The 57,229-nt window shown below is 69.0% G+C and carries 57 protein-coding genes and 2 rRNA genes (1 of these 59 cut by a window edge); 15 read left to right on the top strand and 44 right to left on the bottom strand.

What is annotated here, in order from left to right; all coding sequences use genetic code 11:
* Nucleotides 1-1,124: the 3' portion of an Nramp family divalent metal transporter gene (locus ABFX45_RS23565; RefSeq protein WP_346131945.1), read on the top strand. The gene continues 322 nt to the left of window position 1, outside the view; only the last 1,124 of its 1,446 coding nucleotides appear in the window; its start codon lies off the left edge, out of view; the stop codon is at nt 1,122-1,124.
* Nucleotides 1,125-1,145: 21 nt separating this feature from the next.
* Here ABFX45_RS23565 and ABFX45_RS23560 read toward each other — a convergent pair whose 3' ends face one another.
* Nucleotides 1,146-1,475 (bottom strand): TfoX/Sxy family protein, encoded by a 330-nt coding sequence (locus ABFX45_RS23560; protein WP_112227783.1) that lies wholly within the window; start codon nt 1,473-1,475, stop codon nt 1,146-1,148.
* Between the two features lie 94 nt (nt 1,476-1,569).
* On the opposite strand from ABFX45_RS23560, the gene ABFX45_RS23555 reads away from it, so the two are divergent.
* On the top strand, nt 1,570-1,833 hold the full coding sequence (locus ABFX45_RS23555; protein WP_233439636.1) for a YggT family protein: 264 nt from the start codon (nt 1,570-1,572) through the stop codon (nt 1,831-1,833).
* On the opposite strand, the gene ABFX45_RS23550 is transcribed toward ABFX45_RS23555, so the two are convergent.
* The gene (locus tag ABFX45_RS23550) at nt 1,814-3,349 is read right to left on the bottom strand and encodes an FAD-binding oxidoreductase (protein ID WP_346131944.1); all 1,536 of its coding nucleotides are present in this window, start codon (nt 3,347-3,349) and stop codon (nt 1,814-1,816) included. The two genes, ABFX45_RS23555 and ABFX45_RS23550, sit on opposite strands and share 20 nt — an antisense overlap.
* Before the next feature lie 94 nt (nt 3,350-3,443).
* Between ABFX45_RS23550 and ABFX45_RS23545 the strand changes: the two genes are divergently transcribed.
* On the top strand, nt 3,444-3,773 hold the full coding sequence (locus ABFX45_RS23545; protein WP_146231577.1) for a hypothetical protein: 330 nt from the start codon (nt 3,444-3,446) through the stop codon (nt 3,771-3,773).
* Nucleotides 3,770-4,558 (top strand): hypothetical protein, encoded by a 789-nt coding sequence (locus ABFX45_RS23540; RefSeq protein WP_346131943.1) that lies wholly within the window; start codon nt 3,770-3,772, stop codon nt 4,556-4,558. The genes ABFX45_RS23545 and ABFX45_RS23540 overlap by 4 nt, the downstream gene beginning before the upstream one ends.
* On the opposite strand, the gene ABFX45_RS23535 is transcribed toward ABFX45_RS23540, so the two are convergent.
* The 3 genes from ABFX45_RS23535 to ABFX45_RS23525 all read right to left on the bottom strand — a co-directional run bounded on the left by ABFX45_RS23535 (nt 4,537) and on the right by ABFX45_RS23525 (nt 8,322).
* A complete protein-coding gene (locus ABFX45_RS23535) occupies nt 4,537-4,758 on the bottom strand; it encodes a DUF397 domain-containing protein (RefSeq protein WP_109637168.1) in 222 nt (73 codons plus the stop codon). The two genes, ABFX45_RS23540 and ABFX45_RS23535, sit on opposite strands and share 22 nt — an antisense overlap.
* A 10-nt stretch (nt 4,759-4,768) precedes the next feature.
* Entirely contained in the window at nt 4,769-5,599 is an 831-nt protein-coding gene (locus tag ABFX45_RS23530; protein ID WP_109637167.1) for a helix-turn-helix domain-containing protein, read from the bottom strand.
* A gap of 134 nt (nt 5,600-5,733) precedes the next feature.
* Nucleotides 5,734-8,322: a CHAT domain-containing protein gene (locus ABFX45_RS23525; RefSeq protein WP_346131942.1), complete on the bottom strand. Its 2,589-nt coding sequence runs from the start codon at nt 8,320-8,322 to the stop codon at nt 5,734-5,736.
* 26 nt (nt 8,323-8,348) lie between these two features.
* On the opposite strand from ABFX45_RS23525, the gene ABFX45_RS23520 reads away from it, so the two are divergent.
* The 5 genes from ABFX45_RS23520 to ABFX45_RS23500 all read left to right on the top strand — a co-directional run bounded on the left by ABFX45_RS23520 (nt 8,349) and on the right by ABFX45_RS23500 (nt 13,431).
* Nucleotides 8,349-9,599 (top strand): S8 family peptidase, encoded by a 1,251-nt coding sequence (locus tag ABFX45_RS23520; protein WP_346131941.1) that lies wholly within the window; start codon nt 8,349-8,351, stop codon nt 9,597-9,599.
* 54 nt (nt 9,600-9,653) lie between these two features.
* A complete protein-coding gene (locus ABFX45_RS23515; protein WP_109637166.1) occupies nt 9,654-10,271 on the top strand; it encodes an RNA polymerase sigma factor in 618 nt (205 codons plus the stop codon).
* Nucleotides 10,249-10,692, top strand: coding sequence for a hypothetical protein (locus ABFX45_RS23510; protein ID WP_109637165.1), 444 nt, complete (start codon nt 10,249-10,251; stop codon nt 10,690-10,692). The genes ABFX45_RS23515 and ABFX45_RS23510 overlap by 23 nt, the downstream gene beginning before the upstream one ends.
* A gap of 100 nt (nt 10,693-10,792) precedes the next feature.
* Nucleotides 10,793-11,593 carry an SAM-dependent methyltransferase gene (locus ABFX45_RS23505; RefSeq protein WP_109637164.1) on the top strand — a complete coding sequence of 267 codons (801 nt, stop codon included), beginning with the start codon at nt 10,793-10,795 and terminating at the stop codon, nt 11,591-11,593.
* On the top strand, nt 11,593-13,431 hold the full coding sequence (locus tag ABFX45_RS23500) for a diguanylate cyclase domain-containing protein (protein WP_346131940.1): 1,839 nt from the start codon (nt 11,593-11,595) through the stop codon (nt 13,429-13,431). The genes ABFX45_RS23505 and ABFX45_RS23500 overlap by 1 nt, the downstream gene beginning before the upstream one ends.
* Nucleotides 13,432-13,456: 25 nt before the next feature.
* On the opposite strand, the gene ABFX45_RS23495 is transcribed toward ABFX45_RS23500, so the two are convergent.
* From ABFX45_RS23495 to ABFX45_RS23470, 6 genes are all read right to left on the bottom strand, one after another.
* A complete protein-coding gene (locus ABFX45_RS23495) occupies nt 13,457-13,975 on the bottom strand; it encodes a snapalysin family zinc-dependent metalloprotease (protein WP_109637162.1) in 519 nt (172 codons plus the stop codon).
* An 81-nt stretch (nt 13,976-14,056) separates the two neighbouring features.
* On the bottom strand, nt 14,057-15,217 hold the full coding sequence (locus ABFX45_RS23490; protein ID WP_109637161.1) for an alkaline phosphatase PhoX: 1,161 nt from the start codon (nt 15,215-15,217) through the stop codon (nt 14,057-14,059).
* A 108-nt stretch (nt 15,218-15,325) separates the two neighbouring features.
* The gene (locus ABFX45_RS23485; protein ID WP_109637160.1) at nt 15,326-15,922 is read right to left on the bottom strand and encodes a GTP-binding protein; all 597 of its coding nucleotides are present in this window, start codon (nt 15,920-15,922) and stop codon (nt 15,326-15,328) included.
* A 16-nt stretch (nt 15,923-15,938) separates the two neighbouring features.
* Nucleotides 15,939-16,361 carry a roadblock/LC7 domain-containing protein gene (locus tag ABFX45_RS23480; protein ID WP_030468876.1) on the bottom strand — a complete coding sequence of 141 codons (423 nt, stop codon included), beginning with the start codon at nt 16,359-16,361 and terminating at the stop codon, nt 15,939-15,941.
* Complete coding sequence (locus ABFX45_RS23475; RefSeq protein WP_233439575.1) at nt 16,358-19,132, bottom strand: nitrate- and nitrite sensing domain-containing protein; 2,775 nt, start codon at nt 19,130-19,132, stop codon at nt 16,358-16,360. The genes ABFX45_RS23480 and ABFX45_RS23475 overlap by 4 nt, the downstream gene beginning before the upstream one ends.
* 221 nt (nt 19,133-19,353) lie before the next feature.
* Entirely contained in the window at nt 19,354-20,364 is a 1,011-nt protein-coding gene (locus ABFX45_RS23470) for an ABC transporter substrate-binding protein (protein WP_109637158.1), read from the bottom strand.
* 176 nt (nt 20,365-20,540) lie between these two features.
* On the opposite strand from ABFX45_RS23470, the gene ABFX45_RS23465 reads away from it, so the two are divergent.
* Nucleotides 20,541-21,710, top strand: a complete 1,170-nt coding sequence (locus ABFX45_RS23465) for a 4-hydroxybenzoate 3-monooxygenase (protein ID WP_346131939.1) — start codon at nt 20,541-20,543, stop codon at nt 21,708-21,710.
* Between the two features lie 173 nt (nt 21,711-21,883).
* The gene (locus tag ABFX45_RS23460) at nt 21,884-22,777 is read left to right on the top strand and encodes an IniB N-terminal domain-containing protein (RefSeq protein WP_346131938.1); all 894 of its coding nucleotides are present in this window, start codon (nt 21,884-21,886) and stop codon (nt 22,775-22,777) included.
* Nucleotides 22,778-23,359: 582 nt separating this feature from the next.
* Here ABFX45_RS23460 and ABFX45_RS23455 read toward each other — a convergent pair.
* The 7 genes from ABFX45_RS23455 to ABFX45_RS23425 all read right to left on the bottom strand — a co-directional run bounded on the left by ABFX45_RS23455 (nt 23,360) and on the right by ABFX45_RS23425 (nt 32,423).
* Nucleotides 23,360-23,773, bottom strand: coding sequence for a DUF5956 family protein (locus tag ABFX45_RS23455; protein WP_346131937.1), 414 nt, complete (start codon nt 23,771-23,773; stop codon nt 23,360-23,362).
* Between the two features lie 13 nt (nt 23,774-23,786).
* Complete coding sequence (locus tag ABFX45_RS23450; RefSeq protein ID WP_109637154.1) at nt 23,787-24,587, bottom strand: ABC transporter ATP-binding protein; 801 nt, start codon at nt 24,585-24,587, stop codon at nt 23,787-23,789.
* Nucleotides 24,571-25,338 (bottom strand): ABC transporter permease, encoded by a 768-nt coding sequence (locus ABFX45_RS23445; protein WP_407656930.1) that lies wholly within the window; start codon nt 25,336-25,338, stop codon nt 24,571-24,573. The genes ABFX45_RS23450 and ABFX45_RS23445 overlap by 17 nt, the downstream gene beginning before the upstream one ends.
* Complete coding sequence (locus tag ABFX45_RS23440) at nt 25,335-26,078, bottom strand: ABC transporter permease (RefSeq protein WP_346131936.1); 744 nt, start codon at nt 26,076-26,078, stop codon at nt 25,335-25,337. Before ABFX45_RS23440 ends, ABFX45_RS23445 begins: the two co-directional genes overlap by 4 nt.
* A gap of 81 nt (nt 26,079-26,159) precedes the next feature.
* A complete protein-coding gene (locus ABFX45_RS23435; protein WP_109637151.1) occupies nt 26,160-28,889 on the bottom strand; it encodes an nSTAND1 domain-containing NTPase in 2,730 nt (909 codons plus the stop codon).
* Between the two features lie 114 nt (nt 28,890-29,003).
* On the bottom strand, nt 29,004-31,721 hold the full coding sequence (locus ABFX45_RS23430; protein ID WP_346131935.1) for an nSTAND1 domain-containing NTPase: 2,718 nt from the start codon (nt 31,719-31,721) through the stop codon (nt 29,004-29,006).
* A gap of 159 nt (nt 31,722-31,880) precedes the next feature.
* Entirely contained in the window at nt 31,881-32,423 is a 543-nt protein-coding gene (locus ABFX45_RS23425) for a WD40 repeat domain-containing protein (RefSeq protein WP_346131934.1), read from the bottom strand.
* 314 nt (nt 32,424-32,737) lie between these two features.
* On the opposite strand from ABFX45_RS23425, the gene ABFX45_RS23420 reads away from it, so the two are divergent.
* Complete coding sequence (locus ABFX45_RS23420; protein ID WP_146231575.1) at nt 32,738-32,971, top strand: hypothetical protein; 234 nt, start codon at nt 32,738-32,740, stop codon at nt 32,969-32,971.
* Nucleotides 32,972-33,011: 40 nt separating this feature from the next.
* On the opposite strand, the gene ABFX45_RS23415 is transcribed toward ABFX45_RS23420, so the two are convergent.
* A complete protein-coding gene (locus tag ABFX45_RS23415; RefSeq protein ID WP_109637147.1) occupies nt 33,012-33,746 on the bottom strand; it encodes a pseudouridine synthase in 735 nt (244 codons plus the stop codon).
* Nucleotides 33,739-34,638, bottom strand: a complete 900-nt coding sequence (gene scpB, locus ABFX45_RS23410; protein ID WP_346131933.1) for an SMC-Scp complex subunit ScpB — start codon at nt 34,636-34,638, stop codon at nt 33,739-33,741. Before scpB ends, ABFX45_RS23415 begins: the two co-directional genes overlap by 8 nt.
* Before the next feature lie 95 nt (nt 34,639-34,733).
* Between scpB and ABFX45_RS23405 the strand changes: the two genes are divergently transcribed.
* Nucleotides 34,734-35,912 (top strand): RNA-guided endonuclease InsQ/TnpB family protein, encoded by a 1,179-nt coding sequence (locus ABFX45_RS23405; RefSeq protein WP_346131932.1) that lies wholly within the window; start codon nt 34,734-34,736, stop codon nt 35,910-35,912.
* 62 nt (nt 35,913-35,974) lie between these two features.
* On the opposite strand, the gene ABFX45_RS23400 is transcribed toward ABFX45_RS23405, so the two are convergent.
* From ABFX45_RS23400 to ald, 6 genes are all read right to left on the bottom strand, one after another.
* Nucleotides 35,975-36,796: a segregation and condensation protein A gene (locus ABFX45_RS23400; RefSeq protein WP_109637145.1), complete on the bottom strand. Its 822-nt coding sequence runs from the start codon at nt 36,794-36,796 to the stop codon at nt 35,975-35,977.
* Nucleotides 36,793-37,116, bottom strand: a complete 324-nt coding sequence (locus ABFX45_RS23395; RefSeq protein WP_109637144.1) for a hypothetical protein — start codon at nt 37,114-37,116, stop codon at nt 36,793-36,795. The genes ABFX45_RS23400 and ABFX45_RS23395 overlap by 4 nt, the downstream gene beginning before the upstream one ends.
* Entirely contained in the window at nt 37,113-38,036 is a 924-nt protein-coding gene (locus ABFX45_RS23390) for a ParA family protein (RefSeq protein WP_109637143.1), read from the bottom strand. The genes ABFX45_RS23395 and ABFX45_RS23390 overlap by 4 nt, the downstream gene beginning before the upstream one ends.
* A gap of 101 nt (nt 38,037-38,137) precedes the next feature.
* On the bottom strand, nt 38,138-38,467 hold the full coding sequence (locus ABFX45_RS23385) for an ArsR/SmtB family transcription factor (protein ID WP_109637142.1): 330 nt from the start codon (nt 38,465-38,467) through the stop codon (nt 38,138-38,140).
* A gap of 24 nt (nt 38,468-38,491) precedes the next feature.
* Nucleotides 38,492-39,367 (bottom strand): site-specific tyrosine recombinase XerD, encoded by an 876-nt coding sequence (xerD, locus tag ABFX45_RS23380; protein ID WP_170154998.1) that lies wholly within the window; start codon nt 39,365-39,367, stop codon nt 38,492-38,494.
* 8 nt (nt 39,368-39,375) lie between these two features.
* A complete protein-coding gene (ald, locus tag ABFX45_RS23375) occupies nt 39,376-40,446 on the bottom strand; it encodes an alanine dehydrogenase (RefSeq protein ID WP_346131931.1) in 1,071 nt (356 codons plus the stop codon).
* A 53-nt stretch (nt 40,447-40,499) separates the two neighbouring features.
* On the opposite strand from ald, the gene ABFX45_RS23370 reads away from it, so the two are divergent.
* Complete coding sequence (locus ABFX45_RS23370; RefSeq protein ID WP_109637140.1) at nt 40,500-41,108, top strand: NINE protein; 609 nt, start codon at nt 40,500-40,502, stop codon at nt 41,106-41,108.
* On the opposite strand, the gene ABFX45_RS23365 is transcribed toward ABFX45_RS23370, so the two are convergent.
* Genes ABFX45_RS23365 through pyrG form a run of 4 tightly spaced genes read right to left on the bottom strand, consistent with a single transcriptional unit; the run spans nt 41,105 to nt 44,241 of the window.
* Nucleotides 41,105-41,527: an SRPBCC family protein gene (locus tag ABFX45_RS23365; protein WP_112227763.1), complete on the bottom strand. Its 423-nt coding sequence runs from the start codon at nt 41,525-41,527 to the stop codon at nt 41,105-41,107. The genes ABFX45_RS23370 and ABFX45_RS23365 overlap by 4 nt on opposite strands.
* Nucleotides 41,528-41,536: 9 nt before the next feature.
* The gene (locus ABFX45_RS23360; RefSeq protein WP_109637138.1) at nt 41,537-41,932 is read right to left on the bottom strand and encodes a DUF2752 domain-containing protein; all 396 of its coding nucleotides are present in this window, start codon (nt 41,930-41,932) and stop codon (nt 41,537-41,539) included.
* A gap of 9 nt (nt 41,933-41,941) precedes the next feature.
* Nucleotides 41,942-42,562 carry an NUDIX domain-containing protein gene (locus ABFX45_RS23355; RefSeq protein WP_346131930.1) on the bottom strand — a complete coding sequence of 207 codons (621 nt, stop codon included), beginning with the start codon at nt 42,560-42,562 and terminating at the stop codon, nt 41,942-41,944.
* Complete coding sequence (pyrG, locus tag ABFX45_RS23350) at nt 42,559-44,241, bottom strand: CTP synthase (RefSeq protein WP_407656928.1); 1,683 nt, start codon at nt 44,239-44,241, stop codon at nt 42,559-42,561. Before pyrG ends, ABFX45_RS23355 begins: the two co-directional genes overlap by 4 nt.
* A 177-nt stretch (nt 44,242-44,418) precedes the next feature.
* Between pyrG and ABFX45_RS23345 the strand changes: the two genes are divergently transcribed.
* The gene (locus tag ABFX45_RS23345; RefSeq protein WP_112227760.1) at nt 44,419-45,102 is read left to right on the top strand and encodes an SMI1/KNR4 family protein; all 684 of its coding nucleotides are present in this window, start codon (nt 44,419-44,421) and stop codon (nt 45,100-45,102) included.
* 4 nt (nt 45,103-45,106) lie between these two features.
* Here ABFX45_RS23345 and ABFX45_RS23340 read toward each other — a convergent pair whose 3' ends face one another.
* The 14 genes from ABFX45_RS23340 to ABFX45_RS23275 all read right to left on the bottom strand — a co-directional run.
* A complete protein-coding gene (locus ABFX45_RS23340; protein ID WP_109637134.1) occupies nt 45,107-46,045 on the bottom strand; it encodes a copper transporter in 939 nt (312 codons plus the stop codon).
* Nucleotides 46,042-47,226 (bottom strand): putative cytokinetic ring protein SteA, encoded by a 1,185-nt coding sequence (gene steA / locus ABFX45_RS23335; protein ID WP_109637133.1) that lies wholly within the window; start codon nt 47,224-47,226, stop codon nt 46,042-46,044. Before steA ends, ABFX45_RS23340 begins: the two co-directional genes overlap by 4 nt.
* 63 nt (nt 47,227-47,289) lie before the next feature.
* Entirely contained in the window at nt 47,290-47,727 is a 438-nt protein-coding gene (locus ABFX45_RS23330) for a hypothetical protein (protein ID WP_109637132.1), read from the bottom strand.
* Nucleotides 47,724-48,155: a hypothetical protein gene (locus ABFX45_RS23325; RefSeq protein WP_346131929.1), complete on the bottom strand. Its 432-nt coding sequence runs from the start codon at nt 48,153-48,155 to the stop codon at nt 47,724-47,726. Before ABFX45_RS23325 ends, ABFX45_RS23330 begins: the two co-directional genes overlap by 4 nt.
* Complete coding sequence (locus ABFX45_RS23320) at nt 48,152-48,736, bottom strand: hypothetical protein (protein ID WP_146231574.1); 585 nt, start codon at nt 48,734-48,736, stop codon at nt 48,152-48,154. Before ABFX45_RS23320 ends, ABFX45_RS23325 begins: the two co-directional genes overlap by 4 nt.
* Nucleotides 48,729-49,361: a hypothetical protein gene (locus tag ABFX45_RS23315; protein WP_346131928.1), complete on the bottom strand. Its 633-nt coding sequence runs from the start codon at nt 49,359-49,361 to the stop codon at nt 48,729-48,731. The genes ABFX45_RS23320 and ABFX45_RS23315 overlap by 8 nt, the downstream gene beginning before the upstream one ends.
* 226 nt (nt 49,362-49,587) lie before the next feature.
* Nucleotides 49,588-51,369, bottom strand: a complete 1,782-nt coding sequence (gene recN, locus ABFX45_RS23310; RefSeq protein WP_211337374.1) for a DNA repair protein RecN — start codon at nt 51,367-51,369, stop codon at nt 49,588-49,590.
* Between the two features lie 94 nt (nt 51,370-51,463).
* Entirely contained in the window at nt 51,464-52,354 is an 891-nt protein-coding gene (locus tag ABFX45_RS23305) for an NAD kinase (protein ID WP_109637128.1), read from the bottom strand.
* Nucleotides 52,351-53,148 (bottom strand): TlyA family RNA methyltransferase, encoded by a 798-nt coding sequence (locus tag ABFX45_RS23300; RefSeq protein WP_346131927.1) that lies wholly within the window; start codon nt 53,146-53,148, stop codon nt 52,351-52,353. Before ABFX45_RS23300 ends, ABFX45_RS23305 begins: the two co-directional genes overlap by 4 nt.
* 6 nt (nt 53,149-53,154) lie before the next feature.
* Nucleotides 53,155-53,322, bottom strand: a complete 168-nt coding sequence (locus ABFX45_RS23295; protein WP_170154966.1) for a hypothetical protein — start codon at nt 53,320-53,322, stop codon at nt 53,155-53,157.
* Nucleotides 53,323-53,326: 4 nt separating this feature from the next.
* Nucleotides 53,327-54,121, bottom strand: coding sequence for an HAD-IIA family hydrolase (locus ABFX45_RS23290; RefSeq protein ID WP_346131926.1), 795 nt, complete (start codon nt 54,119-54,121; stop codon nt 53,327-53,329).
* On the bottom strand, nt 54,118-56,847 hold the full coding sequence (locus ABFX45_RS23285; RefSeq protein ID WP_346131925.1) for a hypothetical protein: 2,730 nt from the start codon (nt 56,845-56,847) through the stop codon (nt 54,118-54,120). Before ABFX45_RS23285 ends, ABFX45_RS23290 begins: the two co-directional genes overlap by 4 nt.
* An 86-nt stretch (nt 56,848-56,933) precedes the next feature.
* Nucleotides 56,934-57,050 (bottom strand): 5S ribosomal RNA (gene rrf / locus ABFX45_RS23280).
* 89 nt (nt 57,051-57,139) lie between these two features.
* Nucleotides 57,140-57,229 (bottom strand): 23S ribosomal RNA (locus ABFX45_RS23275); the annotation flags it as partial.

The raw sequence follows: 57,229 nt of genomic DNA, 5'->3' as shown, positions 1-57,229 counted from the left end.
TCTACTTCGCGTTCATCTTCGGCGGCTGGGCGGCGGGCGCCGGTCAGGGGCTCTTCGCGCTGATCGCCGGCCGCGGCTACCGGCCGGACGAGATCGAGTACGTGCGGCTGCTCGCGATCGGCCTGCTCGTCGTGGTCTTCCTGATCACCGCGGCCGCCCGCAAGGTGTCCCGCACCCTCGAGCTGGCGAACTGGGTGCTGGTCGGCACGTTGCTGCTGGTCCTGATCGTGGTGACACTCGCGATCGTGCCCTTCTCCGTGTGGTCGGAAGGGGTGCGCGGCCTGGTCACGCCCGCCGCGCCGCCGTCGGGGATCACGGCGACCCAGCTGGGCGGCCTGGCCGGGTTCACCGCGCTGGCGTCCGGCCTGAACTGGTACGCGATGAGTCACTACCGCGACAAGGGTTACGGCATGGGCCACCACGTCGGGTTCATCTCGGGCATGCGCGGCGGCAAGCAGGAGGTGCGACCGGTCGGCGTGACCTTTGTGGACACCCCGGCGAACGCGTCGCTGTGGCGTCGTTGGTACCGGTTGCTGCTGATCGACCAGTGGGCGGTGTTCTTCGTCGGCGCGATGCTCGGCATGCTGCTGCCGACCGTGCTGATGGCGCACATCGTCGCGGTGTCCGGCCAGCAGCCGACCGCCGCGAACGTGCCGACGTTCTCCGCCGAGCAGCTGGGAATCCTGTACGGGCAGGGCATGTTCTACCTCATGCTGGTGGTGGGCGTGCTGGTGTTGTTCTCCACGCAGCTCGGCATCTTCGAGGCGTTGGTGCGGAACTTCACCGACGCGGCGCACGCGGTCTCACCCCGGCTGCGCCGGCGGATGGAGGACGACCCGCGGCGGTTCTACTACCCGTTCATGCTGCTGGTGCTCGTGATCATCGCGGGCGCGCTGCACCTCGCGCTGCCCGTCGAGCTGGTGCAGATCTCAGCGAACATGTCGAACCTGGGCGCGCTGATGTTCCCGTTCGCGTTGATGTACCTGAACTCCCGGCTGCCGCGACCGGCGCGGCCGCGGTGGTGGCACTACGTGATCCTGGGGTTGAACGTCGTGTTCTTCGGGTTCTTCTTCGTGAACTTCGTCTACGAGTTCTTCACGGGAGGCCCGCTGGTGCGGTTCTGACCACACGTCGGGGGACGAGGCTCACTTCGGCGGCAGCGCTTCCACGAAGTCACGGCAGCGCGCGATCCAGTCGTCCAGCGCCTCGTCCTCCGACACCGCCGCCCCGTCGACCACGACCCAGCCCTTCATCGGCCGGCCGGTGAAGTCGAAGACGCGCGCACCCGGCTGAGCGAGGGCGTCTTCCTGCGCCTCGGGGCCCACTCGGGCGATCAGGCCGTCCCCCATCACTCCTACCAGCATGTTTCCGTTCCAGAGGAACGCGATGCCACCGAACATCTTCTTCTCGCTGATGCCCGGCAGACCGCCCAGTGACTCGCCCAGGCGGTGGGCCAGGCCTTCGTCGTACGCCACGTCATGAAGTTTGTCTCAGCGAGTTGCCAGGCGCCTCTCAGTTTCGTGTGGCTTGATGGACGTACAGGACATTTAGGAGGCCATCTTGTTCGGCGTGGTCGGCTTCGTGCTCGGTTGGCTGTTGACGCTGTTCATCATCGTGATGATCGGCCGGATGATCGTGGACTGGGCGGTGACGCTCGAGGCTCGCGGTGACTGGGTCTGGAAGGTGCGGCGCGTGACGCACTCGGTGACCGAACCGGTGCTGGCGCCGGTTCGGAAGGTGCTGCCGCCGCTGCGGTTCGGCGGGTTCGGGCTGGACCTCGCGTTCACCGTCGTGTTCATCGCGGCGTTGATCCTCAGGTCGATCGTGTGGTGAGGACTCCCGGGTTCAGCAGGCCCTGAGGGTCCAGGGCGGCCTTGGCGCCGGACAACGCCGCACCGAAGACCGACGGGCGTTGGCGCGTGTACCAAGGCATGTGGTCGCGGCCAACGGCGTGGTGGTGGGTGATGGTGCCGCCGGCCGAGATCAACGCCTCCGACACCGCGGCCTTGATCTCGTCCCACTGCGACGTGAGGCTCCCCCACCGGCCGGGTGCGTAGATGCCGTAGTAGGGCGCCGGGCCGTCCGGGTAGACGTGGGTGAAGCGGCACGTGACGACACCGATGCCGCACACCTCCTGAAGAACCTGAGTCGCGGCCGAGACGACGGCCGCGTGCAGTTCGGCGAACCGGTCCCACGTGCAGGCCGTCTCGAACGTCTCGGTGATCATCGCGTGCTGTGCCATGGCGTCACGCTGGTAAGGCATGCCCAGGAACGACTTCCGCCACTGCTGCGCCGCCCCCTCGACGACCTCGCCGTCGCCGCAGAGCTCCAGCGCCCGCCTGAGGCTCTCGTCGACGGGATGGTCCGCGGACTCGAACGCCAGCACCAGCACCGAGGTGGCGGACCCGGCGTTGAGGAACGCCTCCGCCGGATCGAGCAGACGGCAGTTCGCCGGGTGGAGGCCGGACTGCGCGATCAGCCGGGTGGCGTCCACCGCGCGTTCCCACGACGCGAACCGCACCGACGCACCCGCGCGGAAGGTTGGCGGTGACTGCAGCCGCATCCACGCCTCGGTGATCACGCCCAGAGTGCCTTCGGAACCGAGGAACAGCCGGTCCGGCGACGGCCCCGCGCCCGAACCGGGCAGCCGGCGCGACTCGGAGATCCCGGCGGGCGTGACGACGCGCAGCGACTCCATCAGGTCGTCGATGTGCGTGTAGAGCGTCGCGTAGTGACCGCCGGCGCGGGTCGCGAGCCAGCCGCCGAGCGTCGAGAACTCGAACGACTGCGGGAAGTGCCGCAACGTCAGCCCGAACTTCTTGAGCTGCGCCTCCAGCGACGGCCCCAGCACCCCGGCCTGGATGCGGGCGGCCCGGCTCGTCGGGTCGACCTCCAGGACCTGGTCCAGTGCCGACAGGTCCAGCGTCACCACGCGATCGAGGTCCCGCGGCTCGACACCGCCCACGACGGAAGTGCCGCCACCGAACGGAATCACCGCGACGTCGCGCGAACCGCACCAGTCCAGCACGTCGACCACGTCCTGCTCGGTGCGCGGCCGGGCAACGGCGTCCGGCAGCGGGCCGACGTCACCGGCGAGGTTGCGGGTGACGTCGCGGTAAGCCTGGCCGCGCGCGTGGCTGAGCCGGTCGACCGGGTCCGTCGAGCAGAGGTCGCCGGGCGGCTGGACGCGCGGGGCGGGCAGGTCGAGCGAGGAGGGATCGGGTGGCGCGTGGAACGTCAGGTCCGCGTCCGGGAGCACGGCCCTGACCCGGTCGACCAGCGCACGGCGTTCCTCCGGGGTGACGGCGTCCTCGACGTTGCCCCAGCCCCACCACGACCTCGTTGTCATGCCGAGCAACGTAAGCGAAACGCCGACGTTCTGGAATGGGATGAGTAGGAATACGCGCGCGCTGTCCACGACCGCGGCGCTAGCGTCCGCAGGTATGAAGCCTGGGGGAATGGTGGCTTTGGCAGCAACCGCGCTCGCCGCGTGGACGGGGTGGTACTTCGCGACCCGGCCGGCAGGCGACTGGATGACGGACGCCGAGGCCGAACGTGCCGTGCGATGCCTGAACCACAACCCGATGCTGGCCGACGTCCGCTGGTGCGCCGCCGAATGGGACGTCGTCGAACGCAGCGGTGAGCGGCTGATCATCCGCATCCACCACGACGAGGTCAGCGCCGGGTTCGTCAGTCAGGAGCCCGCCATGACCGCTTGCTACGACGTCCGCCACGGCGCTCGCCGCGTCCACTGCCCGGCGGCGACGTCGTGAAGCGCTGGGGAGCCGCACTTCTGCTGACGGCGGTGGTCGCCGCTGCCGTCTACCTCGTCGTGTCCGGCCCCGACGGGAACGACGCCACCGACAAGAAGGCTCAGCAAGTCGCGGACCGCATCGGCTACCCGGTCGGCGCCGACGCCAACGCCTACGCCCGCTCCGCACTGGCGGGCGACCCGGACCCGAAGTACTTCGCGGTCGTCGAGATCACCGACAGCCCGACGAACGACGCCCAGAAGGTCCGCGCCAGCCTGGTGTTCCGCATCTACGACCCCGGCACCACCGAGTCGGACCAGCCCTGGCGGCTCTGGGAGGAGGACCCGGTGACCGCGTGCTACCGCGCCGACTTCAACTACTACGGCGTCACGGACGGCGGCCCGGAACGCGTCCGCTGCCCCGAGCACGCCAAGCCGATCACCCCACCGCCCGCGCAACGCACCGGCGTCCCGGACACCTACCCCGACGCCTTCAAGAAGATCCTCGCCGAACTGCCGCCCACGGCCACGAAAGACGCGGTGCTCGCGGCGTTGCGCGAGAAGCTCCCGCCGGTACCGGTGGACGAGCAGACCAAGCTGCCCCAGGTCCCTCCCCACCTCGACGCCGTCGTCAAGGACGGGGACATCGGCGTCGTCGCGAAGGGCGGCGGCGACTGCCTGACCGGTGTGCGGCTGGCGGACGGCACCGTCGAGGCCTGGTATCCCCGGCGAGTGCACGTTCAGCCGGGCGAGCTGGGGTGTTCGGGCGAGAGTGCGCTGTCGCTCTACAAGTCGCCGCCGAAGTGATCGGTCTTGGTGGCGCCGAGGAACGCCAGCCAGGCTGACGGGGACAGCGGGATGTGGGCGGAGGGAGCCTTGCTGTCCCGGACGCCCACCCCCGCGCCGACTTCCACGCAATTGTTGCTGTCAGGGCTGTAGCTGCTCTTCCGCCAGGCCACCTCGACGCAGTTGCTGCCGTCGGGGCTGTAGCTGCTCTTGCGCCACACGGTGGCCTCCTCAGGAGACGATGCTGGTGATCAACCCCCTCGATTCTTCCTCATCCAGCGCCATGCCATCCAGGGACTTGAGGATGTCCGTGTAAAGCTCGACAGATGCGCCGTCTTCCATGAAGAGGCAAGAGTTCATCGTGTCGACGTAGACGACGGGTGAGATCTTCTTGAAGGTCATGAGGCTGAACTCGCCGGTGGTTCCGGCGTGCGCACCAATCCGCGTCGGAACAACCTTGATGGAGATGTAAGGCCGCACCGACATCCTCAAGAGATGGTGGAGCTGATCGCGCCACACAGCTTCACCACCGACCGGCAACAAGAACGCCTGCTCGTGCACATAAAAGACGAACTTGCGGCCAGCCTCCAAAATCCGCTGCCGGGCGACTCGCGCCTCAACACGACGGTCGATGTCGTTCTGCTTGATCTTCGGCCAGACCTCGAAGAGCGGCCGGATGTACTCGGGGATCTGCAACAGACCCGGTACCAGCGTCAAGTGCCAGCTGTGGATCTCAGTTGCGACGTCCTCGTGCTCGATGAGCGTTCGCATCTGGATGGGCAGGACGCCTTTGTAGTGCTGCCACCAGCCCTTCTCCCGCGACACCTTCAACAGGGCCATGAGGTGGTTGAACTCCTCCTCAGACACCCTGCACAACCCCAGCAACCGGGCGAAGTCGATCTCGTCGACCCCGCCCTTGCCGTTCAACAGATCCGAGAGTTTCTGCGGATCCCAACCCAACAGTTCCGAAATGGCGCGATGCGACATACCCGTCGCGTCGACAACAGCGCGGACACCCGCCCCGAACTCGCGGCCGCGCACCGTGGAGGCTCTCGCTGGCATGCCCCAGAAACTAGGGCGAATTCAAGGCCCGCGAACACAGTCAAACGCGAAATCCAACCGAAAAGGCGGTCGTTGGACGGCCTCCATCAACGCTCGTGCGCGCCGTGTACACATCATCGGCCAATGGCCGGAAATCAGCCCGCACCGAAGCATACAAACCCAACGGCGGCGGCATAAGAAGCGTCGTCGGCAGCCGCCCGTTGCACCGCGGCCAACGCCTCGGCAGGCGCCATCCCGGCAGCCAGCTTCTGGTGCAGCTCCACCATCACCGGCGCGGTCCCGTCCGTCGGCACCGGCACGACCGGCGCGATCAACGTCCGGGTCCCCAAACTCAGCAACGCGGCCGTGAAGCCCATCAACTCGTCGCCCGGCCGCACCGCAGACTGCCCCGTGTCGCACGCCGACAGCACCACCCGCGTCGGAGGTGTCCGCAGCCGCTCGATGTCGTAGACCGTCAACGGCCCGTCGGCCAGCTCCAGCGCCGAGAACAGCGGGTTGTCGACGCGGAACGAGCCGTGCGCCGCGATGTGCGCCAGAGCCGCACCGTCCATTGCGGACGCGACCGCGCTCACGGTCGCCTCCGAGTCGACGAGAACGCGGCCCGGCACGTGCGAGCTGATCGCCTTGATCTCGGCGGGTGCGGCGGCCATCCGCGGACCGGCGGCCAGCACGGCCTCACCGGACGCATCGGGTACCGAGCACGCCCGCAGCCACACCGAAGCCGACGGCGCGACGGTCACCTGACGCTCCAGCACCGCCCACGGCAGGCCGTTCAACGCACCGGTCGGCACGACGACCAACGGCCGTCCGTCGACGCGCGAGGCCAGTGGCGCCAGCAACCGTTGAGCCAGCAGGGAAGCCGCGTGGGCGGCCGAAGACCGGGCCACTGCCAGGTTCGGCAGTTGTGGCGGCAGCGTCACGAGCCGGTGCAGGGCGAAGCGCAGCAACCGGATCTCGCGGACGACGCCCACCAGCGCACCGAGCGGGTGCAGCGTTGCCCGGCCGCCGGCCAGCACCACCGCCAGCAACTGCCCGTCGTACTCCACGAACTCGATCAACGCGGCAGTACCGAGAGCCGCGGCCAGCGACGCCACCGGCGGAGGCTTGAACACCGACACCTCACCGGACATCTGCCGGGTGAGGTCGCGGACGCGTTGCTCGGCGCGCACCAGCTTCACCCGCAGCGCACCGGCGGGCTTCCCCGCGAGCAGAGCAGACTCGACGTCCGCGGCGACTGCCCGCAACGTCGCCAGGGCGTCCTCGAGCCGGGGATCGTCCGGCGGCGACACGGCCTTCATCCGCAACGCGCCGGCCCGCCAGCTCTCGGTCCACGACAGCACCCGCGCTGCGTTCCCGGAAGCCACGGCGAGCCGCAGCCCCTCCAGCGCGAGCGCCTGTCCCTGCACGCCGGTCGACGCCCGCAGCTCGGCCGCGCCCAGCGAAACCCGGTACTCGTCCAGCAGCGAGATCCCGCGCCGCAAAGCGGACGACGTGCCGCGGACATCGCCGGAGAGCTTGCGCCGCAACGCCTCCGCATACCACCCGCGCACCCGCAGCCCGGCCGGCCCGCGCAGTCGCGCAGCCGCCGCGGCGGACAACTCCGCTTCAGCACGCGCACGGTGGCCGAGATCAGCGGCGACCAGACCGGCGTCGATCCGGGCTTCCAACGCCGGCAACCGCCAGTCCATCGAGTCCAGCTCGGCGGCGACCCTGGACAGCGCGAGCCGCAACGGCCGGTTCCGGTCACCGCGCAGGACAGCGGCGTGCAGCTCCAGGTAGCGCGCACCGGCCGCCCACAGCAGGCGCTGCTCGCGGCGGAACCGGCGGCGCGCCTCGGCGGCGAAGGAACGCGCCGCGTCCGGGTCGTCGTCCAGCAGGGCGATGCGGGCGCGGAAGTACAGCGCCTCGGACACGCCCAGCGGGTTCTTCAACGCCTTCAGCTCGGTGATCGCGCGGTCGGCGGCCACGCGGGCCTCGTCCAGCAGCGGCACCGAGACCAGCAGTTCCAGCCGGTTCACCAGCAGCACGGGACGCATCACGTCGAGCCGCCGGTGCACCTCCTCCGCCTTGTCGAACAGGGTCAGCGCGGCCGGGACGTCGCCGGAACGGGTCGCCATGATGCCCGCGTTCCAGTGCACGTCGGCGACGCCCAGCTCCTGACCGAGTTCCCCCAGCAACGCGGCCGCCAGGGCGAAGTCCGCGGACGCCTCGCGCATGTCTCCCACGTACGCACGCACGAGGCCCCGGTTGTTCAAGGCCCGCGCCTCGACGAGCTTGTCGCCGACGCGGCGGGCGCCGGCGATGGCGGCGGTGTAGTCGCGCTGGGCGTCGACGTACCTCGTCAAGTAGTGGAAAACGACACCACGTTGCATCAGTGCCGCCACCGCGTCGGCGCCGGTCAGCTCCGGCATCGCGAGGTCCAGCAGTTTCAGCGCCTGCTTCTGCTTGCCGGTGTAGGCGAGCACCCACGCCAGGCTCATCTGCGCCAGCGCGGCCAGCCGTGGCAGCGAGGCCTCGGAAGCGATCCTGATCGAGCGCCGGAGATGCCGGGCGGCTCCGCTGAAGTCGTGCATCTCCCGCAACGCGAGACCGATCGCCCGCTCGGCGATCGACCATTCCGCGCGATCTTCCGTCGTGCGGAGCACCGCGCGCGCCATCTCGACGGCCGCGCGCGGGTTGCGCTGCCTGGCCTCCAGCGCGTCCTCCGCACAAAAGTCGGTCACGGCGTTACTTTATCCGCTGTGGTAGCTTGATCAAGCTCGGTCGGGGTGCCCGTCAACGCTGCTTTAGTGAGGCCGTGGTGTCGAAGTCGCCAGAAAGCGCGGAGCTTTACCAAAGAGCTTTTCTGCAGCTCATTGCCGAGGACAAGAACATCAGCTTCCACGCCGAACGCGGGCGTGAATTTCTTTATCGACCCGGCCAGCTGCTCGTCGGCGCCGAGGATCAACAACGCGTGATCGAAAAGCTCCGCCAAAACAACATCGACGCCCGTCCGGCCGACGGGTTCGCAGGTTTGGCGCGGCTGATCCTGCCGAACAACGCGGAGGACATTCCGCGGATTGTTCGCCTGTTGCGCGACCAGCGGAACTGGCCGAACGAGCGGGTGCCGCTGGTGCAGCCGCACCACGTGATCGTCGGCCACGGCGGCCTCGTGATGGGCAACCCGGGCGACCGGCCGTACCCCACCGACCCGATCAGCGCGCCCAAGTCGGACGAGCGCCTGAAGGACGTACGGGTCGGCATCATCGACACCGGCATCTCCTCCGGCGCCGACAGCGAGCACTCCGACTGGTTCGCCGACCGCTACCTCAAGGAAGCCGACGACGTCGACCCCGCCTACAGCAGCGGCCACATGTTCGCGCTGCAGGGCGGGCACGGCACGTTCGTCGCGGGCGTCATCCAGAACGCCGCGCCCGGTGTCACGTTCGACCCGGAGGTCGCGCTCGACCAGAACGGCTTCGGCGACGAGGAACGGCTCTGCAACAAGATCGCCGAGCTGGGCAAGAAGAAGATCAACCTGCTCAACCTGTCGCTCGGCTGCTTCACCGAGGACGACGTGGCCTCCGAACCGCTGCGGCGCGCGATCGACGGGCTGCCGCCGGACGTCGTCATGGTCGCCTCGGCAGGCAACCAGGGCACGCAGCGGCCGAGCTGGCCCGCCGCGCTGTGCCGGGTCACCGCCGTCGCCGCCGCGGAGCAGAAGCGGGACGGCTCCGTCGGGCCCGCCTGGTACTCGAACTGGGGCCACTGGGTCGACGCGTGCGCGATCGGCAACCGGGCCTCGACCTACCTCAAGGGCGAGTGGCAGCTGCCGGGTGAGGCCGCCGCGACACCGTTCGCACTGTGGGCCTACTGGTACGGCACATCGTTCGCCGCTCCCCTGGTCACCGGCCGGATCGCCGCCACGATGGTCGCGGACGGCATCACCGCAGCTCAGGCGCGTGACAAACTGTTGAGCGGCCCGGACTTCCACCCCGGCTACGGAGTTTTTGTCAAATAGTTGTATCTGGGGAGCAACCTCGGCCTCCGCCAGTTGTGACCGCAAGGAGTCGACGTGACCGCAGGATCGCCGATCGCCGCGCTCGTGAGCGCGGCGGCCGAGGGCGACCAGTCGGCGTGGAACGAGATCGTGGACCGTTACACGCCGCTGGTGGTGTCGGTGATCTACAAGCACCGGCTGCGCCCCGCGGACGCGGCCGACGTGAACCAGACGCTGTGGCTTCGGCTCGTCGAGCAGATCGGGCGGCTGCGCGAGCCGGAGGCACTGCCCGGCTGGATCATGACGACCACCCGCAACGAGTGTCTGCGCGTGCTGCGCGTGCAGCAGCGGACGCACCTCTACGACCCGTTGTCCGAGACCGACGCGCTGGAGTCGGAGCAGATGGACGCGGAGGTGGAGGCGGACCTGCTGGCCGTGGAGCGGCGGCAGGCGCTGCGGGACGGGTTCGCCGAGCTCACGGACCAGTGCAAGCGGTTGCTGACGAAGCTGATGACCGACCCGCCGCCGAGCTACCAGGTCGTGAGCGAAGAGCTCGCGATGCCGGTCGGCAGCATCGGCCCGACGCGGATACGTTGCCTGGAGAAGTTGCGCAAGACCCCTGCGATCTCAGCGTTCCTGGGATCGCCGGCCACGAGAGGAGGTGTGCTGGGTGCGGCACGACTGGGACAGTGACGAAGTACTGCTCGACGCCTTGCGCGACGCGTTGAGCACACCTTCCGAGGAGGTTCCCCCGGAGTTCGTGGAGGCCGCGAAGGCCGCGTTCACCTGGCGGAACATCGACGAGGAGCTGCTCGCGATCACGTCGTACGACTCCGTGCTGGACGACACGCTGTTCGCCCGTGCGAGGTCCACGGCGACGGCGCGGCAGCTGATCTTCGACGCGGACGGCGTGTCGTTGCAGGTGGAGGTGTCGGCGGCGGGGATCACCGGTCAGCTGATGCCGGCGTCCGGATCCGTCACGCTGGTGACGCCGTCCGGAGACCACGAAACCGCGGCGGTCGACGAACTGGGGATGTTCGTGATGGGGACGGCACCGCGCGGACCCGTGAAGTTCCGGTTCGCAAACGGCTGCACCGATTGGTTTATCCTTTAGCACACCATTCGAGTGACGGTGGAATTCATTCGTTCGGCCCACATCTGCGGCCAGTAGGGTTGTCGACGCTCAGAATTCGCATCGCGAGAGGTGTGCTGCTGTGGTCGATCGAGTCAGCTGGGTTCCGGAAGGTGTCAACGTCGACGTGCCGAGTTCGGCCCGGATCTACGACTACCTGCTCGGCGGTGGGCACAACTTCGAAGCGGACCGCGAGACGGCCGAGGCTCTGATCAAGGTTCTGCCCGTGCGGGACATGGCACGGCGCAACCGCGCCTACCTGCGCCGGGTCGTGCTGGAGCTGGCGGATCTCGGCATCCGGCAGTTCCTGGACCTCGGTTCGGGCATCCCGACGGTCGGCAACGTGCACGAGGTGGCGCACGAGGCCGCACCCGAGGCGAAGGTCGTGTACGTCGACTTCGAGCCGGTCGCGATCACGCACGCCGAGCTCATGCTGGCCGACGAGCCGAACGTGACGGCGTTGCTGGCGGATCTGCGCGAGCCGGAGAAGGTGGTCGCGCAGGCGCGGGAGCTGCTGGACTTCTCGCAGCCGATCGGGCTCCTGGTCGTCGGTGTCCTGCAGTTCATCCCGGACGCGGACGACCCGTGGGGTGTGTTGTCCCGTTACGTGGAGGCGTTGTCGTCCGGTTCGTACCTGGCGCTGTCTCACTTCACCGCCGACAGCATGCCCGCGGCCATGGCCGCGGGTAAGGAGATCTTCGCCAAGACCGCCGAGCCGATCACGCCGCGCACGAAGGCTCAGGTGACGGACATGTTGTCAGGGCTCGAGATCGTGGAGCCCGGCATCGTGTTCACGCCGGAGTGGCGGCCGGAGACGCCGGAGGACGTCGGCACCGATCCGTCGAAGGCCAACCTGTACGCAGCGGTGGGCCGCAAACCCTGATGCCCGCCTCCGCCCTGGCGCAGCGCTGGGCGGCTGTTCTGATCGAGAGCGCGTACTCGCCGATGTCCCGGCGAAAGCTGACGCAGCACCTCGACGAGCACGCCGCCCGGTTGCGCGCTGGGCAGGATGCGCCCGCCGTCGGCGAATGGCTGGTGCACAAGCGGTTCACCGGCCCGGACTCGTTGCGGTGCACGCTCGAGGTGCTGGCGCCGGAGTTCCCGCCGGAGGTGCTCGGCGCGCTGGCGTCCGGGTACGTGCGGGCGACGCGCGACCAGTTGTTCGCCGAGCAGGAGAAGGTCAAGAACTCGCTGCTGAAGGCCGTCGAGGACGCGCAGCGCGACCTGCACGACAGCGAGGCCCGGTTCGCCCAGGTCTTCGCGTCGACGGCGGTGGGCATCGCGATCTTCGACCTGAGCGGCGCGGTGGTGGAGGCGAACGAGGCGCTGGCCGCGATCCTCGGCTACGAGGAGATGCCCAAGGAGCTGTTCGCCGAGGCCGACGCGGTGGCGCTGGCCGCCGCCTGTGAGCGGATGATCTCGTCCTCCGTGGACACCGACCGGCGCGAGTGGGAGCTGACGCGCCGCAACGGCGACTCGGTGTGGGCGAACGTCGTGCTGTCCGTGCTGCGAGGGTCGGACGGGCTGCCGAAGTTCCACGTCGCGCTGATCGAGGACGTCTCCGAACAGCGGATGCTGCAGGAGTGGCTGCGGCACCAGTCGTTGACGGACCTGCTGACAGGGCTGCCGAACCGCAGCTCGTTCACGGACAAGCTGGAGTCGGCGCTCGCGTCCGGTGAGCCGTACACGCTGGGCTACCTCGACGTCGACAGCCTGGCGATCGTCAACGACGGCCTCGGGTACGTGGCGGGCGACGCGGTGCTGGTGGAGGTCGCCCGGCGATTGCGGGCCGTGCTGCCGGACGCCGTCGTGGCGCGGGTGGGCGGCGACGAGTTCGTGGTGCTGATCCACGGGTCGCCGGACGTGGCCGCGCTGGCCGCCATGATCGACGAGGAGCTGTCCGAGCCCGTCTACCTCGAGGGCGCGGGCGTCGCGGTGTCGACGTCGATCGGGTTCGTGCACGCGGCCGGCCCCGGCGCGGACCCGACCGCGGTGCTGCGGCGGGCGCACTCGACGTTGCGGCGGGCGGAGACCGGCGGCAAGAGACAGTGGGCGATCTACGACCACGAGGCCGATGTGGCCGACCGTGCCCGGTACGCGCGAATCGCGGCGATGCCCGGTGCCTTCGAGAACGGCGAGATCTCCGTGGAGTACGCGCCGGTGTCGTGGGTTTCGGGTTCTCACGCTTTCGTCGAGGCGACGCTGCGCTGGGGTGACTCCCGGCACGACGACGTCGTCGCCTACGCCGACGCCCTCGGCCTGGCCTCGCGCCTGATGCAGATGGTGTTGCACGACGCGTGTTCGCGAGGCGAGCCGGCGCTGATCCGGTTGTCCCGCGACCAGTCACGGGACCAGGACCTGGCGGCGCACGTGCGGACCGGCCTGAGGGACTGCGCGTTTCCGGCTTCCTCGCTGTTCCTGGCGCTGGACGTGCGTTCGATGCCGGAGGGCGAGGAGAACCTCGAAGTGCTGCACGACATGGGCGTCCACGTTCTGCTGCACGAGTTCGGCGGCGGCTTCGCCGGCTTGTCCACTGTGGACCGCAGCCCGGTGTGGGGCGTCCGGCTGGCGCGGCCGCCGTCGGAACGGCTGGCGCGACAGGGGATGGCGCTGATGGTGCCGTTGCTGCGGTCGGCCGGCGTGCACGTGATCGGCGGACCGGGCGATCCCGACGAGCTCGAGGCGCTCGGCGTGGACCTGGTGGTGGGCCTCCCGCGATAGAACGGGAAGCCCACCTCCGATCAGGTCAGGCAGCGTCGACGAACGTCTCGGCCTTGACGGTGGCGGCCGTGCGGAACTTCGCCTCGACCTCCGCCTTCTCCCTGGCGTTCGGGTTGGGGTTCTTGCAGGACGTGCCGGCGCTGGCGCCGGACATCAGGTCGGTGCACAGCCCCGTCCTGCGGTCGGGCAGGCCGAGCAGGTGGCCGAACTCGTGCGCCGCGATGCGGACGACGTGGTGTCCTTCGTTGACCGCCTGGCGGCCCATGTACCAGCGACCGTTGCCGAGGCTGGTCACCTGGGCGCGAGGCCACTGGTTGTCCGCGTACACCTTGATGTTCGCGGAAGCGGAAGTGGTCCTCACCAGCTTCACGTTCACGACGCTGGCGTTCCAGATGTTCGCCCCGTCGACTACGGCTTGCTTGAACTCGGCCGCACCCTCGGCGTTGTAGGTGAGGGTGCGGGGTGCTGCTTCAGCGGTGCCGAGGAAGCCGGCCGTCAGGGCGACGGCAGCGGTAAGCGAAAAAATTGTTTTGCGCAGGGACACAGGAATCTCCTCGCAATGCAGGGTGATTGCACCCCGACTGTATCGCTAAAGCCTTGGCGCACAAGAAGAGTCAAGTGTCAATCAGCGCCGGAACGGTCCAGTCACTTCGTAGGTGATGCCACCGTTGACGTTGCCCGCGGTGCCGCGCTGCGAGGAGAAATAGAGCCTACTACCGTCGGGCGAGAACGCGGGACCCGTGATCTCGCTGCTGCTTTGGCCGGGAACTCGGAGGAACGGCGCGACAACCCCCTGCGGCGTGATGATGCAGATCTCCATGTTTCCGCCGTCCTCCGCCACGAACAGATCGCCGCCAGAAGAGCGAGTTACGTTGTCCACGCCCGTGAGAGGGGCCGGTGCCCCGGTCACGAGAGAGTCGTCGTAGGTCAGGCTGATGGTGCTGTTGGTGGCGTTGTACGCCCACACCCTGCCGTCGCCCTTGGTGGTGAACCAGCACGTGTCGTCGGCGTAGTAACAACCTTCGCCACCGTTGAACCGCTTGGCACCGCTCACCTGGTTGCGCGTGGCGGTCGGGCTGCCGTCGGGGTCGGGAACCCTGGCCCAGCCGACCGTTCCGCTGGTCTGGCTGTTCGAGCCGGTCATGACCTCCAGCGTGCCGCTGCGCAGATCGCCCCACGTGGTGGGCTTGAAGCGGTACAGGCAACCGTCCGAGACGTCCTCGGTCAGGTAGATGACCTTGCGGACGGGATCAGCCGCGCAGGCCTCGTGCTTGAACCTGCCCATCGCGGGATGGCGCACGGCCGCCTTCACACCCCACGGGTCCGTTTCGTAGACGTAGCCGCGGTCGACCTCCTCGCAGGACAGCCAGGTGTTCCACGGCGTGGCCCCACCGGCGCAGTTCACGTTGGTGTTGCTCAACGTCCGGTACGCGCTGGTGATGGTGCCCTGCGCGTTGAACTTGACCGCGCTCGCACCGCCCGTCGACGACACCTCGCTGTTGGACACGTAGATCCACCCGGTGCCGTCCTTGAAACACGCGCCGCCGTCCGGGGCGGGGTGCCAGGTGTAGCTGGTACCGGCCACCTTCTGGCCGGTGCGGGCGATCACCCGGCTGGTGAACTTCGCGGGCAGCATGAGGCCGCTCGAATTCACCGCCTGCAGCGGTCCGTACGGGCTGGGTCCGGGCTGAGCCCCGGCGGCGAAGGCTTCACGCCAGTTGGCGCCACCGAACGCCGCCGCGGCCGTTCCGACAACTGCGACACGTAGAAAATTCCGACGCTCCATGTGCTGGAGCGTCCCGCAGTCGGGAGCCTTCCGGGCGACGGCCGGGCGGATGACCGTTGACGGTCACGGTTTTCCCGGCTGTTTCGGCGAAAGGCTTTGCCCGTGCGGTCAGGCGAACGAAGGCTGGCGCAGCGCGTGCTCCACCAGTGCGATGAGGATCTGCTTCGTCGACTGACGGTTCCGCGCGTCGCACGGGATTATCGGCACGGACGACGGGATCGTCAGCGCGTCCCGCACCTCCTCCGCCCGGTGGTGCATCAGGCCGTCGAAGCAGTTCACCGCGATCACGTACGGCAGATCGCGGTCCTCGAAGAAGTCGATGGGCGCGAAAGCCTCGTCGATCCGGCGCGTGTCGACCATCACCACGGCGCCGATCGCGCCGCGGACCAGGTCGTCCCACATGAACCAGAACCGGTGCTGTCCAGGCGTGCCGAACAGGTACAGGATCAGGTCCTTGTCCAGGTGCAGCCGGCCGAAGTCCATGGCCACCGTGGTGGTGACCTTGTCCGGGACGGCCGAGAGGTCGTCCACGCCGACCGACGCCTGGGTCATGACGGCCTCGGTGGTCAACGGGGTGATCTCGGAGACCGAACCGACGAACGTCGTCTTGCCGACGCCGAACCCGCCCGCGATGACGATCTTCGCCGACGTCGCGGCCAGGTCGACCCCAGGTGACCCCGGACGACCCGGAGCACCGTTGCTCATGGGAACTTCTCTCTACTCAGGCTCGCATGGAAACGTGCAGCTGGGCACGGATCTCCGGGGTGAGCTGGAGACCGACCCGCTCCACCAGCCGGGTCATCGCGTAACCGATGAGCCCGATGTCGCAGTTGGGCGCGGCGAGCACGGCGAGGCAGGACCCGTCGCTGATGGACATCAGGAAAAGATAGCCCCGTTCCATCTCGACGACAGTCTGTTTCACCTCACCCGCCTCGAAACAACGCGCCGCGCCGAGGTTCAGCGAAACGAGGCCGGAGGACACTGCGGCCAGCTGTTCGGCGCGGTCGTGCGGAAGGCGGTCCGACGAGGCGAGCAACAGACCGTCCGCCGAGACGACGATCGCGTGCGCGACACCGGCGACCCTGCTGACGAAGTCCTCGACCAGCCAGCTGAAGTTGTCCAGTTCCTCAGTCGCGGTGGTCACTGGTGTTCCCTTTCTGCGATCACGGGGATGCCGCCGACGGCCGAGTCGAAGAGCGACTCACGGCCGAGCTGGACACCCTTCTGGTACGTGGCGAACCGCTGACGGAGCCGTTCCGCGGAACGACCTCCCGTCCCGGCGGCCGCCAGCTGCGGAACCGGTGACGACGGTTTGGGAGTGGAGCCCGGCACCAGGCGCGCCTTCGGGACGCGCTTGGGCAGGCCGTTCTCCGTCGTCAGCGCGGGCACGCCGGACTCCAGCGCACCGGCGGCACGCCAGCCCTCGTCGGCCGATCCCCAGTCGGACTCGGCGAAGTCGGCGACCGCGCGCGGCACCGCCGTTGGTGCCTCGGGCTTCGCGGGTTCCGCTGAACGCTGCCGCTTGGGCAGACCGTTCACCGTGGAAGGTTCGGACTCGGTGTCCGGCTCCGCTGCCGGAACGTCCTTTGTGGAATCAACGGCCGGCCGCTGCGGCGCGGCAGCCGGAGTCTGGAACCACCGCGACAGACTGTCCGCGGAGATCTCTCCGATGTCGTCGGAGATGGCCGGGAAGATCTCGGTCGCCTGGTCCGCGGATTTCGCGGGTTCCTCCGGGCGCTCGATCGGCGGCTCGTAGGAGTAGGCGTCCTCAGGGGACACCTCGGTCGGCTCGACCCGGGCGGTGAACAGGCCGTCGGCGGACGTCTGTTCGATGCGGTGACGGCCGGAGGGCTCGTCGGCCGCGGTGGCGGAAGGCACCACGACCGGGTGTTCCGGCGTCCACTTCGGCACACCGGCGAGACCCTCGTTGCTCGTCTCGGCGGGCGCGGCCGCGACCGGCAGCGGCAGCGCGGGAGCGGGTCCCTTGTGCAGCAACGAGATCGGCAGGATCACCTGGGCGGTGACACCGCCCTCGATGTCGTCGTTGTTCGCGAGCGTCACGCGGATCTCGTGGCGCTTGGCGAGCTGGCCGACCACGTACAGGCCCATCTCGCGGGCCACGGAGACGTCGACCTCCGGCGGCTCGGCGAGCTTCGCGTTGGCCTCGACGATGTCGGCGTCCTGCATGCCGACGCCGCGGTCGTGGATGCGGATCGCGATCTCGCCCTTGCGGGTTTCGATCGTGCGCACGGTGACCTTGGTGGTCGGCTTGGAGAACGCGGTCGCGTTGTCGAGCAGCTCGGCGATGAGGTGCGCGAGGTCGTTGACCACGCGGCCCTGCACCATCATGTCCGGCGTCGGCGCGATCTGGACGCGCGCGTACTTCTCCACCTCGGACACCGCGGCGCCGAGCACCTCGGCGATCGCGACCGGGCGGGTGACGCGGCGGTTGACCGTCGTGCCGGAGAGCACCAGCAGGTTCTCGCTGTTGCGGCGCATCTGCGTGGCGAGGTGGTCGAGCTCGAACAGCGACGCCAGGTGGTCGGGGTCCTGCTCGTCCTGCTCGAGCCGGTCGATCACGCTGATCTGGCGTTCCACCAACGCCTGCGAGCGCCGCGACAGGTTGATGAACATGTCGTTGACGTTCGCGCGCAGTGCCACCTGCTCGACGGCGAGGCGGACGGCTTCGCGCTGCACCAGGTCGAACGCCCGCGCGACCTGGCCGACCTCCTCGGTCGTGTTGAGCGGCACCGGGACGATCGCCTCTTCCGCGGCGCGTTCGGGGTCGCGGTGCGAACGAATGCGGCGAATCGCTTCCGGCAGCTGGTTGCGGGCGACGTCGAGGGCGCTGCGGCGGAGAACGCGCAGCGGCCGCAGCATCGACTGCGCGACCATCGCCATCAGACCGAACGCGACGATCAGCGACGCGGCGACCAGTGCGGCGTCGCGCCAGGCGTCCGTGCGCGCCTGGCCGGCCAGGCGCGTGGTCGTGGCGTCGGCCTGGGACTCCATCTCGCCGGCGACCTCGTGCACGAGGTTCGCGGTGCCCTCGCCGTCCTTGAGCACCTCGGCGTCCGAGATGGTCACCGGCTTGTTGTCGGCGTTCTGTGCCAGCGCGAGCTTCACCAGCCGGTTGCGACCGTCGACCGCGGCACCGGACACGACGTCCTGGAACTTCTGCCGGTTCGCCGGCGAGGCGACGTCGTTGAACTCGTTGAACGCGGCGTCCAGCCGGGACTGCGCGGCCCGCAGCTCGTCCGCGGCACCTGGCGCGAAACTCCTGCGCAGCGCGGTGGCCGTCAGGATCGCGTTCTGCTGGCCGATCTGCTCCTGCGCCTGGTAGAGCGCCTGCGCGGCGGCGACGAGCGGAACGATGGCCGGCTCGCTCAGGCTGGAGATCGCGGCGCGGTGCACCTGGCCGAGCGAGGCGATGATCTGGTTGTACGCACCGATCACGGCCATGTCCGGGTACTTCGTGCTCAGCAACGTGACGCGCAAGCTCGCCAGACCGTCCAGCGACTCCAACGACTTCGTGAAAGCTTCCTGCAGGGACTCGCTCAGCGCGGTCGTCGTCGCGCCCGCGTCCCGATACCTGCCCAGTTCCGTGTCGGTGGCGCCGGTGCGGGCCGCGTGCTCAGGACACGCGTTCTGCCTGCCGGCGGCAACACACTGCACTGCCCAGTCGCGCTCCACCTGGAGCGCGTATTCCACCTTCGCGGCCTGGTGGCTGACGGCGAGCTCGCGCTGCACGGTGCCGAAGAGCTCGACGTCGTCCAGCTGGCCGTTCAGGCGAAGGCCCGCGAGAGTCGCGGTGCTCAGGGCCGGAACTAGCAACACCACCGCGAGCTTGCTCCGCAACCGCCAGTTGCGTAGGCGGAACCGGTCGATGCCTCGCTGGTCCTCACGACCGCGCACCGTCAACACTCCCCGCCCCGTTTAATAGCTGCAAACTTGGTGGATCTTGGTGTAAAACGCACGGTTCTCATACCGCCGTTCGGACGACAAAACAGTTGGTTCCAGAATCAACAACTGACGGTCGCGCGGCTAAACGGCCTCTAAGCGATAATTCATCCGGCGGAAACGATGAGCGCGGGTGGCTATGATCACGGCGCGATCACAACCACCCGCGCTGTTCGTCAACTACCGGAGGGCTGGATGAGCATCGGCTTGACGTCGAGCTCCTTGTCCAGCAGCCCGTAGCGCTGCATCAGCTGCGTGACCCGCTGCAGCCGGGTCGCGTCGAGCGAGGTCGGGAAGGCACCGAAGTGGACGAGAGCGGCGGTTTCCTTGTCGACCTTGGCGTACTCGACGAGCAGCGGCTCGACCGTGGGACGGTCGGCGGCGTCCGCCTGACCCTTGGCGATCGCGCGCTGGAACGCGGCGACGGTCTTGGGGTTGTTCTTGGCGAACTCGCCGCTGGTCGCGTAGCCCGCGATCGGAATGTTGTCGGTCGGGCCCGACGCCGCGTCCAGGATCTTGACCTGGCCGGCGGCACGCTGCGCGCGGGTGATGAACGGCTCGACCATGAACGCCGCGTCAACGGTCTTGTTCTGGACCGCGGCCTGCATGTCCGGGAACGGCATCTCCTTGAACGTGACCGACTTCGGGTCGACGTTCGCCGCTTCCAGCGTGGCCTTCGCGGTCAGTTCCGCGATGTTCTTGAACGTGTTGATCGCGATGGTCTTGCCCGCCAGGTCCTTGGGGCTCTTGATGGCCGAGTCACCGGCCGCCAAGATCAGGAACATGTCGGGTTTGGCCTGGTAGCCATCGGCGATGAGCTTGATCCCGTCGACCTGCTTGGCCGCGTCCTTCGACTGGGCGGCGAAGAACGAGACCCAGTTGCCGAACGTCATGTCCAGCTCTTTGTTGATCAGGCCGGGGATCGCCTGAGCACCACCCTGGATCGTCTTGAGCTCGACCTCGAGACCCTCGGCCGCGAAGTAGCCCTTCTTGCTCGCCACGTGCACGGAGGCCACGTCGAGGATCGGCAGGACCCCCAGGGTGATCTTGGCCTTTTCGACCTGGCCGTTCCCGTTGGTCGCGGGAGCCGGATCCTTGCCGCCGAGCAGTCCACAGCTCGCCACGGTGGCGAGCAGCGTGGCGAGGGCGACGCCACGGACGGCCATACGGCGGACTCTTCGAGTCATCGGGAGCACTCTCCTGTCGGAGCGGTGTCGTCGTTGCGGGGAAAGGCGCGACGGTCAACCACTCAGAGTAATGATGCTGCTCCAAAAGACCCCAGTTGACCGACACACGCAGGTTCCAGTCCACTACCTGCGGTGAGCATCTAAGCACAGCAGACCTAGGGCTAGGAGAACCCCAGTTGAAGCGCGCTGTTGCCGTCGTAGGCGCCGGGCCGGCCGGTCTGACCTTGGCAAACCTGATCCAGCAGTCAGGTATCGACTGCGTTGTCCTCGAAAAAGCTAGTCGCACTCATGTGGAAACCCGGCCACGCGCGGGAGTGCTTGAACACCGCTCCGTGACCATGCTGGAGTCGTTCGGACTCGCCGATCGTTTGCTGATGGAAGCAGACCGTCACGGAACGTGTGAATTCCGCGTGAACGGACAGGCGTTCCAGGTGGCGTACAGCGATCTGTACGAGGGGCAGAACCACTACGTCTACCCCCAGCAGGAAGTGGTCAAGGACCTCATCGCGGCATTCCTCGACGGTGGCGGTGACATCCGGTTCTCGGTCAGCGACGTGGAGTTGCGGGATCTCACCTGTTCCAGCCCTTCCGTGGCCTGGACCAGCACAGATGGCAGACGTGAAGAAATTTCATGTGACTTCGTCGCCGGGTGCGACGGGTTCCACGGCGTGTGCCGGCCGTCGATTCCCGACGGAGTTCTGACAGAATTCTCGCATCACCACGGGATTGAGTGGCTCGCAATTCTCGCAGAGGCGCCGCCGTCCACTAAAGCCATCATTTACGCGCTGCACGAGGACGGTTTTGCCGGACACATGTTGCGGTCGCCGACCATTTCTCGCTTCTACCTCCAGGTGCCGGTCGGAACAAAAGCTTCGGATTGGTCCGACGAGCAGGTGTGGGAGGCCTTGCACAAGCGGTTCGCACTCCACGGTTCGACTTGGTCGCTGACCGAGGGAAAGATCGTTGAAAAGCGAATCCTCGACATGCGCAGCCACGTGGTCGAACCGATGTCGTACGGCCGGCTATACCTGCTGGGTGACGCAGCCCACATCATCACGCCGGTCGGCGCGAAGGGCATGAACCTCGCGATGAACGACGCGGCAACGCTCTCACGTGCACTGACGGAGTTCTACGCGACCGGTTCGGAGACCGGTCTCAAGACCTACTCCGACGACTGCCTGCGCCGCGTCTGGCGGGCCCAGGAGTTCTCGCAGTGGATGGTGAACATGATCCACACGGACGTCAGCTCCCCGTTCTTCGGACGCTTGGCGCAGGCACGGCTGGAGCACCTGGCCGAGTCGCCCGCGTACCGCGCGAGCTTCGCGGAGAACTACGTTGGCCCCTGAGGGCACAATCTCCCCCTGTGGGGTGACTCCCGGGCTCCCCTAACGGGTGAGACCAACCCCCTAGGGGCCTGCTTTCGTCACGATCTGGGGCCAACTCCCGATGCCGGGGGATGTCGATCATCCATATGGTGCAACACGACATCCCCCGATTCAGCTACAGGAGCTTGAGTCCCATGCAGCAGACCGAGACGACCCCGGTGCAGACCGCCCCGACCACGGTGGAGTCCACCCCGACCACGGTGGAGACGGGCAACACCACGGTGGCGACCGGTGGCGCCACGGTGGAGACCGGCGGCACCACGGTGCAGGCCGAGCCGACCACCCTGCACGACTTCACTCTCGGCCTCCTGACCGACCTCGACGCCCGTGAGGCGTTCCAGCAGGACCCGCTGGGCTGCCTCGAGGCCGCCGGCCTGAGCGACATCACCGCGGGCGACGTCCACGACATCCTGCCGCTGGTGCTCGACGCCGCGTCCGTGCCGAACGTCGAGGGCATCGACGACATCCTCGGCGGCGAGCTGCCGGCCGTCGACAGCCTGCTGCAGATCGCGGGCAACGTGGAGGGTGTCACCGGCGTCGCCGACGTCGCCACGCCGTCCGCCATCACCGCGCTCGTCTCGGACGTCTCCGGCCTCGGCGACTTCTCCGGCCTGGGCGACGTGTCGGGCACCCTCGACTCTGTCGTCTCCACCGTTCCCGCCGTCCCCGCCGTTCCCGCCGTCCCGCAGGCGACCGAGGTCGTCTCCACCGTCACCGACGTCGCCGCGCACGCCAACGTCGAGTCCGTGGTCGGCCAGGCGGTCGAGGTGGCGGGCGCGAACGGTGTCACCGACGTGCTGGTCAAGGACCTCGACGCCGACGTCCTCGTGAAGGACGTCATCGACTCCGACGTGCTGGTCAAGGACGTCGTGGACGTCAAGGACGTCGCGAACGTGACCGACAACGTCGTGCAGGTCGGCGACGTGCACCACGACCTCGGCCAGGTCATCGGTGACGTCAAGCTGGGCGACCTCAACCTCCTCGACGGCGGCGTCGGCAACCACAACGACGTGGACATCCACTTCTGATCGTTCTGCCACTGCTCTTCGAGCGGTTCACGGGGAACGGCAGGCGGGCGCTCTGCGACTCTGCCCCCGAGGCGCGGGTGCCCGCCTTCCCCGGTTGTACGCACACACCTCCTCTTCGCACGGTGACGGCTTCTCGTCGGCTGGCGGGCCACCCGCAAGCCCTGTCGCCGTGCGATACAGCTGGGCCCCGGACCTCGGCGGGTCCGGGGCCGAGTGGCGTGGCCCGGAACGTTGCCGGGCGAATTCGCGGTCAGACGGGTGCATCGTGGTGCCGCCCCCGCGTCCTCATACTGGACTCATACTGGATGTATGGGGCGCGGGGGCGATGCCGCGAGGTGCCCCGCTGAGCGTGAATTACCCAGCCGACGTTCCGGGTCACGCCACCAGTGAGGCTTCGCCTCGGACCGCCGAGCACCGGACCCCGGCTGTTGATGAGGGGAGCTTTCTTCAACCTCAGGTTTAGGAAAGCTCCCCTCATAAAGATCCACAGCGACCGGGCCGACGGCGCCCCGAAACCCGACTCAACCGTTCAGAATCCGAACCCCCAGGATCTAGCTGTCTGTGCTTGGCGCAGGTCTGCCGTCAGGCCGCGTCGTAGAGCACAGCCACCCCTCGCTCCATCGCCTCCCGGACACGGTGCAGGTCCACCGGGGATCCGTGCGCACGGCCCGCGTCGACCACGTGCCACACGTCGGACGGCGTGACTCCGACCGGCAGGTCCAGGTACCAGGCGAACCCGCGCGGCCGCGGCACAGCACCGGCCTCGACGAGGTAGGAGTTGACGAACGTGTTGATGATGTCCTGGTCAGGGTGCATCGGTGCGGGCGTGCGCACCACTCGGCGCGGACCGGCGACCCACGCCAGGAGCAGCTCATAGCCGTTGTCCGGCAACGCGAGCAGCCGCCGGCCTTCCAGGAGCACGACTCTGTCCCTGCCCCCGCCGGACACCTCGACAGGCTCCGCGTCGACGACGAGGAAGAGGCTCCAGTCCGTCACGCCGGGAAGTGTGTCAGGACGAGACCGTCTCGCTCAGCGACTCGCGCTCGGCCGCTGCCCACTTCTCCACGTCCATCGCCGCCGGCTTGCCGACGTTGAGCAGCCGCGCCACCTTCGACCTCAGCTCCACGAACACCTCGTCGGTCCGCGTCGTCACCTGGTTCCGCTCCGCGGGCAACGGCACCTCCAGATCCGCCACCAGCCGCGCGGGAGACCCGGACAGCACCAGGATCCGGTCCCCCAGGTACACCGACTCGTCGATGTCGTGCGTGACCACGAGAACGGTCGTGTCGTGCTCACGGCGCACGCGAAGCAACAGGTCTTCCAACTCGAACCGGGTCTGCGCGTCCACAGAGGCGAACGGCTCGTCCATCAACAACAAGGCAGGCCGGTAGGCGAGAGCGCGCGCGATCGCCACACGCTGCTGCATGCCACCGGACAGCTGCCACGGCCGCTTGCGAGCAGCTCCGGCCAACCCCACCCACTCCAGAGCCTCAGCGGCACGCTTGCGACGTTCCGCGCGCGGCAGAGACCGCAGCGGGAACTCCACGTTGCCCTGCACGGTGAGCCACGGGAACAACGAGCGCGAGTAGTCCTGGAACACCACGGCGAGATGCGAGCCGTGCAGGGACACGTCGCCACGCGAAGGCGCGACGAGGCCGGAGATCGTGCGCAGCAAGGTGGACTTGCCGCAGCCCGACGGGCCCACCACGCACACCAGCTCGCCGGCGCGCACGGTGAACGACAGGCCACCGATGGCCTCGTGGTCGCCGTACGTGTGGCCGAGGTCGGCCACCTCAAGCATGTTGCTCATCACGACTCCTCGGTTGCCAGGCCAACGCTCTGCGTTCCACCGCCAGCAGCGCGGTGTTGAGTCCGTAGCCGAGCACGCCCAGCAGGACGATGCCGGCCCACATGCGCGTGTAGTCGAACTCGCGCTGTGCCTGCATGAGCTGCGAGCCGATGCCGTTGTCCGTGCCCACCAGCTCGGAGATCACCATCAGCACGAGAGAAAGCGACAGCGAGACCCGCAGCCCGGCGAAGATCTTGGGCGACGCGGCGGGCAGGACCACGCCGAGCACCCACTGCCAGCGCGGGATCTGGAAGACCGCCGAAGTGTCCACTTTGGTCACGTCAACGGAGCGGGCACCGTCCACGCTGTTCAGCAGCACCGGCCAGACGACGCCGAAGACGATCGTCGCGAGCTGCATCGACGTGCCCGCCTTGAACAGCAGCAGGAACACCGGCACCAGCGCGGGTGGCGGGATCGAGCGCAGGAACACGAGCAACGGGCCCGCGTACTCCATCGCCCGCTCCGAGCGGCCCAGGAGCAGGCCCAGCGACACACCGATCACGCAGGCGATCGCCCAGCCCGACAGCAGCCGCGTCACCGACGGCACGATGTGCTCGGTGAAGTTCGACGGTTCGACGACCCACCACTCGTAGGCCGCGGTGAGGATCTTCGACGGCGGCGGGAAGAACGGGTCGTCGGCGAACCAGCCGAGCAGTTGCCACACGACAACCAGCCCGGCGAAAACGGTCCACCGCTGCAGGAACTTGCTCACCAGGCCACCCATCGCCGGCGGACGCGCTCGAGGCCGTTGTTGAGCAGGACGCCGATCGCGCCCGCGACCACGGTGCCGACCAGCACCTGGTCCATCCGGCCCGGTCCGCTGCGGGCCTCCATGATGAAGTAGCCGATGCCGATCTGGCTGCCGGCCATGAGCTCCACGCTCACCATCACGACCAGCGCCGTCGTCGCCGCGAGCCGGATTCCGGTGAGGACGAACGGCAGTGCGCTGGGCAGGGCGACCAGGAACAGCACTCCGATTCGGCCGGTCCCGAAAACCCTTGCCGTGTCAACGAGGAGCGAGTCCAGTTCGTCCAGCGCGTAAATGGTGTTGAAGAGGATCGGCCACAGTGCCGCGTAGACGGCCAGCGTGATCTTGGTTTCCGGGCCGAAGCCCAGCATCACGAGCGCGAGCGGAATCAGTGCCACAGAAGGGATCGGGCGCAGGAACTCGATGACCGCGCGCGTCGCGTGCCGGACAGCGGGGATGCTGCCGAGCACGAGTCCACTCGGCACCGCGATGACGACGGCGATCACGATGGCGATCAGCAGTGCCAGGACCGTTGCCACGACATGACTGATGAAGTCCGGCGAAGTCAGCTGCGTGACGAGCTCACCGACCACGACGGACGGTGGCGGGAGCGCCTCTGCAGGGATGAGAGGAGAGCGTCCTAAGAGCTCCCACAGCACGAGGAACCCGGCGATGCCGAGAAGCCCCCTTGTGAACGCACGCACTCGGTCACCCTAGAGAGTGGATCTCCTGTTCACAATGCGTGCCGGCCCAACTCCGGGTTGTTTCCCACACATCAGCGCGATTCAGCAGACCTCGACGCGCTCCACTTCGCCGAAGCTCTTCACCCATTCGGAGTCCGTGAGCCGTGCGCCGTCTTTTTCACACATCCTCTTGATGATCCGGGCGCTGTCGAGGTCGTACGGCAGCAGCTCGGGATCCCGGCCCCCGCTGCGCACGAGGAAGTCCTGGTACTGCGACCGGTACACGGCACGCATCGACTGGCCGTGCCCGGAGACGTACACGAGCCGGTCCGCCTGGCGACCCGACGTGTAGAGCTGCTGCACCTCGAAGATGTTGTCGCGGACCACGGCCACGCGGCCGTCGTCGGAGAACGTGACACGGGCCCCCGTGCGCATCACGCTGTTGAGCGTCGCGCGGAGCACGGGCGCGCCGCTGGGCACGCGCTGCCACACCTCGACGATGGACTCCGGCGAGTGCTCGACGGCGAGCCAGCGACCGTCGCTCGAGTAGGTGAGACTGCGGACGTAGACGGGCTGGACCAACGCCGGCGCGGCTGGTTCGTAGGTGCCGCCGATCCGCCAGAACTCGATCGTCGAGTTGCCCGACGCCGGGTCCCACACGGAGGTCGCGAGCTCGCGGCCGTCCTGGCTCAGCGCGACGGTCTCGGGGTTGCGCACCGGCATCGGCAGCTCGCGGGGTCTGCGGGGGTCGCCGAGGTCGAGCAGCATCGAACGCTCGGACGCGTCCGGCGTCGGCAGTCCTGGGACGACCGCGCCGCCGATCTTGCCGACGATCCGCGAGCCGTCCGGGCTGATGTCGAGCGTCCGGAACCGGTCGGGCAGCGGCGCGAGGTAGGTGAGGTCATTCGCGTCGTTGACGGCCCACAGGTGCTCCTGGTCGGCGGGGTCCTTCGTGACGACCCGGCGTTCGGCGAGCTTGACGACCCGGTGCCGGTCGAAGAACCTCTTGCCCGGCACCGCGCTGTCCTCGTCGAGGCTCCACATGCGGTCCGTGCCGTCCTCGTCGGTCACCGCGGCGAGCTCACCGCGCGGCGCGACCAGCACGTCGGCGTTGTCCGCCGGGGTGCCGGTGAACGGGATCCCACGCGTTACCGCGTTGGCGAGCCGCAGCACCTTCTCCGCCTCGGCCGACGGGTTGACCTTGTAGCCGACCAGCGCGTACTTGTCCGCGTACGGCCGACGCTGCTCCATCAGCGCCGAGGACTCGGAGATCGCCTTGCCGCCGAGCTCCCTGTCGTACAGCTGGCTGATCTTGCGCTCGTTGGCCAGGGCGTAGATGACGGTGCCGGGCACGAGCGCGACCAGCACCGCCATCACCGCGATCAACGCGGTCGAACGCCGGGTCTCGCGCCTGATGCTGATGTCGACGAACCGGCGCTCGTGCACCGTCAGGAAGTCGCCGAGCTCCTTGGCCTTGCGCAGCCGCGCGCCCCGGTAGAGGGCCAGCGGGTCGCGGTCGCTCGCCTCCCACAGCTCGATCGCGGTGACGAGCTGCTCGTGCGTGCGGAGGTTGTCGCGTTCCTCGTCGATCCACTCGGTGAGCCTGGGCCAGCGCAGCACCGCGTCGTGGGTGAGCTCGGCGCCGTCCTCGGTCAGCGTCACGAGCCTGGCCTTGGCGAGCAGGTCCAGCAGGTGCGGCTCGATGTCGAGCCTGCGGGTCCTGCGTTGCACGATTCCGTTGCGCTGCACCGAGATCAGCCGCAGGAAGACGCCTCTCGCCGCTCTTCTGCCGTCCTCGCTGAGGCTGTCGAAGAACGCGTCGGCCGCCCGCGCGACGACGTGTTCGATGCCGCCGGCCTCCTCGAACCCGGACTGGGACAGCGTCATGCCGCGCTTGCGCCGCCAGGTCTCGGTCAGCGCCTGCTGCACCAGCGGGAGCGCGTGCTGGTTGGCGGCGTCCGCGACCAGTCGCGCGATCACCGCGGTCTCGACGGTGGCGCCGATCTTGGCGGCGGGCTCGGTGATCGCGCGGCGCAGCTGGTCCGCGCTCATCGGCTCGATGACGATCTCGTTGCCGTCCAGGCCCTTCTCGTGGCACCGGTCGCGGTGGTCCGCGCGGACCGCGACGACGACGTGCGGGCAGCGGGTGAGGGCTGCGACGAAGTCCTGCTGGTCGAGCACCTGCTCGAAGTCGTCGACGAGGAGGGTGAGGCCGGGGCGGTGCTGGCGAATCCTCAGCCGGAGGTGGTCGGGGTCCTGCCGGAACTCGGCGCTGAGCTGCTCGGGCGTGGTGTTCTCGAAGATCTCGGCGAGGGTGCGGGCGAGGTCCTCGAGCGCGTTGCCCTTCGGCGTGATCACCACGGCGTCTTCGAGGGCGGGCTTGATGCCGGCGGCCAGCAGCGAGGTCCGGCCCGACCCGGAGGCACCGACGAGCACGGTGAGCGGCCGCACCCTGACCGACTCCACGACCTGCTCGACGAGGTACTCGCGGCCGAAGTACCTCTTCGCATCATGCTCGCCGAACGGTTCAGTGCCCGGATACGGTGCGTTAGGATGCAATGGCAGTGCGTGCTCGGCTGCGAGCTCACGCCACCGCTTGGTCCACGGCGCGGGATCAGCTTCACACGCCCGGACGAACGCCAGCGTCAGCGCGAGGGACGGCAGCTTCCGCCCACCCGCCGCGTCGGACAACGCGGTGGGCGAGTAGTTGGCCCGCCGCGCCAGCTCGCGGTAGCTCGGTTTGCCTGCTTGGTCACGCAGTCTGCGCAGGTCACCGGCGAACCGCAGCAACGCGGTGTCCTCCGGACCCAGCGGTCGTTCCCCTCGTGGCATGCCGCCTCCCGGCCGGATTGTCCACCAGAGCTTCGCCTGCCGTCTAACGGCCCGCTAAGCGCTGACCATCCGCAGGCCTGCTTCGTGATCGCTCCACGTCATCGGACGTGCCGCTCAGTCCTGGCACGGCGGCGCGAAGTCCAGGTCGCCGAAGTACCGCCGCCACTCCTCGCGGCTCATCCGCGGATGGGCCTGTTCGCAGATCCGGACGGCCGGGTCCCGCGGGTCGGCGTTCCACAGCCGCACCGCCCGGTCCGCACCACCCGTCACCACCTCGTCGCCCTTCGGTGTCAGCCCCACCGCGGCGACCGGACCGGTGTGGCCGCGCAGCAGCGCCTGCTCGACGGGTTCCTCCTGGTCCTCCAGCTGCCACAACCGCACCAGACCGTCGTCGGTGGCCACCGCGACGCTGCCCGTGCCGAGCCACGCCGAGGTGACCTCGCCGCCGCCGGACGGGATCTCGGCACGCAGCACGGGATCACGCGGGTCGGTGGTGTCCCAGAGGTGGACGGCGGTGGCGGCTGTGGTCATGAGCAGGTTCCGGCCGGCGAACTGGGCGCTGCCCGCGAACTTCTCGGTCAGGGAGAGAAGCGCGGCCTCACGAGGAGCGGTGACGTCGACGAGGTGGACGGCGCGGCCGGTCGTGACGGCGGCGAGGACGTGGCCGTCGTCGCGGAAAGCCATGCCCGCCAACGGTCCCAGGCCGAGCTGGACGGTGTGGAGCAGTCTCGGGCGTTCGCGGCGGAGGTCGGTCCAGAAGCTCAGGACGCCGTCGTGGCCGGTGGTGACGAGAGTGCTGCCCTGCCAGGCGATGGCGGCGGCGCGGGCGGGGAGGACGGTCAGCCGGCGGGGCTTGCCGAGGAAGACGTCGACCACGTGCACGGCGCCGTCCTCGCCGACAGAGGCGACCAGGCCACCGGCCGAGTCCATCGCGAGGGCCGTGACGGCGCCGGCGTGCCTGGTGGCTTCGTGGGAAGTGCGCGGGGACGGCAGGTCGTCGAGGTCCGTCAGCACCACCGCGCCGTCGCGGTGGCCGGTCGCCACCTGTTGCCGGGTCGGGCCGACGACCAGTGCGGACACTTCGGACTCGGCGTCGCGCAGCACCTGCGAGGGGACGTCCTCCTGCCGCAAACCGTTGCGCGCCTGGGGCAACGGCACCATCTGGTAGGCCGCGAGGGCGACCTGCTGGGCCAGCGCGGGGTTGGTGGAACGCAGTACTGCAGCGTCGCCGACGGCCCTCAACACGGCGGCGGCGGTGCGTTGCTCGTCGGCGGTTCTGGCGGCCTGCAAGGCGAAGATCGTCGAGCTGGCGGCGACGACGACCAGAGCGGCCAGCGCGACGAGCAGCTGACGTTGGCGGCGGGTGCGTCTTCGTGCACTAACCGAGATCTCGTGCTCGGCGGCCAGGCTCGCGGCGAGGAACGCGCGTTCCCTGGAGTTCAAGGAAAGTCCGGACGGGACGGTGGCCAGCCGGCGGCCGCGGTACAACGCGCCGGGGTCGCGGTCGAGGGACTCCCAGGTCTGCGCGGCGTGCGTGAGTTCGCGCTGTGCCTTGATGTTCTCGCGGTCCTCTTCGATCCACCGGGCGAACGCGGGCCAGCCGCGGATCAGCGCCTCGTGCGCCAGTTCGACACCGTCGCGGTCGATCACGACGAGCCGGGCCGCCGCCAACGCGCACAGCACGTCCTCGTCGGCTTCGAGCTCGTCCTTGTGCGCACGGCGTTTCGTGTCCTCCGCGGTCACGAGCCGCAGGAGGATCCGTTTGGCCTGCTGCTGTTGCCCGGCGGTGAAGCCGTCGAAAACCTCCTGCGCGGTACGGGCGACGGCGTGTTCGAGGCCGCCGACCTCCTCGTAACCGGCGAGCGTCAACGTCATGCCGCGACGGTGCTGCCAGGTCTCCGCCAGCGCGTGGGACAGCAGCGGCAACACGGCGGCCTGCCCCACCGCGTCCGCCATCAGCCGCGCCAGCAACGCCGTCTCGACCTTGGCCCCCGCCACCCCGGCGGGTTCGGTGATGGCGAGGCGCAGCTCGTCGGGCCTCATCGCGCCGACCATGACCTGACTGCCGCGCAGCACCTCGACGAGTTCCGGATATTGCGTGCAATGGCCGTAGTAGTCGGCGCGCACGCCGATGACGACCTTCGTACATCTCGTCAGTGCCGCGATGAGCCACACGCGAAGCTCTTCGTCGCGGCACAACGTGAACAGCTCCTCGAACTGGTCCACGACCACGAGGTGCCCGTGCTTGCGGCGAAGCACCTCCGGATCTTTCAGCTCCTCCGCGAGCTCGACCGCATCCGCACCCGTGAGCCGGGCGAGCGCGACCGCGCACTCCTCCACGGGGTTCGCGCCGGGCGTGAACAACAGGACGGGCTCGCGCGTGCGGGCGATGAGACCGGCCCGCAGCAACGAGGACTTCCCCACCCCGGACGGCCCGAACACCCCGGTGAAGCGGTGCCTCGTGATCAGCAGCTCAGCCGTCAACCGCTCACGCCCGAAGAACTTCGGCGCGTCGTCCGGCTGGAACATCGCCAGCCCGACGTACGGGCTGTCCCCTGCCGCCCGCGCCTCCGTCTCGGCCACGGCACGCCACCGCCGCGCCCACTCCTCCGGGTCGGCGTCACAGGCCTTGGCGTAGGCCTTCGTCACGGCAAGCGACGGCAGCTTCCGCCCGCCCGCCGCCTCCGACAACGCGGCGGCCGAGTAGTGCGCACGCCGGCTCAGCTCCCGGTAGGTCGGGCTGCCCGCACGCTCCCGCAGCCGGCGCAGATCGGCGGCGAACCGCAGGAGACCGCTCTCGCCCTCCTCGAGAGGGCGTTCCCGTCTCGGCATCCCGTCATTGTTCAGAGAACTTTGTTCAGCGGCCAACGGCTGACCGTGAACAACCCGAACGCCCTAACGTGGAACGCCGGGGAAGAAGCCCGGTGCTCGCGCCCCGAACCGGCGCCGGTGTGGCCGTGGGTGGCCGCCCCCCCCGGTGCCACCCACGGCTCAGCAGACGGGCACCCGCTCGACGTCCGGCAGGTATCTCGCCCACTCCTGGTCGGACAGTGCCGCACCGCCGAGGCACAGATCTTCGATCACCTGGTCGACGTCCGTGCGCAGCAGCCAGATGTATCCCTTCGTCAGCGCGATGAACCCGTACGGCGGCGACCAGTGATCAACCGCGGTCACGTTGTCGGGGAAGTTCTCGAACGCGGCCACCCGCACGGGCTTGCCGCGCTGCGCCAGGTCCCAGACGTGCACGGCGCGCTCCGTGCCGAGGAGCACCCGGCGACCGCCCGGGGCGAACTCGACCATGGGTTCGGCGCGGGGCAGGGTGGCGATGTCGGCCCACACCACCGGATTCGCGGGGTCGGCGACGTCCCACACCTGCACCTTGCCCTCCACCGAGTTGACCATCAGGAGAAACCTCCCGTCCGCGCTGACCTGGAAGGGTTCCCAGGACCCCTGCGTCACGTTCGCGTACACCCGGTTGACCGTGTCACCGTCGAGCCGCCAGATCTCGACGGGTCCGGCATTCAACCGGGACACGGCCAGAATGCGGCCGTCCGGCGACATCCTGTGACCGATTGTCCACACCGTGTTGTTCAAAGCGCATGGCCGACCCCTTACAACGTGTTCGCCGTAGCGTTTGCGTTGCAGGTGGTGATCGGGGGATCGCCTGGGGGTGCCCCTCCGGACTCGGGGGGCCGGAGGGGCACGGGGGTCGTCAGAGTGTGATCACAAACCGGCGAACACGTCCACGTCTTGTTGTTCAGCGTGAGCCGACGGCCGTGGACAACGCGATCTCCCTAGCCTCGCCTCAGCCGGTCAGCGGCCGGAACGAGCACGAGGGGGAACCGTTGATGATCAATGAGGCAGGTGGGGCGGCGACCGAGATACCCGCGCGGATGGTGTGCGAGGTCGATCGCGGCATCTACGTGAGACGAACGGACGAGCCGCCGCGGTACGTACCGGCGGGGACGAAGATCTTCATCGACGCGTGGGCCGGTGCGGGCTGGTATCGCGGCCGGCTCTGGGACTCTCGTGCGGAGGTGTACGTGCACGCGGGCGATCTCGGGTTGTCCTACGAGCAGTGACGAGTGCGTGTCCCTCCGGCGGGCCGGAGGGACACGTCTCTCAGAGACCGACGAGCTTGTAGAGACCGCCGACTTCCTGGCGGTTGAGCACGCGCATCGAGCCTGGGCGCTGGTTGCCGAGCGACACGTCACCGATCGCGACGCGCACCAGCGACTGCACCGGGTAGCCGACGTGCTCGAGCAGCCGGCGCACGATGTGCTTGCGGCCCTCGTGCAGGACGACCTCGACCAGGGCCTTGCCCGGCACGGCGCTGATGAGCTTGAAGGAGTCGACCTTGATCGGCCCGTCCTCCAGCTCGATGCCGGCCTTGAGCTTCTTGCCGAGGCCCTTCTCCACCGGGCCGGGGACCTCGGCGAGGTAGGTCTTCATGACGTTGTAGCTCGGGTGCATGAGCCGGTGCGCGAGCTCGCCGTCGTTGGTGAGCAGCAGCAGGCCCTCGGTCTCGGCGTCGAGGCGGCCGACGTGGAACAGGCGCTCCTTGCGGTTGCGCACCAGGTCGCCCACACACGGCCGGCCCAGGTCGTCCTCCATCGTGGAGAGCATGCCGAACGGCTTGTTCAGCGCGATGGTGACGACGTCCTCGCGGATCTGCACCCGCACGCCGTCGACGTGCACCACGGCCGTCTCGGGGTCGATCCGGCGCCCCTGCTCGCGCACAACCTTGCCGTCGACCTGGACGCGGCCCTGGTCGATCAGCTCCTCCGAAGCACGGCGGGAGGCGATCCCCGCCTGTGCGAGCACCTTCTGCAGGCGCACGCCCTCGTTCTCAGACATCGTCGATCGCATCCACTTCGGGCAGCAGCGGCGCGATTGGCGGCAGGTCGTGCAACGACGACAGCCCCAACCGCTCCAGGAACAGTTCGGTCGTGCGGTACAGGATCCCACCCGTGTCGCTGTCGGTGCCCGTCTCCTCGATGAGCCCCCGCGCGACCAGGGTCCGGATCACACCGTCCACGTTGACGCCACGCACCGCCGCGACCCGAGCCCTCGTGACGGGCTGCCGGTAGGCGATCACCGCGAGCGTCTCCAGGGCCGCGCGGGTGAGTTTCGCGCGCTGGCCGTCGAGCAGCAGCTTCTCCACGAACGGGGCGTACCGGTCTCGCGTGTAGAACCGCCAGCCGTCTCCCGCCCTGCGCAGGTCGATGCCACTGCCGGACTCGGTGTACCGGCTGGAGAGTCTACGGAGTGCCTCCTTGATTCGCTTAACCGGCTGCTCAAGGGCACTGCTGAGCTGGTCTTCCGCGATCGGGCTGTCGACCACGAGGAGGACGGACTCCAGTGCGGCGTCCAGTTCCCGCTCGTCGGTGAGGTCGGGGAGGCCGCTGTCCTCGATGGCCTCCTCGGGGGCGGCGGCGAGGAGCTGGGCTTCGAGGGTGGCGGCGTCGGGGTCGGCTTCCGGCTCAGGCTCGGAGTCGGATTCCGGTCCAGGTTCGGGCTCGGAGGCGGGCGCGGGCTCGGGGTCCGCGTCGGCCTCCGCTACCGACTCTGGCTCGGCGTCCGCGTCGGCCTCCGCTACCGACTCGGGCTCGGCGTCCGCGGCGACCTCGGCCTCAGCCTCGGCCGCCTCCGGCGCTGCAGCGGCGTCGTCCACCCGACGGTCTCCGTCGAACGCCGGCCCGGGGTTCTCGATCTCCGCCGCGTCCGGCCCGACCAGTGGCTCACTCATCGAAACTCCAATTGGCGGAAGTCCCGGCCTCGTGACCGGGAACCAGCCGATCCCTCGGAATCAGCCTCAGATCGTTGCCTGCAAGAATGTGAACGGTGAGCAAGACGCTGGTGAAGCGGGCGTTCAAGTACCGTTTCTATCCGACCGATGCTCAAGCAGCAGAGCTGTCGCGCACGTTCGGGTGTGTGCGTCTGGTCTACAACAAGGCCCTGGAAGCGCGCGCTGCGGCATGGACTCAGAACCAACGGCGAATCACCTACGGCGACACTTCGGCCATGCTCACCGCCTGGAAGAAGACCGAGGAGTTGGCGTTTCTGGGCGAGGTGTCCAGCGTCCCGCTGCAACAGACGCTGCGGCATCTGCAGAGCGCATTCAGTCACTTTTTCACCCGGCGTGCGCGACATCCGCGGTTCAAGTCGCGCAAGAAGTCCCGTGCTTCGGCGGAGTACACGCGCTCCGCATTTCGCTGGCGTGATGGCCGACTCGTGTTGGCGAAGATGTCCGAGCCGCTGGCGATCAAGTGGTCCCGGCCGCTTCCAGAAGGCGCCGAACCTTCGACCATCACGGTGTCCAGAGATAGCGCCGGTCGCTGGTTCGTGTCGATCCTGGTGGAGACCAGCGTGGATCACTACTTGCCCACGGCCGGAGCTGTGGGCATCGACGCAGGCCTCACCACGTTGGTCACACTCTCCACCGGGGAAAAGGTCACCAACCCGCGACACGAAAGGCGGGACCGGCAGCGGCTTGCCAGAGCCCAACGCGCACTGGCTCGCAAGCAAAAGGGTTCTGCAAATCGGGAGAAGGCGCGTCGCGCAGTCGCGTGCGTGTACGCCCGTATCGCCGATCGACGGCGGGACTTCCTGCACAAGCTCAGCACTCGGCTCGTTCGTGAAAACCAAACGATCGTGATCGAGGACTTGAACGTGTCCGGCATGCTCCGAGGCCGGCAGGCGCGTGCCATCTCCGACGCATCGTGGTCGCAGCTGCGGTCCATGCTCGAGTACAAGGCTGCGTGGTACGGCCGCGACGTGATCGCCATCGACCGGTGGTACCCGTCGAGCAAAATCTGCTCGGCCTGCGGGACGCTGACTGGCTCGATGCCGGTGAGCGTGCGGGTGTGGGCGTGCCGGTGCGGCGCGACCCACGATCGGGACGTGAACGCGGCGAAGAACATCCTGGCCGCCGGGCTGGCGGTCACAGCCTGTGGAGACGGTGTAGGACCGACCCGGCACGAACCGGTGAGGCAACCGTCACAACCTCCCTACCAAGGGTGAAGAAGCAGGAACTGTCGGGCGCGAGCCCGATGGAAATCCCCGCCGACCAGGCGGGAGGAAGGTCAACCGCCGTAGTCCTCGTCCTCATCGCCGGCGTGCACCTGCGCCTGCGCTTCCTCCAACGTCCCACCGACCCACGTCACCTGCAGCGGCCCGAGCGGATCCTCCTGCTCGAAGGCCAGCGACTTCTCCCGGTACAGCTCCAGCAGCGCCAGGAACCGCGCCACGATCTCCATCGTCTCGGTGCAGTCGGCGACGATCTCCGCGAACGACGCCGTGCCCTTCTCGATCAGCAACGCGCGCAGCGTGTCCGCGGTCTCGCGGATCGACACCCGGTGCTGGTGGATGTGGGCCACCGACAGGGTGCGCTTCTGCTTCGGGCGGAAGGAGGCGGCCGCGATCAGGGCGAACTTCTCGGGCGTCACGCCGAGCATCACCTCGGGCAGCAGGCCCTCGAACCGCGGCTCCAGCGACACCGACCGCGGATAACGGCGATAGGCGCCCTGCTCCAGCTCGGCGAACAGGGCCGCGACCTGCTTGTAGGCCCGGTACTGCAGCAACCGCGCGAACAGGAGGTCCCGCGCCTCCAGCAGCGCCAGGTCGTCCTCGTCCTCGACGTCGCCGGCGGGCAGGAGCCGGGCGGCCTTCAGGTCCAGCAGGGTCGCCGCGATGACCAGGAACTCGGTGGTCTCGTCGAGGTCCCACGAGTCCCCCATGGCGCGGATGTGCGCGATGAAGTCGTCGGTGACCTGGTGCAACGCCACCTCGGTCACGTCGAGCGTGTGCTGGGAGATGAGCTGGAGCAGCAGGTCGAACGGGCCCTCGAAGTTCGTCAGCCGGACCTTGAACTTGCCGTCATCAGCAACAGGAGCTTCCTCTGTCACTGCTCGCGCAACCTGCGTACCAGCAACGACGCGTCTCCGTGCGTTTCGAGGTCGTCCAGCACGATGGCGATCGCCTCACGCACCACCCGGCCGCGGTCGACGCCCAGGCCGTGCGAGGCGCGCAACGAGAGCCGCGCCTGCTCCAGGGCCAGCAGCTCCTCGTCGGACACGTACACCGTGATCTTCGTGGTGTGCTTCGTCCGGCCGGAGCCGCGGCGTTGCTGCGGGGCGACCTCTTCCGGAGCGGGAGAAGGGGACGCGGGCGCAGCGGTCAGCCGGAAGAGCTCGGCCGCCCCCGGCAGTGAAGGGCGACGGTTCACCGGGCGATCACCTCGCGGGCCAGGGCGCGGTAGGCGTTGGCGCCGGAGGACCGCGGTGCCCAGCGCGTGATCGGCTCACCGGCCACGGTGGTCTCCGGGAAGCGCACGGTGCGGTTGATGACCGCGTCGAACACGATGTCGCCGAACGCCTCCACGACGCGGGCCATGACCTCGCGCGAGTGCAGCGTGCGCGGGTCGTACATCGTGGCGAGGATGCCGGTGATGTTGAGCTTGGGGTTCAACCGTTCCTTGACCTTCTCGATGGTGTCGATGAGCAGCGCCACCCCGCGCAGCGAGAAGAACTCGCACTCCAGCGGGATCAGCACACCGTCCGCGGCCGCGAGGGCGTTCACCGTGAGCAGGCCGAGCGAGGGCTGGCAGTCGACCAGCACGTAGTCGTAGTGGTCGATGACGGGACGAAGGGTGCGCACGAGCGTGTGTTCGCGGCCCACCTCGGACACGAGCTGGATCTCGGCCGCGGACAGGTCGATGTTGCTCGGCAGCAGGTCCATGTCGTCGACCATGGTCTTGCGGATGACGTCGCCTACGGCGGTGTCACCTTCCATGATCACGTTGTAGATCGTGGTTTCCAGCTGGTGGGGGTGCACGCCCAGGCCCACCGACAGCGCGCCCTGCGGGTCGAAGTCGACCAGCAGCACCCGTCTGCCGTACTCGGCCAGCGCCGCGCCCAGGTTGATGGTCGACGTCGTCTTTCCGACGCCGCCCTTCTGGTTGCACACCGCCAGGATCTTCGCCGGGCCGTGGTGCAGCAGCGGCGGCGGATCGGGGGTGTGGCGACGTGGGCGGCCCGCCGGGCCGATGCCGTCGACCTGCTCCGTGGCAACGTCGTCCACCGGCGCGGCGTGCGGAGCCAGGCTCAGATCGGCACGGGGCGCGAAAGCGTGCTCCGGTGTCGACATGGCTGGCGTTCCCTCACTGGTCGTAGTCGTCTCTCCGGGCGCAGCCTAGGCCGCACCCGTGCGAGCGGCAACGCGCCTCGCCGGTGTTTGTCAAGACTGAGTTAGGCGGGCACATCCGTTCGTGTGCGCCGGTCAGCGGCGGAAAGCACCACGTCCAGGAGCCCGGGGAACAGAAGATCCAGGTCATCACGGCGCAGCGACACCCAGCGCTGGTTGCCGCGGCAGCGTGTTCGGGTGATGCCTGCTTCTCGCAGCACGCGCAGGTGCTGGGAGAGGGTCGACTTCGCCACGTCAACCTCGAAGGCCCCGCACAGCCTCTCCCCGCTCGACTGGATCTGGCGAACGACCGCGAGCCTGGTCGGGTCGCTCAGCGCGTGCAGCACGGCGGCTAGATCAATGGCCTGTGGGGACGGCTCGTCCAAGTTCGGCACCTGACCACCGTACCCGTGGAAGCCTCATGTTCCAGTGGCCCGAGGGTGTGCAGTTGCGTAGACCTCCCTCAAAGTCGTAACGGTTACCAGTGTGTACACCTGAGTGGTCGTAACCGATGCGTGCCCGAGAAGTTCTTGAACCACCCGAACGTCAGCACCCCCTTCGAGCAGATGGGTGGCGAACGAATGTCGCAACGTGTGGGGTGACACCGCGGCGGTGATCCCGGCTTCCTCCGCGGCGGTCTTCAGAACCGTCCACGCGCTCTGCCGGGAAAGCCTGCCCCCACGTGCATTCAGGAACAATGCAGGTGTCCCACGACCCTTGGCCGCCAGCGCGGGCCGCGCGCGAACCAGGTACGCGTCCACCGCCGCCAACGCCGGCCGTCCAACCGGGACGAGCCGCTGTTTTCCGCCCTTTCCGTCGAGCAGCACGGTTCGTTCTCCGGCATCGATGTCATCAATGTCGAGTCCGACGACCTCGGAGATGCGCGCGCCGGTCGAGTACAGCAACTCCAGCAACGCCTTGTCCCGCAGGTTCCCGACGGTGTCGAGCAGCGTCAGGACATCGTTGACAGGCAAGGCTTTCGGCAGCCTCTTGGGCGGCGATGGCGGATGCACGGCCCTTGCGACGTCATGGGGCACCACACCTTCCCTGTGCGCGAAGCGGTGCAACCCGCGCACGGCCACCAACGTCCGGGCGGCCGACGACGCCGCGAGCCCGCTCTCCCGCAACGCCGCCAGGAACTCGCTCACGTGCGACTCGGTCACCGCGCCCAGTTCCGTCACCCCGATCGACTCGAGGTGCTCGGTGTAGCGGCGCAGGTCGCGGGTGTAGGAGTCGAGCGTGTTGCGGGCGGTGCCGCGTTCGACGGCGAGGTGGTCGAGGTAGCTCGCCACCAGGTCTGCAATCACGCGAGTCCTTCCAGCACGATCTCTCCATCGCGCGCGTTGACGCCCTTCGCGAGCGCCGGATCTTCCGTGATCGCTCGTTCAAAACCCTTGTCCGCCAACGCGATGACGTACGACAATGTCACGTTCGTCAACGCGTACGTCGACGTGTTCGGCACTGCGCCCGGCATGTTCGCCACGCAGTAGAACACGGAGTCGTGCACGCGGTAGGTCGGGTTGTCGTGCGTGGTCGGCCTGGTGTCCTCGAAACAGCCGCCCTGGTCGACCGCGATGTCCACCAGCACGCTGCCTGGGCGCATCCGGGACACGAGCTCGTTGCTCACGAGCTTCGGGGCCTTCGCGCCCGGCACCAGCACCGCGCCGATCACGAGATCCGCCCAGCAGCAGGCCTTCTCGACCTCGTAGACGTTGGACGCGATCGTCTGCAGGTGCCCGCGGTAGGTGAAGTCGATCTGCCGCAACCGGTTGACGTTGGTGTCGAGCACGACCACCTCGGCCTGCATGCCGATCGCCATCGTCGCCGCGTTCATCCCCGCGACGCCCGCGCCGATCACCGCGACCTTGCCGGCCGCCACACCAGGCGCACCACCGAGAAGAACGCCGCGGCCGCCCTGCGCACGCTCCAGGCAGTGCGCGCCGACCTGCGCCGCCATCCGCCCCGCGATCTCGCTCATCGGTGCCAGCAGCGGCAGGGAACCGTCCGGCAGCTGCACGGTCTCGTAGGCGATGGCCGTGATGCCCGCGGCGGCGATGGCCTTCGTGCACTCCGCGCTCGCCGCGAGGTGCAGGTACGTGAACAGCACCTGATCGCGGCGCATGCGGTGGTACTCGGGCTCGATCGGTTCCTTGACCTTCAGCACCAGGTCCGCGGACGCCCACACCTCGTCCGCGGTGGCGGCGATCCGCGCGCCTGCGGCGATGTACTCGTGATCGGGGAACGACGAACCAGCTCCGGCGTCGTGTTCGACGACGACCTCGTGCCCGCGGCGGACCAGCTCGACCACACCGGCGGGCGTGATCGCGACGCGGTACTCGTGGTTCTTGATCTCCTTTGGGACACCGACCAGCATCGTCGCAGCGTATTCCCGATATCGATCTGCTGCATCGGATACCGTGCGCAGTTGTGTCAGAAGCATTCGGGCCGGAGCAGCAGCGCATCGGCAACCAGCAGCGCGAAGAGGCGATCACCGCGCTCAACGACCACTTCGCGCTCGCGCGGCTCGACATCGGCGAGTACCAGGAGCGGGTGAACCGCGCGTCCGGCGCGCAGACCTACTCCGAGCTGGCGGAACTGTTCCGCGACCTGCCGCAGCCGCATCCGCCGTTCCTCGCGCCGCCCTCGGTGCCGTTCGCCGCGGTTCCGCCGCCGCCACCGGGTTTCGCGCCCCAGCCCACGCAGCCGTACTACCCGCCGCCCACCGGCCAGCAGTACGCCGTTCCGCCGCCTCCTCCCGGCATGGCCGCGGGCATGGGCTACGCGAACCCGGCCGCCCCGTACGGCTACGACCCGATCACCGGCGTGCCGCTGTCGGACAAGTCGAAGATCGCCGCGGGCGTGCTGCAGCTGTTCCTGGGCAACCTGGGCATCGGCCGCTTCTACACCGGGCACGTCGGCATCGCCGTCGCCCAGCTGCTGACCTGCGGTGGCTGCGGCATCTGGTCGTTGATCGACGGGATCATCATCCTGGTCAACGGCGGCACCGACGCGCAGGGCCGCAAACTCCGCGACTAGTCCTTCTCGGCGGCCGCCTTGACCGAGGCGGCCTCCGTCTCCACGTACCGCTTGATCAGCGATCGGGTCATCAGCCAGCCGATCCCCGCCAGTGGACCGGAAGCGGTCAGGGCAAGGGTGAGCCGGCTCCCGTCGGCGTGCGGCTCAACGTCGTGCGCGGCGATGACGGTGACACCGGGCGACTTCGACTCCCAGGTGAACGACTTCCCAGCGGTCAGCTCGGTGACGGTCCACACCGCCGGGGAGAACCGGGGCTGCCGCAACCGGGTGCGCGAGCCGACCGCCAGGGGTCCGTCGTCGAGACGCTCCACGGAGTCGACCGTCGGGATCCGCTCCGGCCAGCGTTCGACGTCGGCCACGACGTCGAAGACGCGCTCCGGCGGGGCCGCGATGACCACGGAATGCTGCAGGCCAGCCATGCGCCGAGTCTAGATCCCGGCGAGGTTGCGGCCTACGCCCCAAACAGCCGCCACGACGAGAACGGCGACACCGACCCGTTTCGGCACGGATCGCCGTTCCCCGGTCCACCGGTCGCGAGTCCACCGCGCGAACAGCCACACGGCCAGCGGCACGCCCAACGCGAGCAACACGGCGTTGAAGTGGAATGCACCGACGACATCACCGTGCAGCAGCGCGTGCACCATGCGCGTGGCTCCGCACGCCGGGCAGTTGAGGCCCGTCAGCCAGTTGAACGGGCATTTCGGCAGCAGGTTGCCGGGCTGGTTCGGGTCGACGAACAGCAGCAGCACCGCACCGGCGCCGCCAAGAGCCAAAACGCCGAGAGGCGCGCGCAACCGGGTGAGCGCACCTCTCAGCGTCTTCATCGCTCCAACCTACTTCTTGCGCGCGGCGAACCGGGTCGGCTTGTCGCGGAAAGGCGCGTCGGCCGGACGCGGCTCGGCACGCCCTTCCAGCACCTCGCGGGCCGCGAGGAGGCCGGCGACCGCGGAGGCGTTCACGATCTCGCCGGAGAACACCATCCGCACCGCCTCGTCGAGCGGGAAGCGGTGGATCTCCAGGTCCGCCTCCTCCTCGCCCTGCACCTCGCGGTCCACCTCGGACAGGCCCCTCGCCAGGAACACGCGCACGACCTCGTCGGTGAAGCCGGGTGACGCGGCCGCGTCGACCAGCACGTCCCAGCGCTGGGCGTCGAGCCCGACCTCCTCGGCCAGCTCCCGCCGCGCGCCGACGACCGGCTCCTCGCCGTCGTGGTCGAGCAGCCCGGCGGGCAGCTCCCAGAGGTGCCTGCCGAGGGCGTGCCGGTACTGGTGGATCAGCACGACCTCGTCGGCGTCGTTGACCGCCACGACCGCGACCGCGCCCATGTGCTCGACGATCTCGCGCTTCGCCGTGTCGCCACCGGGCATCTCGACCTCGTCGATCCGCAGCGCCACGACCCGCCCGACGTGCAGGTCCTCGCTGGAGACCGTCCGGAAGTCGTGCCGGGAGGTCACTTCGAGGCCCCCGCGGTCAACGGGAGGCGGTCGGCCACCCGGTAGTTGATCGCGGCCTTCACGAACGCCGCGAACAGCGGGTGCGGCTTCGTGGGACGGGACTTGAGCTCCGGGTGCGCCTGCGTGGCCACGTAGAACGGGTGCACGTCGGCCGGCAGCTCGACGAACTCGACCAGGCGGTCGTCCGGCGACGTGCCGGAGAAGACCAGACCGGCCTCGCTGAGCTTGCCGCGGTAGGCGTTGTTGACCTCGTAGCGGTGCCGGTGCCGCTCGGAGACCTCGGTCGACCCGTAGGCCGTCGCGACCTGCGAGCCCGGCGTGAGCTTCGCGATGTACGCGCCCAGGCGCATCGTGCCGCCCATGTCGCGCTGACCGGAGACGACGTCCTGCTGGTCGGCCATCGTGGAGATGACCGGCGAACCGCCCTCTTCGAACTCGCTGGAGTTCGCGTCCTCGATGCCCGCGAGGTTCCGCGCGGCCTCGATCACCATGCACTGCAGGCCGAGGCACAGGCCGAGCGTCGGCACACCGCGCGTGCGGGTGTACTTCAGCGCGCCGATCTTGCCCTCGATGCCGCGCACGCCGAACCCGCCGGGGATCAGCACCGCGTCCATGCCGGACAGCGCGCGCGCCGCACCCTCGGGGGTCTGGCACTCGTCCGACGGCACCCACTTGATCTCGACCTTGGCGTGGTGCGCGAACCCGCCCGCACGCAGCGCCTCGGTGACCGACAGGTAGGCGTCCGGCAGGTCGACGTACTTGCCGACGAGCGCGATCTTCACCGTCTCCGACGGGTTGTGCACGCGCTCGAGCAGGTCGCCCCACACCGTCCAGTCGACGTCGCGGAACGGCAGACCCAGGCGGCGCACCACGTACGCGTCGAGGCCCTCGGCGTGCAGGACCTTCGGGATGTCGTAGATCGACGGCGCGTCCACGGCGGCGACGACGGCGTCGGTGTCGACGTCGCACATCAGGCCGATCTTGCGCTTCAACGCGTCCGGGATCTCCCGGTCCGCGCGGCACACGATCGCATCGGGCTGGATACCGATGTTGCGCAGCGCCGCGACGGAGTGCTGCGTCGGCTTGGTCTTCAGCTCGCCGGACGGCGCGAGGTACGGCACCAGGCTGACGTGCAGGAAGAAGACGTTGTCGCGGCCGACGTCGTGACGGACCTGGCGGCACGCCTCGAGGAAGGGCAGCGACTCGATGTCACCGACCGTGCCGCCGACCTCGGTGATGACCACGTCCGGTGTGACGCCGTCGGCGTCCGGCTCGGCCATCGCGCGGATGCGGCGCTTGATCTCGTCGGTGATGTGCGGGATGACCTGGACCGTGTCGCCCAGGTACTCGCCGCGGCGCTCCTTGGCGATGACCTCGGAGTACACCTGGCCGGTGGTGACGTTCGCGTCGCCGCTCAGATCCCGCGCGAGGAACCGCTCGTAGTGCCCGATGTCGAGGTCCGTTTCGGCACCGTCGTCGGTCACGAAGACCTCGCCGTGCTGGAACGGGTTCATCGTGCCGGGGTCCACGTTCAGGTACGGGTCGAGCTTCTGCATCGTTACCCGCAGGCCGCGCGAGGTGAGCAACTGGCCGAGGCTGGAGGCGGTGAGCCCCTTGCCCAGGGAAGACGCGACGCCTCCCGTGACGAAGACGTGCTTGGTCGTACGTGCCTGCTGCACCAACGGGGCTCCCGTGAAAATCGTGGGGGAAAATCCCCCTGTCCACGGGCCCTAACGCTAACACGCCGACGGTCACTCAGCGCACCACGACCCGGCAGATCACATCACCCGATCGGCGCAGCGAGGGGTTTCCCCGAACTCCGCCCGGTACGGGCCGAGATCAGGAATCGTTGTCACGTGACCTTCGACGTGGCAGGGGAAGCCGCCAGAGCGGTGCGCGAACGCGATGCGGCGTGGCGTTTCATCGAAGGGTTCGCGGCCGCGTGGGCGGAGCCGATCGAGCCGCAGGACGGCTGGAGCCGCCAGGAGCTCGCGGACACCGAGGACCAGCTCCGCGTGCGGATCCCGGAGGCGGTGAAGGAGGCCCTGTCGCTGTTCGGCAAGCGGCCCGACCTGACGAGCAACCAGGACCGGCTGCTCACGCCCGCCGAACTGCGCGTCGACCACGGAGTGCTGGTCTTCCGGGACGAGAACCAGTGGGTCGCGGCCTGGGGCACGCGTGTCACCGGTGACGACCCGGAGGTCCTGATCAAGCTCGACCTCGTCAACAAGGCCGAGGAGCGCTGGGACCCGTGGCTGCCGCGGTTCTCGCTGGCGTGCGTGGAGATGGTGCTGTCGGAGGCGCTGTTCCGCGACGGCGCCGAGACGGCCGACAGGGAGACGTCCGAGGGGGACATCTCCCTGCTGGAGGACCACTTCGCGCTCCTGCCGCTGAACAGTCCCGGCACCCGGTGGTTCGCCCGCGACGACGTGATCGTGCGGGAGGACGACAGTCAGTGGCTCTGGGCCCGTGCCCGTACACCGCACGCGCTTGAAGTGCTGCTGAAGACGCTGCCCGGCGAGTGGTCGACCGAATGCTGAGGACTCAGCCCGCGGGTCCCGGCGAGGACGCCTCGGCGTTGCCGGCCACTCCATAACGTCCACTGCGGCCTTCCAGCTGTTCGCGCAGTGCCATCACGACGACGATCTGGCCTGCCGGAGTGTCGGAGTTGTCGACCGTGGACAAGATGGAAGTCGCGTTGGTGTCCGCGCGGACCACGCCGATGGCGCCGGTGCCGTTCGCGGAGCCGTTCGCGCCCGCCAGCACGGCGCCCGCACCGGACCGGTCGAGCTGGGTGGCGAAGCGCGCGATCGTCGCGGCGCGGTCGGCGGCCGAGTCACCGATCGCGGCGCCGCCGGTGAGCACGATCGCGAGCTGCGCGGGCTTCACACCGGAGGTCGCCTTCACGAACCCGGCGTTGGAGAGTCCGGCGAGCGCGGCGGCCGCCTCGTCGGCGGTGGCCTGAGCCTGGTTGTTCGACGGGTTGAGCAGCAGCAGCGTGCCGAAGAGGCCACCCGCGCGCGTTCCGGGGTCACCGGCGGTGGGCAGCTGCGAGCCGGCGGGCTGCAGCCGGGCCACGAGGTCGCGGAGCTGGTCGCCGCGCGAGGGGTCGGCGAACGCGTCGGTCAGCTGGATCTCGCCGGTGACGCTCGCGCCCGCGGACTTCAGCATGCCGGTCAGAGCGTCCCGATCGGACGGACGCGCGTCGGAGGTGGTCACCAGCACCACGGTCCGGTCGGCGAGTCCGTCCTTGACGGCGAGCGGACCGACCGACGCGGCGAACTTGTCCGCCTCCGTCAGCTTGGCGTTCAACGCGTTGCGGTCGTTCTGCAGGTCGTTCACCTGCTGCGCCAACGAGTTCTTCTCATCGCTCAGGCCGGACAACAGCCGCCCGCTGATCGCGGTCGACCCCAGCACGACACCGACCGCGAGCGCCAGAAACACCGCGGTGATCGAAACTATGTGGTAGCGCAGCGAGATCACGAGAAGAACCCCTTGAACCAGTTGACGACGGATTGCCACGCGTCGACCACGATGTCGACGTAGACGTGACCGACGCCGGACACCGCCAGTGCCGCCACCATGGCGGCGATCGCGGCGGTCACCAGCAGGACGATCACGCCCATTGACACCCGGCTGCGATGCAAGGTCGCGACGGCCTCCCCGTCGACGAGCTTGCTGCCGAGCTTCAACCTGGTGAGGAACGTGGAGGGGTTGGAACCGGAGTGCCCGCGGTCGAGGAACTCGCGCAGCGTCGCGCGCAGCCCCACCGTGACGACCAGGGACGCCCCGTGGGCCTCGGCGAGCAGCAACGCGAGGTCTTCCGCGTTGCCAGACGCGGGGAACGTCACCGCGCCGATGCCGAGGTCCTGGATCCGCTGCAGGCCAGGAGCGTGGCCGTCGGTCTGCGCGGGCACGACCACCTCGGTGGCCGCGCGCAGTGACGCGGTGCCGATGCCGTCGGGGTCGCCGACGATGACGTCCGGCTTGTACCCGGCGTCGTGCAGCGTGTCCGCGCCGGTGTCGACGCCGATCAGCACCGGCCGGTACTCGCGGATGTACTTGCGGAGCTTGCGCAGCTGTTCCGCGTGCGACGGTCCACCCGCGACGACCAGCACCTGCCGGTCGCGCATGGGCACGTACACCTCGGGCACGCCGACACCGTCGAGCACCAGCGCTCGTTCCCTGCGCAGGAACTCGATGGTGTTGGCGGAGAACGCTTCCAGCTGCGCCGACATGCCGGCCTTCGCCTCGATCATCGCGTCGGCGATGCTCTCGGCGTTCTGCTCGACACCCTTGGCGAGCTCGCGTTCCCCGGCGTAGACGACACCCTCGTGCAGCCGGATCTTGGTGCCTTCCTTGATCTCGCGCAGTGCGACGGCACCGACGTTGTCGATCAGCGGAATGCCCGCCTCGATCAGCAGTTCCGGCCCGAGATTCGGAAAACGGCCGGAAATGGACGGCGAGGCGTTCACGACACCGACCACCTCGGCGGCGACGAGCGCCTCCGCGGTACGCCGATCGAGGTCGACGAGGTCGAAAACGGCGACATCACCGGGACTGACGCGCCGCACCAGGTCACTCACGCGCCGATCAACCCGTGCGACGCCGGTGACACCGGGAAGTTCGTGGTTAGTGCGGCTCAGCAACCCGGAAAGCTTCATGCGCCCGATAGTGACTCACGGTGCGCACGCGACAGGTGAGGCACGCCGGGCAATTCGTTCTGATCAGTCGTCGGGGTGAACCACTACGGCTCCAAACGCGACGATTGTCGCCGCTATAAGGACCCACATCCCGTTGCCGAACCCCGCTTCCAGACCGGGGTCGATGGTGATGTTGCCCTGCCTGTGAAAGCTGATCGCGTTCAGCAAATACACGAACAGCATTCCGGTGACTCCGGCGAGTGCCGCGGCTCCGGCGAATGCGACTTTCCACCATCGGACGCCGACGAGGACGGCGACCGCGGCGGCCACCGCCGGGATGCCGAAGAGAGGACCGTGCTCGTCTTCCGTGGCACCGAAGCGGGTGCTCCAGCCCGTGGTGACGTAGGCGGTCTGCGGCTGGTCGGGAGTCAGGCGGATGAGCAGTTCCGACAGCGGCAGGAAGGTCGCGGTGACCGCTGCCGCGGCGGCCAGGACGAGCAGGCCCGCGCTGAGGAGTCTCATGCCTGTTCCCGTTGGACGGCGATGGCACCGGTGAGGGCGACCAGCGTTCCGATCGCGAGGAAGACCAGCCCGAAGCCGATCGCGAAGTCGCCCTGCTGCTCGAGGGCGTGGCCACGTTCCGACACGACGAGCACCGCGGTGATGCCGACCGCGCCCAGCTGCGCCGCCGCTCCGGCCAGCGCGGCCCGGCTGACCCAGATCCCGGCGATCAGGAGCGCGACGGCGACCGCGACGGGCAGGCCGTACCAGGGCGAGAGTTCACCCGCGGGCCAGTCGCCGGGCTTGTTCACGACCTCCGTGCCCCACGCCCTGACGACAACCTCGATGTTGCCCGCGTAGGCGGTCGAGTACCACGGCAGCACCATCGCCGTCGCGGTCAGCACCACCCCCGCAGCGATCAGCGCGACCGCCGTCGGTCTTCCGATCACCGCGTCTCCTGCTGCTCTTCAAGGGGAATCTCGATGCCGAACGGCGGGGTGTCGTCGTCGCTGTCGAGCTGGTGCACGACCACGTCCTCTTCGTCCTCCGGCGACGGTTCTTCCTGCTTGCGCTGGGCGAGTGCCGCTCCGGCCAGGCCGATGACCGCGGCGAGGCCCAACATGTACGTGCCGCCGAGGACGGTCAGCGACGGCGGATGTCCGGTGTCGACCGGCCACTTGCTCATGTCCTCGGCCTGGCTTCGCAGCAGCATCAGGTACACGAACACGGCCCCGGCCAGCGCACCAGCGGCCCCCATCGCCACGGGCCTGCCGACGAACTCCGTCTGCTCCCGCAGCACGAGCAGCCCCGCGACCGCCATCAGCACGGCGGCCACGACCACCGGCCACCCGACGGCGAAGTAGGCGTCGTCCTCCCGCCCGTCCGGCAAGCTCGACTTGGCGATCCACAACGTCGAGGTCCACGTCACCTCGCGGTGGGCGGTGCGGTAGGTGTCCTGGAGGCTGCCGGCAACCGCCAGCGCAGCCCCGAGCACCAGCAGCAGCACGGCGATCCTGCGACGATCAATCACTCTTCTGCTCTTTCGGCTCTTGCGGCTCCTGGGGCTCCTGGGGCTCCTGGGGCTCGACGATCACCGGAAACCCGTACGGCGGCGTCTCGCTCTCGTCGCCCTCGATCTGGTGGATGACCGCGCCGCCCTCGGTGACGATCGGCTCACTGACGACCCTGCGCGGCAGCTCCTGGTGCAGCACCGCCGACACGACCCCCACCCCAGCCGCGACGACCAGCACGGTGACGCCGTCGCCCTGCTCCACGTCGAACGGCACGGGCGCCTCGAGCTCACGAAGCTTGTCGATCGTCCCCTGCACCCCGGCGATCGCCGTCCAGGCCACCCCGGCCAGCACCCCGGCCCCGAGCAAAGACCCGACGCGCGCGGCCGGCATCCGGAACGCCAGCACCACCGACAAGGCCATCACGAGCGCCGCCCCGACCGCCGGTTCCCCGTAGTCGAGCGGCGCGAGCATGAGCGCACCGCGGAAGTCGTCCCGCTCGGTGACCCACGACGAAGCCTCGTACCGCAACGTCCGCCCCTGCAGCTCGACCTGCACGGAGTAGGCCGACAGGAACGTCGCCGCCACCGCCAGCCCGGCCGCGACGAACACCAGCACCGCCCCGAACACCCGGCGCGTGGTCACAGATCCGGTCCACCTTCCACCGCACAAGCGTGTGCGTCCGCTGACCGGAACTCGGTCACGCTCCCATCATGCCGAACGCCGGCGGAACTGCGGAGAGGACTGCGGCAGAGTTCCGCCGCGCCGATCTTGTCGGTGGGCCGACCGCCTCAGCTCGCCCGCGTACGCAGACGGTGGGCGACCACGCCATGACCGCGCAGCCGCCCACCCGAAAACACAACCGAAGCCGTCAGGCCTTCTTCTTGCGGCGCCGCACCACCGGAGCCGCCGACTTGTCCGCCTTCGCCGCCGCCAGCAACTCCTCGGCATGCGCCCGGCCCGTGTCGGTCGAGTCCATGCCCGCCAGCATCCGGGCGAGCTCGACCACCCGCTGCGTCTCGTCCAGCTTGCGCACCGCGGACCGCGTGAACGTGCCGTCCGCCGACTTGTCGACGACCAGGTGCCGGTCGGCGAAGGCCGCCACCTGCGGCAGGTGCGTCACCACGATGACCTGGTGCGACCGGGCGAGCCTGGCCAGCCGGCGGCCCACCTCGACCGCGGCACGGCCACCGACGCCGGCGTCCACCTCGTCGAACACGAGCGTCGGCACCGGATCGGAGTGCGACAGCACGACCTCCAGCGCGAGCATCACGCGCGAGAGCTCACCGCCGGACGCGCCCTTGTGCACCGGCAGCGCGGGCGCGCCGGGGTGCGAGATCAGCCGGAGCTCCACCTCGTCCACGCCGGACGATCCCGCGTGCAGGATCGAGCGGCCCACGTTGAGCGCCTGCGGGTCGCCTGCCTCGGCGTGCCGGGGCTTGACGGCCAGCTCGACCGAGGCGTGCGGCATCGCGAGGCCGTCGAGCTCCTCGGTAACAGCCTTGCCCAGCTCCGCGGCGGCCTCGACGCGCGCGGCGGTGACCTGCTCCGCCAGCGCGGCCAGCTCGACCGCCAGCTCGTCGCGGCGCGCGGCCAGGGCGGTGAGCGCTTCTTCTGAGGTGTCCAGCCCGTCCAGACGGGCACGGGCCTCGTTGGCCCACTCGATCACGCCGTCGACGTCCGCCGCGTACTTGCGGGTGAGCGCCTTCAGCTCGGCCTGGCGCTGCAGCACCTGCTCCAGCCGGCCGGGATCGGCTTCGAGGTGGTCGAGGTAGCCGGAGATCTCGGCGCCGACGTCGGCCAGCAGCGTCGCCGCTTCGACCAGGCGCGGTTCCATCTCTCGCAGCTTCGGGTCCTCGGACGCGGCCAGGCGGCGCGCGGCCTCGGAGATCAGGCCGAGCGCGCCGGGGTTGTCCGGGTCGCCCTCCAGCGAGCCGCTCACCGCGAACTGCGCACCCTGGGCGGCCTCGCGGAGCTGGTCGGCGTCGGCGAGGCGGCGGGCCTCGTCGTGCAGCTCGGCGTCCTCACCCGGCTTCGGGTCTACCGCGTCGATCTCGGACAAGCCGTGCCGCAGCAGGTCGGCCTCGCGGGCGAGCTCGCGGGACCGCTCGGTGCGTTCCCTCAGCTCGGTGGCCACCTTGAGCCACTCCGTGCGGATGCGCTGGTACTCGCGCAGCGGCTCGGCCACGTCGTCGCCCGCGAACCGGTCGAGGACGGCGCGCTGCTCGGTCGGGCGCATGAGGCGCAGCTGGTCGTTCTGGCCGTGCACGGCGATCAGCTGCTCCGCCAGTTCGGACAGCACGCCGACCGGCACGGAGCGGCCTCCGACGTGGGCCCGGGAGCGGCCGTCGGAGCCGACGGTGCGGATCGCGATCAGCGAACCGTCGTCGTCCGCCTCGCCGCCGACCTCCTCCGCCACCTTCGCGGCAGGGCTGCCCGCCGGAGCCTGGAAGCGGCCTTCGACCACCGCCTTGTCGGCTCCGGTGCGCACGCGCGAAGCCTCCGCGCGGCCACCGCCGAGCAGGTGCAACCCGGTCACGACCATGGTCTTGCCCGCGCCCGTCTCACCGGTGACAACGGTGAATCCGGGATCGAGTTCAAGAGTGGCCTCGTCAATCACGCCAAGGCCATTGATGCGCATCTCGGCCAGCACAGGGCGAACCTTACTTGTCGGGTCCGACATTTCCGGATGGGACCTTGCTCTGGGGCACCATAACGAGCGAGTGCCGATGCACCGAGCGGCGCGATCAGCCTGCCGATGGTCCCCGCCACCCCTTGACCGGCAGGTCGAACTTCTCGACCAGCCGGTCCGTGAACGGAGCCTGGCGCAGCCGCACGACCTTGAGCGGCACCTCACCCTCCACGATCTCGATCCGTGCTCCCGCGGGCAGCTCGAACGTGCGCCGCCCGTCCGCGGACAGGGCGGCGGGGTGACCCGTGGCCTCGATCTCGAACGCCACGTGCGACTTCGGCGACACGACCAGCGGGCGGGCGAACAGCGCGTGCGCGTTGCTCGGCACCACCAGGATCGCCTGCACGTCCGGCCAGACAACAGGGCCACCGGCCGAGAACGCGTACGCCGTCGAGCCCGTCGGCGTCGCACACAGCACGCCGTCGCAGCCGAAAGCCGACACGGGCCTGCCGTCGACCTCGACGACGACCTCGAGGATGCGTTCGCGGATCAGCTTCTCGACGCTGATCTCGTTGAGCGCCCACGTCTTCACGACGACGTCGCCGTTGACCTTCGCCACGAGGTCGAGCGTCATGCGCTCTTCCACGAAGTAGTCGCGTTCCAGCACGTGCCCGACGGCCTCGTGCAACGCGTCCGAGTCCGCCTCCGCGAGGAAGCCGACCCGGCCCAGGTTCACGCCCAGCACCGGGACGCGCGCCGGGCGGGCGAGCTCGGCACCGCGCAGCAGCGTGCCGTCACCACCCAGCACCAGCACGAGCTCGGTGCCCTCGGCGGCGTGGTCGTCGGCGGGCACGACCTTGGTGCAGCACGACGGGCCGAGGTCACGCGCCTCGTCGTCGAGCACCCTCGTCGTGACGCCACCGACCGCCAGACGGCCGGCGACCTGACGGGCAAGATCGATGTTGCTCTGGTGGCCTGTGTGGACGACCAGCAGGACTTCCCTCATTGGGGCCCTTCTTCGACAGCGGAGCGCACCATCTCTGCGGCATCGACAGGATCGCCTTTGCGCAGCCAGAGGAAGTACTCGACGTTGCCGGACGGTCCTGGCAGCGGGCTCGCGACGACACCTCTCGTGGTGAGCCCGAGCTCCTCGGCGGCCTTGGTGACCTCGAGAACCGCCTCGACGCGCAGTTCCGGATCACGCACGACGCCACCGGAGCCGAGGCGTTCCTTGCCGACCTCGAACTGCGGCTTGACCATCGGCAGCAGGTCGCCCTCCTCGTCGAGGCACGCGGCGAGTGCGGGAAGCACAAGCCTCAACGAGATAAACGAAAGATCCGCTACGACGAGTTCAACTTTGCCGCCGATGTCCTCGGGCGTGAGGGTGCGGACGTTGGTCTTGTCCTTCACCACGACCCGGTCGTCGGTCTGCAGCTTCCAGTCGAGCAGACCCCTGCCGACGTCGGCCGCGACGACCTGCCTCGCGCCGTAGCGGAGGAGGACGTCGGTGAAACCGCCAGTGGATGCGCCCGCGTCGAGACAACGCTTGTCCGCGGGGTCGATCTTGAAGCCTTCGAGCGCGCCGATCAGCTTGTGCGCGCCCCTGGACGCCCAGTTCGGGTCGTTGCCGAGATCCTTGACGACGACCGCGTCGGAGGTCTCCACGGCGGTCGCGGGCTTCGTCGCGACGGTGCCGCGCACCGTGACGCGGCCGTCCGCGACGAGTTGGCTGGCGTGCTCACGGGACCTGGCGAGCCCCCTGCGCACGAGTTCGGCGTCGAGCCGCACTCTGCGAGGCACTGTGCATCACACCTTGTCGATGCTCGACAGTGCGTCGGTGAGCGTCGCGTGCACGGCGTCGAACCGCGCCACGTGCTCGGCGAGGGGAACGTTCTCGAGCCCGTCGAGCCTCTCCAGCGCGCCGTTGATGGCGTCAGCCGGGTTGGGCGGCGGTCCGGGCAAGGGGTAGCTCACGGTCTTACGGTAGCCGATGGAGTACCGACAGGTCCGCGCCGACATACGTGGGCCGCTGGTCTTCCGGAAGCGCTTGTGCCTCTTCATCCGTCGACACACCCGTGAGCACAAGCAGGGAGTCCATCCCCGCGTTGACCGCGCCCAGGATGTCCGTGTCGAGCCGGTCGCCGATCACCAGCGGCCGGTTCGCCTGGAGCTCCTTCGCGGCCTGCTGCAGCAGCGGGGTGGCGGGCTTGCCGGCGACGAGCGGCTCCTGGCCGGTCGCGGCCTTCAGCGCCGCGACGAGCGACCCGTTGCCGGGCAGAAGACCGCGCTCGGTGGGCAGGGTGGCGTCGACGTTGCACGCCACCCACAGCGCACCGCCTCGAATGGCCACGGCGGCCTCGGCCAGCTCACGCCAGCCGAGGTCCATGGACAGCCCTTGCAGGACCGCCACCGCGCCCTCGGCGGTGTCGGTCGGGATGAGACCGCGCTTGAACACCTCGGCCTCCAGGGCCTTGGTGCCGAGCACGAGCACGGTGGAGCGCTTGGGCAGGCGCTCGGCGAGCATGGCCGCGCCCGCCTGCGCGGAGGTGCTCACCTCGTCGACGCTCGTGTCGAACCCGAGCTCGACGAGGTGATCCGCGACCGCCTGCGGTGAGCGAGAGGCGTTGTTGGTGACGTACCGGATCCCGACACCTTTGCTTCTGGCCGCCGCGATGGCTTCCGCAGCACCCGGCACGGCCTCGGACCCGCGGTAGACGGTGCCGTCGAGATCGATCAGCAACGCGTCGTACCGGTCGACCAACGTCTCGCTCACTGCTGCGCGGTCTCCTCCTGGGTCAGCTCGAACGCGCGCTCGGCGGCGTCCGTCTCCCCTTCGTCGTCAGCCTCGGCGGCGTTGAGGAACCACTTGACGGCTTCCTCGATCCGGCCGGCCGCGGCCAGGTTGTCGGCGTAAGCGTAGAAGAGCCGCGCGGAGTAGGGATTGCGCTGCCCCGGGTCGAGGTCCGGCCCCTGCAACGCCACGACCGCCGCGTCGAGCTGCCCCATGTCCCGGCGAGCCCCGGCCGCGACGATCCGCAGCTCGATCTCGTCCTCCTGGGACAGATCCTTGGCAGCCGGATCCTTGGCGAGGTCGACGGCCCGCTCCGGCCGCCCGAGCGCCCGCTCGCAGTCGGCCATGATCGCGAGGTGGCCCGGCCCCGGCATCATCCGGCGCGCGGCCCGCAGCTCGCTGAGAGCCTCGGCCCACTCGTCGGCGAAGTAGGCGGTGAGCCCAGCCGCTTCCCGGACAACACCCACACGCGCCGCCTTGCTGCGCGCGTACCGCGCGTGCTCCAGGGCGAGCTCGGGGTCCTCGTCGATCAGCAGCCCGGCCGCGGCCAGGTGCCGGCCGATGATCTCCGCGAGGCCCTTGGGCAGGCTGCGCAGCTCGGCCCGGATCTCCGGGTCGAGGAGCGACAGGTCTGCCTCCTCGGGCAGCTCGGGCCGTCCGCCGCGGGGGGCGGGGGCGTCGTCGCGGTCATCCCGCTCGACCCGGTCGCTGTCGTCCGTGCCAACACCGGTCGCCGGGACCTCGCGGTCTTCGGTGTCGCTGTCGGCGGCGGCGACGTTGCGATCTTCGGCGTCACTGTCTTGGCTGCTGTCGCTGTCGCCGCTGATGTCGCGGTCCTCGGCGTCGCGCTCCTGGCCGTTGTCGCCGGCGACGTTGCGGTCCTCGGCGTCGCGATCTTCCCGGCTGTCTTCGCCGTTGCCGTCTTCGGCGTCGTCGCCCGCACGAACCCCACTGGCGTCACCGGTGGCGTCGTCGCCTTCACCGGCCTGCTCGCGGCCGGCGGCGGCACGGGTGGCCGCGGCGCCGTCGCCCAGGCGGTAGCCGGCGCGCTCACCCGAGGCCGACGCCTCCGGCGTCACGTCGGAAGCAGCAGCCGCCTCGTCCTGAGGCGCCGACTCCTGCTCGACCAGACGCTCCTGGAACCGCGCCGCACGCTCACGGCTGCGCTCGTCACGACGGTCGTCGCGCTGGGGGGCGGGACGCTCGTCGTTGCGGTAACCCGCGCGGTCGTCACGCTGGGAGCCGCCCGAACGGTAGCCACCCCGGTCACCGGAGCCGCCACGGTCGTCCTTGCGGTACCCGCCGCGGTCGCCACTGCGCTCGCCCGAGCGCTCGCCGCGGTAGCCACCGCGGTCGCCACCCGAGCGGTAACCGCCACGGTCACCGGAGCCTTCGCCCCGGTAGCCACCACGATCGCCAGAATCGCTCTTGCGGTACCCGCCGCGATCGCCGGAGTCGTCCCGACGGAAGCCGCCGCGATCACCAGAGCTCTCGCCCCGGTAGCCGCCGCGATCACCCGAGTCACTCTTGCGGTAACCGCCGCGGTCGCCCGAGTCGGTCTTGCGGAAGCCACCGCGATCGCCGGACTCGCTCTTCCGGTAGCCACCGCGGTCGCTGGAGTCGCTCTTGCGGTAGCCACCGCGGTCGCCCGAGTCGCTCTTGCGGTAACCACCGCGATCACCCGAACGCTCGCTGCGGTCGCCACCTGAACGGTAGCCACCACGGTCGCCAGAATCGCTCTTGCGATAGCCGCCGCGATCGCCGGAGTCGTCCCGACGGAAGCCGCCGCGATCGCCGGAATCAGTCTTGCGGTAGCCACCGCGGTCGCCGGAGTCATCCCGACGGAAGCCGCCACGATCACCCGAGCGCTCGCTGCGGAATCCACCGCGGTCGCCGCCGCCCGAGCGGTAACCGCCACGGTCGCCGGAGCTCTCGCCCCGGTAGCCACCACGGTCGCCCGAGTCAGTCTTCCGGTAACCGCCGCGGTCGCTCGAGTCAGTCTTCCGGTAACCGCCGCGGTCGCTCGAGTCAGTCTTCCGGTAGCCACCACGGTCGCTCGAGTCGCTCTTGCGGTAGCCACCACGGTCGCTGGAGTCGCTCTTGCGGTAGCCACCACGGTCGCTGGAGTCGCTCTTCCGGTAGCCACCACGGTCGCCCGAGTCAGTCTTCCGGTAGCCACCACGGTCACCGGAATCGCTCTTCCGGAAGCCACCACGGTCGCCCGAGTCGCTCTTCCGGTAGCCACCACGGTCGCCCGAGTCAGTCTTCCGGTAGCCACCACGGTCACCGGAGTCGCTCTTGCGGTAACCGCCACGGTCGCCGGAGTCGTCCTTGCGGAAGCCCGGGCGGTCACCACCGCGGTCGGAGCGGTGGCCGCCGGAACCCTCGCTGCGCTGGTAGCCGCCGCGCTCGCCCGAGCGCTCGCTGCGGAAACCGCCGCGGTCGCCGCCGCCCGAGCGGTAGCCGCCACGGTCGCCGGACTCGCTCTTGCGGTAGCCGGTGCTGTCGTTTCGGTCGTTGCGCTGGTAGCCGGCGCGGTCGTCTCGACGGTCTCCGCGGTTGGTGCGGTCGCCGGAGCCTTCCCCACGCTGGGAGCTGCTGTTGTTGCTGAACTTCCGATCGCCTGCTGAGCGGCCACCCTCGGAACGGCGCGGTCGGTCTCCCTGGCCACGCTGACGGTCGCCGGGACGATCCCCGAACCTAGACACCAAATCCTCCTATGGACACGCTGAAAGGGGCTTGTGAGCGAGCACTGTAGTTGTGCCCCGCAATCACAAGCCCCTTCAGGGAAGAAGTTCGGCGGCGACCTACTCTCCCACACCGTAACCAGTGCAGTACCATCGGCGCAGAAGGGCTTAACTACCGGGTTCGGAATGGGACCGGGTGTTTCCCCAACGCTATAACCACCGAAACACTATGAAATTACAACCAGCAACCCCGCGGGGGTTCGACCGGTTCTGGTTGTTCTTCCAGAACCGCACAGTGGATGCGTAGCGTCTTTGTAACAAGTCCTCGGCCTATTAGTACCAGTCAGCTCCAACCGTTACCGGTCTTCCACCTCTGGCCTATCAACCCAGTGGTCTAGCTGGG

The sequence above is a fragment of the Lentzea roselyniae genome, from assembly GCF_039537795.1.
GTDB classification, from domain to species: domain Bacteria; phylum Actinomycetota; class Actinomycetes; order Mycobacteriales; family Pseudonocardiaceae; genus Lentzea; species Lentzea atacamensis.
Note: the sequence above shows the minus strand (reverse complement) of the source record. Positions and strands in the feature narration are given on the sequence as shown.

Excerpts from the sequence above, each read along its gene's own strand:
- ABFX45_RS23550 (WP_346131944.1), bottom strand. The coding sequence starts at position 3,349 with ATGACAACGAGGTCGTGGTGGGGCTGGGGCAACGTCGAGGACGCCGTC.
- ABFX45_RS23545 (WP_146231577.1), top strand. The coding sequence starts at position 3,444 with ATGAAGCCTGGGGGAATGGTGGCTTTGGCAGCAACCGCGCTCGCCGCG.
- ABFX45_RS23530 (WP_109637167.1), bottom strand. The coding sequence starts at position 5,599 with ATGCCAGCGAGAGCCTCCACGGTGCGCGGCCGCGAGTTCGGGGCGGGT.
- ABFX45_RS23500 (WP_346131940.1), top strand. The coding sequence starts at position 11,593 with ATGCCCGCCTCCGCCCTGGCGCAGCGCTGGGCGGCTGTTCTGATCGAG.
- ABFX45_RS23490 (WP_109637161.1), bottom strand. The coding sequence starts at position 15,217 with ATGGAGCGTCGGAATTTTCTACGTGTCGCAGTTGTCGGAACGGCCGCG.
- ABFX45_RS23485 (WP_109637160.1), bottom strand. The coding sequence starts at position 15,922 with ATGAGCAACGGTGCTCCGGGTCGTCCGGGGTCACCTGGGGTCGACCTG.
- ABFX45_RS23470 (WP_109637158.1), bottom strand. The coding sequence starts at position 20,364 with ATGACTCGAAGAGTCCGCCGTATGGCCGTCCGTGGCGTCGCCCTCGCC.
- ABFX45_RS23460 (WP_346131938.1), top strand. The coding sequence starts at position 21,884 with ATGCAGCAGACCGAGACGACCCCGGTGCAGACCGCCCCGACCACGGTG.
- ABFX45_RS23450 (WP_109637154.1), bottom strand. The coding sequence starts at position 24,587 with ATGAGCAACATGCTTGAGGTGGCCGACCTCGGCCACACGTACGGCGAC.
- ABFX45_RS23435 (WP_109637151.1), bottom strand. The coding sequence starts at position 28,889 with ATGCCACGAGGGGAACGACCGCTGGGTCCGGAGGACACCGCGTTGCTG.
- ABFX45_RS23430 (WP_346131935.1), bottom strand. The coding sequence starts at position 31,721 with ATGCCGAGACGGGAACGCCCTCTCGAGGAGGGCGAGAGCGGTCTCCTG.
- ABFX45_RS23420 (WP_146231575.1), top strand. The coding sequence starts at position 32,738 with ATGATCAATGAGGCAGGTGGGGCGGCGACCGAGATACCCGCGCGGATG.
- ABFX45_RS23415 (WP_109637147.1), bottom strand. The coding sequence starts at position 33,746 with ATGTCTGAGAACGAGGGCGTGCGCCTGCAGAAGGTGCTCGCACAGGCG.
- scpB (WP_346131933.1), bottom strand. The coding sequence starts at position 34,638 with ATGAGTGAGCCACTGGTCGGGCCGGACGCGGCGGAGATCGAGAACCCC.
- ABFX45_RS23390 (WP_109637143.1), bottom strand. The coding sequence starts at position 38,036 with ATGTCGACACCGGAGCACGCTTTCGCGCCCCGTGCCGATCTGAGCCTG.
- ald (WP_346131931.1), bottom strand. The coding sequence starts at position 40,446 with ATGCTGGTCGGTGTCCCAAAGGAGATCAAGAACCACGAGTACCGCGTC.
- ABFX45_RS23365 (WP_112227763.1), bottom strand. The coding sequence starts at position 41,527 with ATGGCTGGCCTGCAGCATTCCGTGGTCATCGCGGCCCCGCCGGAGCGC.
- ABFX45_RS23360 (WP_109637138.1), bottom strand. The coding sequence starts at position 41,932 with ATGAAGACGCTGAGAGGTGCGCTCACCCGGTTGCGCGCGCCTCTCGGC.
- steA (WP_109637133.1), bottom strand. The coding sequence starts at position 47,226 with ATGAAGCTTTCCGGGTTGCTGAGCCGCACTAACCACGAACTTCCCGGT.
- ABFX45_RS23330 (WP_109637132.1), bottom strand. The coding sequence starts at position 47,727 with ATGAGACTCCTCAGCGCGGGCCTGCTCGTCCTGGCCGCCGCGGCAGCG.
- ABFX45_RS23305 (WP_109637128.1), bottom strand. The coding sequence starts at position 52,354 with ATGAGGGAAGTCCTGCTGGTCGTCCACACAGGCCACCAGAGCAACATC.